Raw genomic sequence first — 56754 nt, forward strand, 5'->3', positions numbered from 1 at the left:
CCCTCCCAGGACGGCCTCGCGTGCGGCCGAGGTTTGTAGCAGCCGCAATGCCGCAGGTTGGTTTCCTTCACGAATAGCCTCAAACAATGCAATGGTTTCAAGCCAGCTTCCTTGGTCTGGTCGTGGGAAGGGATTAGAAATCCCAGTCATCATCACTCGTTTCTTCAGCGGTACCAATGACATAGGAGGAGCCTGAACCAGAGAAGAAGTCATGGTTCTCATCTGCTCCAGGAGCTAGGGCGGCGAGAATTTCTGGGTTAACTTCCGTTTCCTCAGGTGGGAAGTAATCTGGGTAGCCCAAGTTCATCAGGGCCTTATTTGCGTTATAGCGAACGAATACGGCTACATCGTCCATGAGTCCTAATGGTTCATATAGTTCGCCGGAGTATTCCAGCTCTAGGGAATAGAGCTCCTCGAGCAAAGAGATGGTGAAATTCTTCATCTCTTGTTGCCTTTGAGGAGAAGAAGATTCTAGGCCACGCTGGTATTTATATCCCGAGTAGTAACCGTGTACTGCCTTGTCACGCAGAATGAGGCGAATCATGTCTGCCGTATTGGTCAGGGTGGCGTGGACAGAAAAGTGTAAGGGGAGATAGAAACCTGCGTATAGAAGGAGCGAAGAAAGCAGCGTCGATGATACCTTGCGCTTGAGCGGATCTGGCCCGTAATAGTGTGTGAGGACTTTCTTGGCACGTGCTTGGAGAAGGTCATTATTCACCGCCCAGCGGTAGGCTTCGTCGATTTCCTTTGTGCTGCTTAGCGTAGAAAACACTGAAGAGTAAGAACGGGCGTGAACTGATTGCATGAAGGCAATGTTGGTGTAAACGGCCTGCTCATGCTCGGTGCGGGCGTCTTGAATTTGGCAGATTTCTCCCACGGTAGCCTGCACGGTATCTAGAGTGGTCAGGCCTGTGAACACCCGCATGGTGAGGTTACGCTCTGAGGGCGTCATTTTCTGCCAGGCTGAGAGATCATTAGAAAGCGGCACTTTCTCCGGCAGCCAGAAATTGGCGGTGAGCCGGTTCCATACTTCAAGATCCTTTTCGTCACTCACACGGTTCCAATTGATGGGGCGGATGCGGGCTGAGGGATCATGGCGGAAGCCCGGAGGCGTAACAGAGATGCTAGTTAACGCAGCAGCGTTCGATGCTGAAGTCATTACTTTTTCCTTTCGGGTGAATTGGTAGTGCAAAAGATGGGAGGTCAGTGCTCCTACAAAGCGCAGGAGACGCAGCCTTCGACCTCAGTGCCTTGGAGCGCGGATTGGCGTAAACGGATGTAGTACAAGGTCTTGATGCCGGCCTTCCAGGCATAGATTTGCGCCCTGTTGATATCCCTAGTGGTGCTGTCGGCAGTAAAGAACAAGGTCAGAGAAAGGCCTTGGTCCACGTGCTGCGTGGCCATGGCGTAGGTATCAATGATTTTCTCGTATCCCACGGTGAAAGAGTCCTCGAAATACTCCACATTGTCGTTGGTCATTCCCGGCGCGGGGTAGTACACGCGCCCCAAGCGGCCTTCCTTGCGAATTTCGATCTTGGAGGCAATCGGGTGGATGGATGCAGTCGAATCATTGATGTAGGAAATTGATCCAGTGGGTGGAACTGCTTGTAGATAGGCGTTATATATTCCGTCTCGGGCCACCTGATTCTTTAATTTCAGCCAGTCCTCGCGTGTAGGAATCCGCACGCCTGCTTCATGGAAAAGCTGCTCTACTCGCTTGGTGGCAGGTACCCATTCCTGTTTGAGATACTTGTCGAAGAATGCGCCGGAGGCATAAGCAGAGTCTTCAAAACCCTGGAATCGCTGACCTTTCTCTACCGCTAACGCATGGGATGTGCGCAGCGCATGATAGGTCACAGTCAGGAAATAGAAGTTGGTAAAGTCCAAAGCCTCGGCGCAGCCATAGTGAATCCGTTTGGAAGCAAGGAAACCATGGAGATTCATCTGCCCCAAACCAATCGCGTGCATGGATTCATTGCCTTTAGCAATGGAAGGAACTGCTTCGATATCGGTAAGTTCTGAGACTTGGGTGAGCGCGCGCACTGCGGTTTCTACAGTTGCTCCAAAATCCGGTGATTCAAAGGCCTTAGCGATGTTGAGCGAACCCAGATTGCATGAAATGTCTTGGCCGATGGTGGCGTAATTGCCAGATGGGTCAAGAGTGGATGGCGCGTTGACTTGAAGGATCTCGCTACACAGGTTGGACATATTGATATGCCCTTTGAGGGGATTAGAGCGATTGACCGTATCTTCGAAGAGGATATAGGGGTAGCCAGATTCAAATTGAAGCTCAGCAAGCGTAGTGAAAAACTCCCTGGCCTTGATGGTGGTGTGCGAAATTCGCGGATTGGTCACCAGCTCGTCGTAATGCTCGGTGATAGACATGTCGGACATGGGCACGCCGTATTCGCGAGCAATGTCATAAGGACTAAACAGATGCATGTCCTTGTTCTCTTTGGCCAGGCGAAACGTTATATCCGGAATAACGACACCCAGTGAAAGGGTCTTGATGCGAACTTTTTCATCTGCATTTTCCCGTTTGGTATCGAGGAAGCGAAGAATATCTGGGTGATGCGCATGCAGGTAGACAGCCCCAGCGCCCTGGCGGGCTCCCAGTTGGTTGGCATAGCTGAAACTATCCTCCAGAATCTTCATAACTGGGACTACGCCGGATGCTTGGTTCTCAATCTTTTTGATCGGGGCTCCGGATTCGCGCAGATTGCTTAGCAATAGGGCCACGCCACCGCCGCGTTTTGATAGCTGTAGCGCGGAGTTCACACTGCGGCCAATGCTCTCCAAGTTGTCTTCTATTCGCAGGAGGAAGCAAGACACCATTTCGCCGCGCTGAGCCTTGCCTGCGTTGAGAAAAGTAGGGGTGGCGGGCTGGAATCGTCCGGACATGATGTCGTCCACCAGTTTCTCTGCAAGAGCTTTGTCGCCTTGTGCCAGGTAAAGAGCTGTGGTGGTGACGCGTTCTTCGTAGCCTTCGAGGAGTGTTGAGCCGTCAAAGGTTTTTAGCGCGTAGGAAGTAAAGAACTTAAATGCGCCGAGGAATGTGCGGAACCGATGCTGGGCGCGATGTGCTCTGTCATATATGGCGCACAGGAACTCGTCCTCGTAAAGTTCGAGGAAACCCCGCTCATAGTATTCATTATCTACTAACCATTCCAGGCGTTCCGTGGTGGAGCTAAATGTGCGCATGCGGGGAGCAACATGGTGGGCTAAATAATCCTGTGCTGCCTGAATGTCTTTGTCGAACTGAATTCTCCCGGAAGAATCGAATAAGTTCAGCTGCGCGTTGAGCGCATGGTAACTTTTGCGCTTACCAACGCCGCTCTCGTCGTTAGCACCGGTGGTGATGCGATGGGTTGCGTCAACAGGCTGCGCGGGTGTGGTCTGCGGAGGGGTCATTGTGTAGTCCAATCTGTGTGGTCCGGACGTGTTCTTCATCTTTTGACGTGTTCTTGCTGTTCCCAAAACTTGTGAAGACCTTGTTTTACGGTGTCAATATCTTTTTGGGTGCCGAGTAGCTCGAAGTGATACAGCTCGGGCACGTGGCACTTGGCGGAAATGATTTGGCCGGCTACGCAGTAGGCGTTACCGAAATTGGTGTTTCCTGAGGAAATGACGCCGCGGATAAAGGATCGATTGATTGGGTCGTTAAGGAAAGCGATGACCTGTTTAGGAACCGCGCGTTTGAGAGAGCCGCCTCCGTAGGTGGGGACGACGAGTACATACGGGTGTGAAACCTGGATCATTCCGTTTTTCTTGGGCCGTAGTGGAATTCGCACTGCGGGTCTGCCTAGGCGTTCCACAAATCTTTTTGTGTTTTCAGAAACGCTCGAAAAGTACACCAAATCTGGTGAGTCTGACATAGCAATCCTGCTCATCCTGGCCTGAGCCATTCGTGGGATATGTGATATCCGATAGGTTAATTACGTGTGGGCGTAGTTGCAAACTACGGTGCAACGTATATTTTAAAAGCGCAGGTAATCTTAGGTTTAGGCGGAGGGGATGGCTTTATGGGGTATGAGGAGCTACAAAAACTGCGTCGGTAGCCGGGCGCCCGAGCAGTACCCACGGAGCGCTATCAAATACTCGAACTTCGAGTGAGTCTGAAAAGGGGGCTCCTTCGCGCGTGTCTAGAACGGCACCCGTGACAATGCCGTGTTCTTTCAGGAAAGCTAGTAGTTGTGGGTCGGAATCGGAGATCCGTTCAACGATCACCTGAGATTGTGCTCCGCTGTCAGAGAGCCGGTGTGCACGAGGAATCGTGATGTTCCCATCGGCTGTGGGAATAGGATCGCCATGTGGATCCCTACTGGGAAAATTGAGGAATTTGTCCACGCGCTCTATCAGCATGTCCGACACTGCGTGTTCGAGATTTTCTGCTTCGTCATGGACTTCGTCCCATGTATAGTCCAATGCCTGTACCAAGAAAGATTCAAGCAATCGGTGACGGCGCACCATATCCAATGCATACTGTCTACCCCGACCGGTGAGCTCCACTGCTCCGTAAGGTGTGTGTGATACCAACCCTTGCTTGGTCATTTTGCGCACTGCATCGGAGACTGAGGAGAGTTTGAGCCCTAACCGTGCTGAAATAAGTGTGGCGGTTACGGGCTCAGATGACCATTCCTTTAGCCCCCAGATGGCTTTCAAATAATTCTGTGTGCTAGTGGAAAGCTCGGAAACAGACATGGGTAAATCTTAACCCAGCACCTTAGTGTGTGCTGACGTAGCGCTTCCAACGCTCATAGCGAACAGGGGCCCAATTTGAGAAGAATGTCGGTAAGGTGGGGCCAGTTAAAAATTCTTCAATTGAAGGAGCATCATTAATGTCTGAGAAGATTTCAATGAACTCATCCGCTACTGGTATGAGCCTGGGCGATAGCGTCTATGAGCGCCTCTTGCGCGAGCGCATTATCTTCCTGGGAACCCAGGTGGACGATGAAATCGCCAACAAGCTCTGCGCACAGATTCTGCTTCTGTCCGCTGAGGACCCAACTCGGGACATCTCCCTGTACATCAACTCCCCGGGCGGCTCCGTCACGGCGGGTATGGCTATTTACGACACCATGAAGTACTCGCCATGCGATATTGCCACCTATGGCATGGGCTTGGCAGCTTCCATGGGCCAGTTCTTGCTCTCCGGCGGCACTAAGGGCAAGCGCTACGCTCTGCCACACGCTCGCATCATGATGCACCAGCCTTCCGCTGGCGTGGGTGGCACCGCTGCTGACATCGCCATCCAGGCTGAGCAGTTTGCTCAGACCAAGCGTGAAATGGCGCAGCTGATCGCTGAGCACACCGGCCAGAGCTTTGAGCAAATCACCAAGGATTCTGACCGTGACCGTTGGTTCACCGCACAACAGGCCAAGGAATACGGCATCGTTGACCACGTCATCGAGTCCGTAAACGGCCCGATTAGCAACTAGGGAATAAGGAGAATTATCACTATGTCTAACCTTCAAATGCCTAATTCCCGCTACGTTTTGCCGGAATTCATCGAGCAGAACGCACAAGGCTCTAAGACCACCAACCCGTACTCCAAGCTTTTCGAAGAGCGCATCATCTTCCTTGGCACCCAGGTTGATGACACCTCGGCGAATGACATCATGGCGCAGCTGCTGGTCCTCGAGTCTCAGGACCCAGATCGCGACATCACCATGTACATCAACTCCCCGGGTGGCTCCTTTACCGCGCTGATGGCTATCTACGACACCATGCGCTACGTACGTCCTGATGTGCAGACCGTGTGCCTGGGCCAGGCTGCTTCCGCAGCTGCCGTCCTGCTGGCTGCCGGTGCACCGGGCAAGCGTGCGGCACTGCCGAACTCCCGCGTGTTGATTCACCAGCCACGCACCCAGGGCACCCAGGGCCAGGTTTCTGACCTAGAGATCGAGGCTAACGAGATCGAGCGCATGCGCCGCCTCATGGAGAACACCTTGGCTGAGCACACCGGCCGTACTGCGGAGCAGGTTCGCATCGATACCGATCGTGACAAGATCCTGACTGCCCACGAGGCAGTAGAGTACGGCCTCATCGATACCGTCTTTGATTACCGTAAGCTCAACGCTTAAAACGTAGTAATTGAGCCAAAGCCCTTGCACCGTATATGTGGTGCAAGGGCTTTAATCTTTTCAGTTCTATAGGTCTTGGAGTATCACCCAAGTCCGTCCTACGGGTGGATGTGTGACGGTTACCAAGGTGGTTTATGGGTTTGTGGGTTTAACACCTATGTGAGTAACCACAAGCGAGCTTTGTTACGTCGTCAAGAGTGAACGGCGGAAGTAGAAGTTGATGCTCCGGTTCGCGGTCTTTTCGGTTGCAAATATGCGTGTGAAAGTTTTCGCAGTGCAGGGCCGTGACGTGGAATTTTCTGCAGCTGCGTGCCTTAAAAATTATTTCGGGCAACCAACCGATTTGTTGCTACCGAGAATTAGTGCTCAACTATTTATATGTCAGATCACAATACGCAGTTGTCTGGTGCGACAGAACACAAAGCGGAGTCTGAAGAAAGACTGTTCTTCGGGCATCCGTGGGGCCTAGCCAACCTATTTGGCATCGAGATGTGGGAGCGTTTCAGCTTCTACGGCATGCAGTCGATCGTCTTGCTCTATATGTACTACTCCGTCACCGATGGCGGACTGGGCATGGACAAGACCGCTGCAACGTCCGTGGTTGGTGCCTACGGCGGTCTGGTCTATATGGCCTGCCTTCTGGCCTCTTTGGTTGCAGACCGAATTTTGGGCCCGGAGCGCACCCTGTTCTACTCCGCGAACCTGGTGATGCTCGGTCATATCGCCCTAGCGTTTATTCCGGACGTTACGGGTCTGGCGATTGGTTTGGTTCTCATAGCCATCGGTTCCGGCGGTGTGAAGACCACCGCCCAAGTGGTGCTTGGCTCGCTATATAGCCGTGATGACACCCGCCGTGACGGTGGTTTCTCCATTTTCTACATGGGGGTCAACATCGGCGCTCTATTCGGCCCGTTGATCACAACGATCATGTGGGGCTGGAAGGGATTCCACTGGGGCTTTGGCCTCGCGGCAATCGGCATGTTCGCGGGCCTGATTCAGTACACCCTGATGCGCAAGTCCACCATCAAGGATGCAGGCCACGAGGTCCCGAACCCTGCTAGCAGCAAACAGGTGCTGCTCGGCCTAGCTGCGGTCCTTGGCATCGCGGCAATTGCGGTAGTTTCCATCGCAACCGGCGTTATCAAGGTCGATTGGCTATCCAACATCGTCACTGCCGTTGCTCTGTTGGCGGCAATCGTATTGTGGTGCCAGATGTACTTCTCCGAGCTGGTTGATGCGGAAGAAAAGAAGCGTCTGCTGGGATTTATCCCTCTGTTTGTCTCTGGTGTTTTGTTCTTCGGTATCTTCCAGCAGCAGTTCACCGTCATGACCATCTATGCGGACGTGCGCTTGGACCGTAACGTCTTCGGCATCGAGATTCCGCCGTCACTCGTGCAGTCCTTCAACCCGATCTTCATCGTGATCTTCTCTGCGGTTTTCGCAACGATGTGGACCAGGCTCGGTAACCGTCAGTGGTCCACGCCGGTGAAGTTCGGTGCCGCCAACATCATCATCGGTATTTCTTTGTTCTTCTTCCTGCCGTACTCCGGTACCGGTGCAAATTCCACGCCGATGTTTGCCATCATTGGCATCCTCTTCCTGTTCACCATGGGCGAGCTTTTGCTGTCCCCGGTTGGTAACGCGCTTGCTACCAAGGTCGCGCCACGTGCCTTCCCCTCCCGCATGATGGCGGTGTGGATGATGGCCGTTGCCATGGGTACCTCCTTGGCTGGCTCCCTGGCTGGTTTCTACAACCCGGAGGATGCCACCGCAGAGAACACCTTCTTTATCTCACTTGGCGTGGCTTCCATCGTGCTGGGCGTCATCATTCTGGCTCTGAGCCGCTGGGTGGTCAAGAAGTTCGCTACCTTCCGCTAACGGGGAGGAAGGATAGCTTCGGGGGATTCGGGGAGGATTTGGCCGCCGTCGACAATGAGCGTCTGGCCGGTGATGTAGCTTGCTTCACGAGACGCAAGGAAGACGGCGGCATTTCCTATGTCGCGAGGGGTACCGAGGCAGTGCATCGGCACCGAGCGAGTCATCTGGTCTAGGTATTGCTGACCTTGGCCCTCCAGGCCTTCGGTCAAGATATTGCCCGGCAGTACGCCGTTGATGGTGATATTGTCACGTGCGACTTCGAGGGCTGCCGAGCGCATGAAGCCCTGCTGGGCGGCTTTCGACGCCCCATAGTGGGCCCAACCTGGGAAGCCAGTGTGGGAACCAGTGATGGAAGTCGTGATGACGATGCGGCCGTAGTTCTGCTTGCGCATAAAAGGCAGTGCTTCCTGGACCACCTTGAACGTGCCGTGGGTGTTGATGGCGAACATCGCCTCCCACTTTTCATCCGTCATCTCGTCCAAGGGGCAGTTGGGGAATACGCCCGCATTGGAACAGACGATGTCGATGCGGCTGTGTTTGTCCACCACAGTGCGGTAGAGCTCACGTATGGATTCACGGTCGGTGACATCTACCTTGAGGGTCTCCGCGCCGAGCTCGGCGGCAGTAGCTTGGGCGTGTTCTAGATCGATGTCAGCAATGACGACGTGTGCGCCTGCTTCGCGCAGCGCGGATACAATTCCGCGCCCGATGCCGGCGGCGCCACCGGTAACGATGGCAACTTGGTTCGTCAGGTCGAACATGATGGGGTCTCCTTCGGCTGGGAAGATGAAAAGCGGTTTCCACCTTCCCAGCGTAGAGGCTAAACCCGGCTGGTGAGAGGGGCGACGGAAAGCGCGGCGTCAGCAGGCGTAGAAGCTGGAGCTTCATCGGCGATCTTGGCGGAGTAGGCGCGCACACCGAAGAGGGAAAGTGCGGCGAGAAGCGCCGTTGCACCAGCGAGTGTGTACAGGCCCGTCGGAGTCCAGCCGGAGCTGAGGAGGTAGCCGGTGAGGATCGGGGCGAGCGTTGCCCCCACGCGTGCGATGCCGATCGCGGCGCCGGTACCCGTGGTGCGCAGTGCAGACGGGTAGGACTCTGGAGCAACCGTGTACAGGCCGGTGATGCAGGCATTCAAGGTGAGGCCCACGCCGACGCCCAGGGAGAACATCAGGGTCGGGACGGACGTGGAGAAAATGAACCCCACGAGCACGCCGGAGGCTACCAAGCACGAGACGATGAGCAGTGGGCGGGCATCGATCTTCGTGGTGAGGAATCCGAAGATGAGCGCACCGATGGTGCCGCCGATGGACAGCATGATGCCACCGATGACGCCCTGCTGCGCGGTGAGGCCTTCCTCCGTGAGCAGCTTCGGGGTCCACTGGGAAGTGAAGTTGTAGGCGAACATCACGAAAGAGAAAGCCAGCCACAGCTTGATGGTTGTGCGCACGAAGGAGGGGGAGAGGATGTCCTTGAAGGGAGCGCGCGGTTCTTCGTCCTTGGTGGCGCGGACGGTGACCTCGCCCTTGAGACCCAACTTGGCGGCGATTGAGCGAACCTTGTCCATACGGCCGCGGGCGGCCAGGAAGTCAGCGGACTCGGGAACGAAGAGGACGGTCAGTGCGATGGCGACGACGGTAAGGCCGGCACCTACCCAGAAGATGGCCTGCCAACCGTAGGACGGCGCCACGGCCGATGCGATGACGCCGCACAAGGAAGCGCCCAGGCCGTAGCCGGAGGCATAGATTGCCACCGCCAGGCCACGGAAGCGGAGATTCGAGTATTCGCTGACCAAGACGGTGACGCAGACGAGCACGCCGCCGACGCCGATGCCGGTGAGAACGCGGAAGATGAAGAGCAGAGCGAAAGTCGGGGCGAAGACCGTGGCAACTAGGCCCACCAAGTCGATGAAGAGCGAGATGGTGATAAGGCGTGTACGGCCCACACGGTCGGCGGTCGGGGCAAGGAAGAGGGAACCCAGGCCGATGCCGATGAGGGCGGCGGAGAGCAGCCAGCCGAGCTGGACGTCACTCAAGGTGAAGGCTTCGGCCACCTGGCCGGCGCCGAATGCCATCGCGACCGTGTCATAGCCGTCGAGAGCGTTGAGGTACAAGGCGATGAAAATGACAGACCATTACCGCAATCCCATAGGGGAGCCGTCGATGGGCTTAAGAATATCCATGCGTGCTGCAACCTTTGCGTTTGTTTTAAAGATATGACTTAGGGCCTTTTCGAGAGACCCTGATTGCTTGCGGACAAGGTACTGGACAGCTTGGTCTATGTCTACGGAGCAGCTTTTTAAATTCAGGACCGGCCTTGGAGGGGTCTTAAGCAAAGGTTGAGGCTGCGCCACGCGGAGGAATGAATGAGGGTCGTGTCGTGTTGATTTACTAAGGTGGAGATATCTGTGGGACGCGCCTTCTGGGTGTGCAGGATACGAGTACTCTCCGCATCGGAATCCGCCCACCTCAAGTTGAAGAAAAGCGAGTGGAAAGACCTTAATGGCACGTATGCAAGAAAGCGCTGACCTGCTCAAGTGTTCCTTCTGTGGCAAGAGCCAGAAGCAGGTGAAAAAGCTCATCGCCGGCGGCGGTGTCTACATCTGTGATGAGTGCATTGAGCTGTGCAACGAGATTATCGAAGAAGAGCTCGGCGCCGCTGCGGCTGCTGAGACCGCGGACAAGGAAGTAAAACTTCCCCGTCCGTCGGAGATTTCTTCCTTCCTCGACAAGTACGTCATAGGCCAGGATCAGGCTAAGCGTGTGCTTGCAGTGGCTGTGTACAACCACTACAAGCGCATCAAGGTAGAAGAGACCGCGGGCCTTGAAGGGCGCCGCAAGAAGGTCGAAGATGAGAACGTAGAGATTGCTAAGTCCAACATTTTGCTGCTTGGTCCCACCGGTTCCGGTAAGACCTACCTGGCGCAGACTCTGGCGCGCATGCTCGACGTCCCGTTTGCCATTGCGGACGCAACCAGCCTTACCGAGGCGGGCTACGTGGGCGAGGACGTGGAAAACATCCTCCTCAAGCTGCTCCAGGCGGCGGACTTTGATGTGGAGCGCGCACAGCGCGGCATCATCTACGTCGACGAGGTGGACAAGATTTCCCGCAAGTCTGAGAATCCCTCGATCACGCGTGACGTCTCCGGCGAGGGTGTGCAGCAGGCGCTGCTGAAGATCCTCGAGGGCACCGTCGCTGCGATTCCGCCGCAGGGTGGGCGCAAGCACCCCAATCAGGAGTTCATCCAGCTGGATACCTCCAACATTCTCTTCATCGTCGCCGGTGCGTTCGCAGGCCTGGATAAGGTCATCGCGGAGCGCGTGGGCAAGAAGGGCGTGGGCTTTGGCGCCAAGCTGGAGACTGCGGACGAGCGCGAGAAGCTCGACCTCTTCTCCGAGGTTCGCCCTGAGGACCTCGTGAAGTTTGGCCTCATTCCTGAGTTCATCGGCCGTCTGCCCATCGTGGCTACCGTGGATAACCTTGACCGCGAGTCCTTGGTCAAGGTCTTGGTCGAGCCGAAGAATTCACTGGTCAAGCAGTACCAGCGCCTGTTCGAGATGGACGGCGCGGAGCTCGTCTTCGAGGACGGGGCATTGGGTGCTATCGCGGAGCTCGCGCTCGAGCGTAAGACCGGTGCACGTGGTCTGCGCGCGATCATGGAAGAGCTGCTGGTACCCATCATGTACGAATTGCCTGACCGCGAAGACATCACTGCGGTCCACATCACCGAGGCCTGCGTGAAGGGCGAAGATGAGCCAAGCTTTGTCTACACCGACGCTGAAAAGGAATCCGCCTAAGGGCAGATGGCTTTAAGGGGCCGCAGATCACTTAAGATCTGCGGCCCTTTAGGCATAAAGCTAAAGAGCAAAGGTTTAGGTGTAGATGTCAGACCCCGCTCTGGTCTTCGTCGCTGGAGTAGATATCTTGTGGGATTGAGTCGTTGTCTTCCACCGAGGCTCCCGTGGACAGATAAGAGCTGTACCCCGAGTCCGGGATGTTTGCGGTGAGGAAGGCCAAGACTGCGTCGACTGCCATGCGGTGCATACCCTCGGTGTTTTCTGGGCTGTGCATGTCGATATCCAGCAGGTTCTGCATCATTGAACGGTTGGTTACGCGGTACATCGTTAGCGACGCAATGAGCGTGAAGATGTCATTGGCGGAAATACCCGGGCGGAACGCACCGGAATCCTGACCCAGCATGAGTAGCTTGTCGAGGTGCAGGGAGACTTCAGAGACGTCGATGAGCGCCTGGCCCGTCTCCAAAGCGCCTGTGGAGGTTTCCATGGTCATCATGCGGATTGCTTCAGGGTGCTCAACGTGCTGCTTGAACAGCCAGTCAACTAGCGTGCGGACGCCTTCTACTGGGACGGCTGAATCAATGTCGAGAGAACCCGCCGGCGGGTTGAGGCGCCGCGCGGCCGTGCTCAGAGCCTGCTGGTAGAGCCCCTTCTTGTCGCCGAAGTGGTAGTGGATCATGCGCTTGGACATGCCAGCGAGGCGGGAGATATTGTCCAACTTTGCGTCAGCAAAACCCAACTCAGAAAACTGCTCGATGGCTACGTCGATGACTCGCTCGACGGAGCCTGAGAGTTCGGCGGTGCCGACGGAATCGGTCGAAGCCGAATCAGTGGCGTCCATGGTCATAATTTTTACGTCCTTGATGTCCTATGTCAGTACGAATCTTTCCCAGATTCTTCTCTTTTCCTCCTCCTATAGTGCCGAAAAACAAACATTTCCGAGATTCAAGTAAGAATAAAGTCGCGAACTGCGGGACATTCGGGGGTAGTTTGGTGGAAATTGTGATTAAGGATGACTCCGAAAGAGGGGAGTTGTCCACGACACGTTCGGGCAAAAGAGGGCTAGTGTGGGGATTGAAGAACGCCATTTCTGGCACCGCTTTTCCTTAGGAGGACTGAACATGACCCAGGCCGCTAATCAACCAGTGAAGATCACCGTCACCGGTGCAGCCGGCAACATTGCGTACTCACTTTTGTGGCGTATTGCTGCTGGCGACGTCTACGGCAAGGACACCCCAGTAGAGCTCGCGCTGTTGGAGATCCCGCAGGCCGTCGGCGCTGCAGAGGGCGTTGCCATGGAGCTGGCCGACTCCGCCTTCCCGCTTCTGCGCGGCATCACCGTCACCGATGATCCGGACGTAGCTTTCAAGGACACCAAGGCTGCCTTCTTGGTTGGTGCACGCCCGCGTTCCAAGGGGATGGAGCGCGCCGACTTGCTTGAGGCAAACGGTGCCATTTTCACGGTCCAGGGCAAGGCTATCAACGACAACGCTGCACGCGATGTCCGCGTGCTCGTCGTGGGCAACCCAGCAAACACCAACGCCTTCATCGCAGCAAACAGCGCGCCGGACCTTGACCCGAGCCAGTTCAACGCGTTGATGCGTCTGGACCACAACCGCACCCTGAGCCAGCTCTCGCTCAAGACGAGCCGCCCCACCGCTGAGTTCACCAAGGTTGCCGTATGGGGCAACCACTCCGCCACCCAGTTCCCAGATCTCACCTACGTCAACGAGGAAGTGGATCAGGACTGGTACACCGGCGAGATGATCCCCAAGGTGGCTAACCGTGGAGCAGAGATCATCGAGGTGCGCGGTCACTCTTCCGCTGCCTCTGCTGCCTCCGCAGCGGTGGACCACATGCATGACTGGATCCACGGCACCGAAGACTGGCGCACCGCAGCCGTAGTCTCTGACGACTCTTATGGCGTGGACGAGGGCCTCATCTTCGGCTTCCCCACCGTGGCCAAGAACGGAACCTGGGAGATCGTCCAGGGGCTGGAACTCAGCGATTTCCAAAAGGAGCGCATCCAGGCCAACGTGGAGGAGCTGCGCTCCGAGCGTGAGGCAGTCCAGCACCTTCTCAAGTAAGAGGGTTAGAGCTCGAGATTATCGATAAGCCGCACCGGGCCCACGTGTGCGGCAACCAGCGCTAGAGCCGGGCGGGCACTAACGTCCACCGGCTTAAGCGTTTGTGGATCCACCACCGTGAGGTAATCCACTCGCACGCCATCGCTTGCATCTAGGGCTTTGGACGCTTCCTCCACGGAGTTGAAATTGCCGTCCCGCAGGCCAAAGAGGGTGCGCGAGAGTGCAAGGGCCTGCGTACGCTCGGCGTCGTTTAGGCGCTGGTTGCGGCTCGACTCAGCCAAGCCATCCGCTGCGCGCACGATGGGCGCAGCCACCAGCTTAACGGGGAAGTCCAAGTCTGCGACCATCCGGCGCAGCACCGCTACCTGCTGGGCATCCTTTTGCCCAAAGTATGCGCGGGTGGGGCGCACCAGATTAAACAGCTTCGAGACCACCGTAGCCACGCCGTCGAAGTGCCCTGGCCGAGAGGCGCCTTCCAGCACCTCACCCATGGCCCCGGTGCGTACCCACGCTAGCGGGGTGCCACTCGGGTACATCTCCTCCACGCTCGGAGCGAAGACAACATCGGCGCCTAGTGATTCCGCGAAGGCCGCGTCTGCCTCCACGTTGCGTGGATAGTTCCGGAAGTCGTCGCACTCGCCCAAATCGCTAAACTGCAGCGGATTGACAAAGACTGAGACCACGACGACGTCGTTAGCTTCCCGCGCCGCCTTAATCAGCGAGCCATGGCCTGCATGCAGCGCGCCCATCGTGGGCACGAGACCCACGCTGCGGCGTTGACCATCCTGCTGCGCACGAAACTCAACGAGTTCTTTTTTAGTAGTGAATACCTGCACGGTTACTTAACCTTCTTTCACAGAGTCGCTAAAGGACTCTGCCTCGTTTGGAAACTTACGCTCAGCCACGTCGGCGGCATAGGCGCGGGCGGCGTCGGAAAGCACGGTGCGCAAGTCCGCGTACTGGCGCACAAAGCGCGGCGTCTTGCCCGCGCCCATGCCAAAAGCATCGGTCCAGACCAGAATCTGCCCATCGCAGGCATTGCCCGCGCCGATGCCGATGGTGGGGATGGAGACCTCCTTGGTCACCTGCGCCGCGAGCTCAGCCGGAACCATCTCTAGTACCACGGCGAAGGCGCCTGCGGTGGCAACAGCCTGGGCGTCGGCAAGCAAAGGCCCCGCCGCCTCGCCACGGCCCTGCACTACGAAACCACCCAGCGCATGCACCGACTGCGGGGTGAACCCGATGTGCGCGCACACCGGAATGCCCGCGGCAACCAAAGCGGAAATCGTCGGCGCAATCTCCTTGCCACCCTCAATCTTGACCGCCTGCGCGCCCGTCTCCTTCAGCATGCGCACCGCCGAGCGCAAAGCCTGCGCCGGGGATTCCTCATAGGAACCAAAAGGCAGATCCACCACCACGAAGCTGCGGGAGGTGGCCTCAACCACCGCGCGCGTGAGCGGAATCATCTCCTCCATGGTCAGCGAGAGCGTGGTCTCGCGGCCCAAAACCACGTTGGACAAGGAATCGCCCACCAAAAGCAAGTCGATTCCCGCCTCATCGAATACCGCGGCGGTCATGCAGTCATAGCTGGTCAAACAAGAAAAGGGTGCGCCCTTAGCCTTTGCCTTGGCAAAGAAACGAGTACGCAGGCGCGCCGGGGAAGTTCCAGAATGTGAAGACATGACAGACAATGTATTCAGCCGTCGGCGCCCGCGGTGCCGTTTTCGCCCAATGGGGGTGAAAAAGCCAGTTGACCGACAGGGTAGACTTGTCCGGGTGACTGAGCAGAACAACGCTGTAGATAAAGAGCAACTAGTAGGCACTAACCGTGCTGACGCGCTTCCGAAGTCCTGGGAGCCGCAGGCGGTAGAAAAGGACCTTTACGAGTCCTGGGTGGAAGCAGGCTACTTCACCCCGGATGCCACCAGCGAGGCAGAGCCTTATTCCATCGTGCTGCCGCCACCCAACGTGACCGGCCAGCTGCACATGGGCCACGCCCTAGACCACACCCTCATCGACTCCATCATTCGCCGCAAGCGCATGCAAGGTTATGCCACCCTGTGGCTGCCGGGTGCCGACCACGCGGGTATCGCCACCCAGACCAAGGTCGAGGCCAAGCTCAAGGAGACCGAGGGCAAGAAGCGCTGGGACTACGAGCGTGAGGAATTCATTTCCAAGGTCTGGGAATGGAAGGAAGAATACGGCGGCACCATCCAGAAGCAGATGCGTGCCATTGGTGACTCCGTGGACTGGTCCCGCGAGCGCTTTACCCTGGATGAGGGCCTGTCCCGCGCGGTCCAGACCATCTTTAAGCAGCTTTTCGACGCCGGCATGATCTACCAGGCACACCGCTTGGTCAACTGGTCCCCGGTGCTGGAGACCGCGGTCTCTGACATTGAGGTCGTGTACAAGGACGTCGAGGGCGAGCTCGTGTCCATCCGCTACGGCTCGCTAAACGACGACGAGCCACACCTCATCGTGGCCACCACCCGCGTGGAGACCATGCTTGGCGACGTCGCGATTGCTGTCCACCCCGACGACGAGCGCTACAAGGACCTGGTGGGACAGGAGTTTGCTCACCCCTTCCGCGAGGATCTCAAGCTCAAGGTCATCGCTGATGATTACGTGGACATGGAGTTCGGTACCGGTGCTGTGAAGATCACCCCGGCCCACGACCCGAACGACTACCAGATGGGCCTGCGTCACAACTTGGACATGCCGACCATCATGGACTCCACCGGTCACATCGCGAACACCGGCACCAAGTTCGATGGCCTGACCCGCGAGGAAGCGCGAGTCGCCATCCGTGAAGCTCTCGCCGAGCAGGGTCGCATCGTCAAGGAAATCCGCCCCTACGTCCACTCCGTGGGCCACTCGGAGCGCTCCGGCGAGCCGGTCGAGCCGCGCCTTTCCCTGCAGTGGTTCGTGGCGGTAGAAAAGCTGGCCAAGTACTCCGGCGACGCAGTGCGCGAGGGCGATACCAAGATTCACCCGACCTCCCTCGAGCCGCGTTACTTCGAGTGGGTCGATGACATGCACGACTGGTGCATCTCCCGCCAGCTGTGGTGGGGTCACCGCATCCCAATTTGGTACGGCCCGGAGACCACCGACGCCGAGGGCAACACCACCCGCGATATCGTCTGCGTTGGCCCCGACGAGGAGCCGCCAGCAGGCTACGAGCAGGATCCAGACGTTCTGGATACCTGGTTCTCCTCCGCACTGTGGCCATTTTCCACGCTGGGCTGGCCGGAAAAGACTCCGGACCTGGAGAAGTTCTACCCAACCAACGTGCTGGTTACCGCCTACGACATCCTGTTCTTCTGGGTCGCCCGCATGATGATGTTCGGCACCTTCGCTGGCGTCCAGACCCCAGAGCTGCTCAACGCTGGTGATGGCTCCGCGCGCGATGGCCGCCCGCAGATTCCTTTCCACGACATCTACCTGCACGGCTTGGTTCGCGATGAGCAGGGCCGCAAGATGTCGAAGTCCCTGGGCAACGGCATCGACCCGATGGACTGGGTACGCGACTATGGTGCAGATGCCCTGCGCTTTACCCTGGCCCGTGGCGCCAACCCGGGTGTCGACCTGCCGCTGGGCTCCGACGCCGCTGCGGCTTCGCGTAACTTTGCCACGAAGCTGTTCAACGCCACCAAGTTCGCGCTCATGAACGGCGCTGGCGTGGCGGAGCTGCCGGCCCGCGAGGAGCTGACCGACGCTGACCGCTGGATCCTGGACCGCGCCGAAGAGGTGCGCGTCAAGTTTGACGCCTACCTGGACGATTACCAGTTCTCCAAGGCTAATGAGCTGCTCTATCACTACATCTGGGATGAGCTGTGTGACTGGTACCTGGAGATTGCCAAGTCCCAGATTCCGCGCGACGTCGATTCGGCAGATACGTCAGACGCGGAGCGGCTGACCGGCCACAACACCCAGATCGTCTTGGGCCGCGTCCTCGACGTCGTCCTGCGCCTGCTGCACCCGACCATGCCTTTCGTCACCGAGGTCCTGTGGAAGGCACTTACCGGCGGCGAGTCAATCGTGATTGCCCCGTGGCCAACCGCGGCTGATACCAACGGTGGCGTGGCCACCGACGAGGTTGCCGCACGCCGCATCGCGGACGCCGACAAGCTCATCACCGAGCTGCGCCGCTTCCGCTCTGATCAGGGCGTGAAGCCTTCCCAGAAGGTTCCAGGTCGCCTGGACTTCGCCTCGGTGGACCTTGTAAGCCAGGAAAATTTGGTGCGCAACCTTGCTAACACCACGGTTCCGGGCGAGGGCTTCACCGCGTCCGCCTCCATCGAGGTTCGCCTGTCCCAGGGCACCGTCGAGGTCGCACTGGATACCTCCGGCGCAGTCGACGTCGAGGCCGAGCGCAAGCGCCTGGAAAAGGATCTGGCCAAGGCAAATAAGGAGCTCGAGCAGACCGGCAAGAAGCTGGCTAATGAGTCCTTCCTAACCAAGGCTCCGGACGAGGTCGTGGAGAAGATCCGCACCCGCCAGCAGGTGGCACAGGAAGAAGTCGACCGCATCACCGCACGCTTGGAGGCACTTAAGTAGTGGGCAAGCGAGAAGATCGCGAGGAATACGAACTCGTCGACGCCCTGCAGGAGGGCACTGAGGGCGGATCCGTGGAGATCACGGAGTCCGGCCTGCAGCTCAACCTCGGCATGGGCGCGGCAGACGAGTACGAGGAAGCCGCTCCCATCGAGGTCAGCCCGGAGGAACTGGAAGCGCTAGCGCTTGTCGACGCCGAGCTCAACGCCCGCGCGCCCGAAACCCAGATCGCTCCGAGTCTGGAACGCATCCAGGCGTTGATGGATTTGCTGGGTAATCCGGAGAAGTCCTTCCAGGTCATCCACGTCGCGGGCACGAATGGCAAGTCTTCGACTTCCCGCATGATCGACTCCTTGCTGCGTGCCTTCCACCGCCGCGTCGGATTGGTGACGAGCCCGCACCTACAGCTGGTCACCGAGCGCATAGGCATCGATGGCCGCCCGATTCACCCGCGTGACTTCGTGCGTATCTGGAATGAGATCAAGCCTTATGTGGAGATGGTGGACGCGCAGTCCGACATCCCGATGTCCAAGTTTGAGGTGCTCGTGGCGATTTCCTACGCGGCTTTCGCTGATGCGCCTGTCGACGTCGCCGTGGTCGAGGTCGGCCTCGGCGGCACCTGGGATGCCACCAACGTGGTCAACGCCGAGGTCTCCGTCATTATGCCGGTGGGCTTGGACCACACCGACTACCTAGGCGATACCCTCGCCGAGATCGCGGGGGAGAAGGCCGGCATCATCAAGGCACGCGACGTCGATGCGGACGATGTGTTGGCCCCGCGTGAGAACATCGCCATCATCGCCGAGCAGGAGCAGGAAGCCATGACGGTGATCCTGAACCGCGCGGTGGAGGTCGGCGCGGGTGTGGCGCGCTCCGGCAGCGAGTTCGCCGTGCTCGAATCTCGCATTGCGGTGGGCGGTCAGCAGCTCAACATCCAGGGCCTGGGCGGTCTTTATGAGGACATCTTCCTGCCGCTGCACGGCGAGCACCAAGCCAAGAATGCGGGCGTGGCGCTGGCTGCGGTCGAGGCCTTCTTCGGGGCATCGTCTGGCAAACCGCTCGATATTGCCACCGTGCGCACTGGTTTTGCCAAGGCTATTTCGCCCGGCCGCCTAGAGCGCGTGCGCACCAGCCCCACGACCTTCATCGATGCATGCCACAACCCGCACGGCGCCAAGGCGTTGGGTGCGGCACTGGATCGCGACTTCGACTTCGCACGTCTCATCGGCGTGCTCGGCATCTTCGAGGACAAGGACGCCGAAGGCATCCTCACCGCGTTGGAGCCTTACCTGACGGAGGTTGTCATCACGCAGAATTCTTCACCTCGTGCACGTGATGCCTATGAGCTTGCGGAACTTGCTCGCGATATCTTCGGCGAGGAGCGCGTCTACGTGGAGCCTGATCTGCCCGGTGCTTACGCGCAAGCAGTGGAGCTTGCGGAGGATGCGGAAGTTCAGTCCGGCTCAGGTATCGTCATCACGGGTTCAGTCGTCACCGCTGGCGACGCCCGCGCGATGTTTGGAAAGGATCCCGCATGAGTGACTCTCGCCGCGACAGTGTGCCCAACAGGGTGCCCAACAGTGTCCCCGCTGAGGAAATCAGCCCCCTTGGCCTAGGTGAGGCCCCGGTCAAGGACCCGCTGAAGCAGTTCGGCGGAATGGTTGTGGCCAGCTCCCTGACCATGGAGCTGCTCACGCTGGTGCTCGCGTTGCCGCTGCTCTACAAGCTCTATGACGGCACCTTGTGGACGCCTTTCAATTACTCGGTGGTCATCGGCATGGCCGTGATTCTCTTGGTGAGCTTCGCGTTTATGAACAAGCCGTGGATTGTCAACGCCATGATTGCGCTGCACGTGCTGGCAATCGTCTTAGGCTTTATAATCCACTGGTCCATCGCCGCCATCATGATAATCTTCGGCCTGTTGTGGCTGATGGCCTCCTATATGCGTGGCATCATCGTCGAGCGCATGAAGCGCGGCTACCTCACCACCCAGCACCTCAATAAGTCGAGTTAAGTGTTGCGAGTTTAAGCACAGACGACGTCCTACGTGTCCTTCAGGGATTCACGCAGGACGTCTTTTGCTTGCATAACCAGGCTTTATCTGGTTAAAGCCCCAGCGTTCGCTGGACCTGGAGAAGGAATGAGTGCAGCGGCTTGATAGCACCGACTGCAACGGCGATTGCCGCAAAGAGGCCTAGCAGTACTGCGAGAGGAGTCCCTGCTGAAGAGGAAGGCGAAGGCTTCTTGGGCTTTTCTGGAGGTACCAGCTGCGGGGAGCTTTCAGTTGGAGGTACCGGCTGCGGGGAGCTTTCAGTTGGAGGTGTTGGCTGCGGGGAGCTTTCAGTTGGAGGTGTTGGCTGCGGGGAGCTTTCAGTTGGAGGTGTTGGCTGCGGGGAGCTTTCAGTTGGAGGTGTTGGCTGCGGGGAGCTTTCAGCTGGGGGCACCGGCTGCGGGGCCGGTTCTTTGGCCGCAGTATCCACGCGGCGCAGCACATAATACTCCTCATAATCTCCGCGCGATTCATCGAGGGTGGGGACAAAAATGGCTCCGTCCTTGCGGGCGATGAATGAGCCATTGGCCACGTTGGTTGTTTCGCGGCCGTTTGGAAGGGTGAAGGAAGCAGTGGTCTCAAACGTTCCCGGCTTGAGCCAGTTGAGATCCCCTGTTGCGCCATTTTGTTGAATCGGCGTGCCTTCGGCGTCGAAAGCTAGCGACGCCCAGCCCGGGAGCACTGAGCGCGTGGGCTCGGTTACGGCTACTACATCGCGCTGGGCAGCATCGTAGCGCAGGATCTGTGCCACGGCGGAGGCCCGGTTCGGATTCTTGTCGAAGCGGTAGATGGTGGAGCCATCGCTAACCAATGAGTTCATGTACAAAGTGTTGTCGCCGTGGCGTGAGCCCTTCATAAACTTTGCTCGGTCACCGACCTCAGTAGCGGAGGGCTTGATTGAATAGAGCAGCCCCTTCGCGGATTTGTCCTCGTTGTCGAGCATGATGTCAACGGAACCGTTGTACAAGAAAGTTCCATCTTCCATGGGCACGAGTTCCGCGTTGTCTTTGGGACTAAAGATATTGCCCCATGCGCCGCCGGAAGCTGGGGTATCGCCAAAGAGCTGCGCGGCGTCGGGAAGCTCTGCTTCGTGGAACGAACCTTTGGTACCGGTGACCAAAGTTGCGCTGGTAAAGGAATAATCCTTGCCGGTAGCTACTGCGGCTACGGTGTCAGTCTCTGGGTGGTATCCCACGGCGTAGATGGGCTGGGAAGCAGTGAAGACGGTGCGTGGCTCGGACAATGAATCAGCGGTGACGTCCACTGCCTTCAAGTCGTAGCCCTCGCCGTAGTAAAGCACCGAATGCTGGGAATCGAAGGTCACGATGTTGCGGTCGGTCGTGGCTGCGGGGCGGGAAGCGAGCTCTTTAAGCTCCGAGTTGAGGAGCGCAAAACCGTGTCCGTTGGGCATGGAGACGATGATGTTCTGGCCGGCTTCAAAAAGCTGGTGAACGCCATCGTCGTACTTTGCCTTCGAGTCCCATTGCGCGGTAGACAGCGTTGGCCCAGACGTATTGAGCGGAGCGGCCTCACCGGCATAGCTCAAGGAGACTGGGTCGAGGCCTTCGCCGTCAGTGTAGAACTCGCTGAACATGGTGTTTCCCTCGGGGGTTAGCGTCGATGCAATATTCGACCAATCGACGCGGCCGTTGGCTTCTCGCAGCGTTGCCGATTGAGGTTGGAGCTTCGCAATTTTTACCGGCTTTTCAGGGGCGAAGGTAGTGCCGGAGAGGTATTGGCGTGAGCTGACCGTCGCTTCGAGATACGACTCTTCCGGAGCGAGCACGACCTTGGGATCCTCGAAGTGGAGATCGAGGTCGCAGTGGCCTTCGAGCGGGTTCGATGCGTTTTTGCAGTACTTTCGGTAGACCACCGTGCCGTTGAATTGCGCTTCGGTTCGCTTCGCTGCCTTATCGACAGTGAGGTCGGTTAGTTCGAATTCGAAAGCGTTGCCTTTGCGCGTGGCGCCATCTTTGACCAAGGTGGCACCGCCGGTGTAGTTGTTGAAGCTGGCGCGGATTCCCCAGGTCAGGTGGCCGTCCGTGGCGGGGATAGCCAGAGCAGGTGGCGCAAGCGGAATAAGAGAAGCTGTCACTAGTGCGGCGAGAACTGTGCCACGGCGAGAAGTCATTGATCCTCCTTGGGAGAGAACGAAGATGAAAATTTAAAGTGTCAGTGGGAAGAGCCGAAAATGGATCTCACTGGCGTGAATAAATTAAGCACACCTAACGTAGGTAAAGCTAACCTTAGTGTGCCGTGGGGGTGGCGCAAAGGGGTACCTTTACGGAAAATGCATAAGTTCCATTTGGTGGAGGGGCTGTGGGTGCCGCTGTTTGTGCCGGCTGGAGCGACTAACCTAGGTCGAGCACTGCCCGCAGCTCTGCAAAGGCTGCGGGCACAACTGTATGAGTGACGGTGCGGCCGGTGCGTTCCTTCGTGAGCAGTCCGGCCTCGGTGAGTTTCTTTAGGTGATGGGATACGGTGGGCTGGCTGAGCCCGCTAGATTTGGTGAGGTCATTGACACTGACTGGTCCGCAGCCTTCCGTCGCCAGCTGGGAAAGCAGGCTTAGGCGGGCGGGGTCGCCCAATATTTTGAATAGCTGGGCGTACTTCTGCGCTTCTTCGGCAGTTAGCGGATTCGCGCCCAGTGCGCAGCATTCTTGGTTGGGGGAGGGCATGCACCCATTATATATTGACGACTGCCGATAGAACGGCTTATGTTCATATCGATAGGAATCGATATGAAAGGTAAGCTGTGACCACTCAAGCCGCGGAGAAAATGTCCGTGAAACTGTCAATTCTTGACCGCTTCCTGCCGTTGTGGATCTTGCTCGCGATGGGGTTCGGTCTTCTGTTAGGCAATGCCGCGCCGGGGCTTTCCGACGCCCTCGATAGCGTCAAGGTAGGCAGCATCTCCATTCCCATCGCGCTTGGCCTCCTCGTCATGATGTACCCGCCGCTGGCCAAGGTTCGCTATGACAAGGCTGCTGAAATCGCGGCCGACAAGCGCTTGATGACGGTCTCGCTCATTCTCAACTGGCTGGTGGGCCCGCTGGTGATGTTCACCCTGGCGTGGCTGTTCCTGCCTAACGACGCCGAGCTGCGCACCGGCCTCGTCATCGTCGGCCTTGCCCGCTGTATCGCCATGGTCTTGGTGTGGACTGATCTGTCCTGTGCCGACCGCGAAGCCACCGCAGTGCTGGTGGCCATCAACTCCGTGTTCCAGGTTTTCATGTTTGGTGTCATGGGCTGGTTTTATCTCCACATTCTTCCTTCCTGGCTGGGCCTTGAAACCACCTCCGCCGAGTTCAGCTTTTGGGCGATTGTGACCTCAGTTCTGTTATTTCTCGGTATCCCCCTGCTGGCAGGCGTGCTAAGCCGCATCCTGGGAGAGAAGTTCAAGGGGCGTCAGTGGTACAACGACGTCTTCATCCCACGCATCTCGCCGCTGGCTCTCATCGGCTTGCTCTACACCATCGTCCTGCTCTTTGCCCTGCAAGGAAAGCAGATCTCCTCTGAACCATGGTCCGTGGTGAAGGTGGCAATTCCACTCTTCCTCTACTTCGTGGTGATGTTTAGCGTGGCGCTGGTGACGGCCAAGCTAAGCGGCATGAACTACGCGCAGGCGGCTGCCGTGTCCTTCACTGCCGCCGGCAACAACTTCGAGCTGGCCATCGCCGTCTGCATTGGCACTTTTGGCGCGGCTTCCGGCCAAGCCCTCGCTGGTACGGTGGGTCCCTTGGTAGAGGTCCCCGTCCTCGTGGCCTTGGTCTACGTGATGCTGTGGATTGGTCCCAAGTTCTTTGCTGGCGACGCCACGCTCCCGCAGCGCCGCGGCTAGTCTCGCCGTAAACTGAGCAACCATGCGCTATCTCTACTTCGCATTGGCGGCCTTGGGCTGCATCGCTGCCCTCATCTTGCGTGCCATGACCGGCCAGCCGTGGGCGCCCCTCGTGGCCCTCGTTGCTGCAGCCGTGTTCCTAGTTCTGGGGCTTATGCAATCGGCTAAGCCAGCCGCTGCGGTCTCTGTGGAAGACCTTGACGAATCCCAGCGTGAGGAGCTTCGCCGCCTGCTTGACAACGGTCAGTTTGGCACGGCGGTCAAGCAAGTTCAGCTGTGGTTTAAAGGGGTGGGATACGAGCACGCCGAGGAAATCGTGCGACAGCTCACTTAAACCCCCTAGCGCAAGACGATGCGCCATTGCTTTAGTACTATGTCACCCATGACTGAACGTACACTCATTCTCATCAAGCCGGACGGCGTTAAGAACGGCCACATCGGCGAGATCATTGCCCGCATCGAGCGCAAGGGCCTCAAGCTGGTTGCTATGGATCTGCGCGTTGCAGACGAGGCTACCGCTAAGAAGCACTACGCAGAGCACGAGGACAAGCCATTCTTCGGCGAGCTCGTTGACTTCATCACCTCCGCACCGCTCGTTGCCGGCGTTGTCGAGGGCGAGCGCGCCATCGAGGCGTGGCGTCAGCTGGCCGGCGGCACCGACCCAGTTTCCAAGGCCACCCCGGGGACCATCCGCGGTGACTTCGCTCTGACCGTTGGCGAGAACGTCGTCCACGGTTCCGACTCCCCAGAGTCCGCAGAGCGCGAGATCTCCATCTGGTTCCCGAACCTGTAAAGCATCTAGCTTTTTAGCCCGCACTCGCTTGGCGAGTGCGGGCTTTCCTCGTGCTTGGCGTCCCCTCTCTTTCGCTTTCTCTTTCGCTGATGCCGTATTTGCACCGCGTTGGCGCAATTTGCCAAATATGCCGCCAAAACCACCCCATTTCAGCGCACTATTTGGCAAAATGCGCGGCCCAAGCCTTAGCGGCCCCAGCCCCCAACTAACGCGTCCGCGCCTCATGCATGCTCCGCACACCCAACTCGGTCAGCGTGACATCCCACGTGCGAGTGTTATCGGAATGGCGCACACCGCGCAGCTTCACCACGCCGACCTTTTCCAGCTCTCGTAGGCGCTCTTCCAACTCTGGCGTGGCACCCAACAGTTTGCTAAGGCGTGCCGCGGTCACCATGTTTCCCTCCACCGCACCTGCGGCCACAAGACACGAAATGATGTCTGCATGCTTTGTCACTGCATCGAGCGTGGTGACAGTGATTCCCTCAAGCGAAGTGGACTCCAAAGTCTTGCGGATCCTCCTGCGCCCCACGCGGTAGGGGCCATTCAGACTTGCCCACGCGCCTAGGGAGAAGGCCGGGACCAAGTAGATTGCCTTCACGACGCTCAAAAGGATAGGGGAGACGGTCACATCTGGGAGGAGTCCAAGGTCGTCCATGCCCCACAGGACGGGAGGCAGTGCAATGGGAAGAAACGGCCCGATGTACGCAAGCGAAGAGTAGTCGCCCGACTTGAATTCTTCGGGCGCGGCCTGAATGAGCTTCGGCTTTTTGCGAACAACGTTTATGCCCGCGGCAACCGTCAAGACGATGCAAATACCTACCAACACATACTGGCCGGGGTAATGCGGAAGATCGGAACTTGAGAGCGCAAAGGCCAGCGACAGGGGAACGCTCGTGATGAACAAATCTTTGATTGATGGTTCATTAAGCGCTCGTGCCTGCGCCACTGTGTGCGGTGTGTCCACAGGTTTGGCGACTTCCGCAGTGGCGTCTGCGCCTTCCTCAGGCCCCCCAGTGCGCTCATCGATTTCCGCCATGGTCAACAGGATAGATCACAAGAGCGTTCGGCAAAGCACAGACGAGAGCAAAGTTGTGCCAGAATGGACGGAAGAAAACTAAATAAAGCACCATACATTCCGGCTCCCTCGTGCGGCGGCGGTAACGAGTAGACGTTTGAAACAACAGTTACAGAAATCTTGTTGCCTGCGCCCGGGGATTGTGCCGCTGATTTTGTCAGGAGAACGTCACCGCATGGCGACTAAAAAGACTGAAACCAAGAAGAACGAAAACGCAAAAACTACAACTGAAAACCCGGTTTCCGCGGCGGCAGCATTTGCCCAAAAAGTAGACAGGGACAGCTTCGCCGCGAAGACCCGCCTCCACACCGTGGCCAAACAAATCGGTTTGAGCTCCAAAGAGCTCGCTGCCGAGTACGCAGAGCTCGGGCTCAAGAAGGTCGCTCAGTCCTCGCTGACCCCAGAAGAGATTGGTCAAGTCTTCGACGCCATCATCGCCAAGGCCGCTCCGGCCAAGGGCACTGACGCTGCTGCAGAAGCACCAGCTAAGAAGACCACGAAGCGCGCGGTCAAGAAATCCACCAAGAAGGCTGCTCAGGAGCAGACGGAAGACCCCACTGCTGACGAGAAGCTGCGCAACCGCGTTCGCAAGAATGTCGAGAACGAGATCTCCCAGATCGAGGAGAAAGTCGAGGCAGAGCTTGTCGACGCCGCCGAAGAGCAGCGTGAGGAGCACCAGGACCGTGAGACACGCCAGGACCGTGAGGTTCAGCAGGACACGGGCACTGTCGACGTCGAGAAGCTGCATGAAGCTCTCGTAGAGGCCGGCGATGACTTCGACGAGGACGACTACGCCCCAGTCATCACTCCGATGCCGGACGACGAGCCGGAAGTCTACGACTTCGCGCCGATTTTCATGGCGCCGAAGCTTGAGAAGCCAGCGCCGCGTGCGCAGCGCGAGGACCGCGAAGACGACGACTCTCACAAGGAAGAATCCCGCGGTGGCGGACGCCGTCGTGGCAGCCGTGGCACCTCCCGCGGTCGCGGCGGCAGTGATTCACGCCAAGACGCCCGAAACAACACCGATGAACCAGAGCTCATCGAAGAGCCAAAGGCAATCAAGGGCTCTACCCGGATTGAGGCGCAGCGTCGCCGTCGCGCAGAGCTGCGCGAGAAGGGGCGCGTGCGTCAGCACATCGTCTCCCAGGCAGAGTTCCTCGCACGTCGCGAGTCTGTTGAGCGCACTATGGTCGTCCGCGACAAGGAGCGCACCGACGGCGCCGGCATCATCACCCAGGTGGGCGTCCTCGAGGATGACCTCCTCGTCGAGCACTTCGTCACCACCGAGGCGCAAACTTCGCTCATTGGCAACATCTACCTGGGCCGCGTACAAAACGTCCTGCCTTCCATGGAGGCTGCCTTCATCGACATCGGACAGGGACGCAACGGCGTCCTCTACGCCGGTGAGGTGGACTGGCGTGCCGCGGGCCTTGGCGGACGCGGACGCAAGATCGAAAACGCACTCAAGTCCGGTGACCAAGTCCTGGTTCAGGTGGCTAAGGATCCAATCGGCCACAAGGGCGCACGTCTGACCACCCAGATTTCCCTGGCAGGCCGTTACCTGGTCTACGTTCCAGGTGGCCGCAGCGCAGGTATCTCCCGCAAGCTGCCTGTCCCTGAGCGCAAGCGCCTCAAGGGCATCCTCGAGCGCGTTATCCCGGGTGACGGCGGCGCCATCATCCGTACCGCTGCGGAGAACGTGTCAGAGGAAGCAATCGCAACTGACGTGAACCGTCTCCACAACTTGTGGGAGGACATCACCAAGCGCGCCGATCATGAGAAGTCCACCAAGGGCGCCAAGCCGGTCACCCTTTACGAAGAGCCGGACCTGCTGGTCAAGGTCGTCCGTGACCTCTTCAACGAGGACTTCACCAAGCTCATCGTTGATGGTCGCCGTTCCTACAACACCGTCAGCGCCTACGTTGATTCCATGGCCCACGACTTGGCCGACCGCGTGGAGAAGTACGACGCCCGCGAGCACGGTGGCGAGGACGCCTTCGTGACCTACCGTATCGACGAGCAGCTGCACAAGGCGCTCAGCCGTAAGGTGTGGCTGCCGTCTGGCGGCACGCTTGTCATCGACCGCACTGAGGCGATGACCGTCATCGACGTCAACACCGGCAAGTTCACCGGTTCCGGCGGCAACCTCGAAGAGACTGTCACCCGCAACAACCTGGAGGCAGCCGAGGAAATTGTGCGCCAGATGCGCCTGCGTGACTTGGGCGGCATGATCGTCGTCGACTTCATCGACATGGTCCTGCCTGAAAACCAGGAGCTGGTCCTGCGCCGCCTCAAGGAGGCTCTTGGCCGTGACCGCACGCGCCACCAGGTCTCGGAGGTCACTTCCTTGGGCCTGGTACAGATGACCCGTAAGCGCCTGGGCACTGGCCTCATCGAGACCTTTTCCACTGAGTGCGAGGCGTGCCACGGCCGAGGAATCATCATCCACGAGTACCCAGTGGATGAAGAGCAGGAAAATGACGCCCACGAACACAAGGGTCGTCGTCCGCGTCGCGAGCGCCGCAAGCCAGAACACGATCCCCAGCAGCACCCAGCTGCCGTGGCCATGCACCGCCACGAGGAAGCCGAGGAAGCCCGCGCGGCAGCTTCCAACGACGCTGAGTCTCATGTGGAACAGAAGACCTCCATCGAGGATCTCGTCGCCGGCATTATTGTCAACGATGACAAAGACGAAAAGCGCGAGCACAACGATTCTCAGGAGAACAACCGTAAGCAGCGCCGCGGCCGCCGCTCCCGCCGTTCTAACCGCCAAGAGGGCCACACATACAAGGAGCAACAGGACTCCGCGGATGACATCGCCCGCATCGGCTATGCAGCTGCCGATAATGCAGCTGAGCTTGACGACGTCGCCGAGTTCAACTCCTACGTCGCCGACGAGGAACCTCAGGTAGAAGCACAGGTTGAAAATCAAGAAAAGGAGCAGCGCGAAAACGAGGGCGCAAAGCGCTCTCGCGGCCGTGGCCGCCGTCGCAGTGCCCGTACCAACGCGTCCCGGAAATCCGAGCCGCAGAAGTCCGAGCCGCGGAAGTCTGAGCAGACCTACGAGGAAGCCGTAGCTGAGTTCGAGGCCTCCCCGCGTCGTAAGCGTCGCACCCGTGGCAACTCGCGTTCGGATCACCGCCCGCAGCCGCAGGACTTTCTATCGCCGGCTAAGCACCACTCCGAGGAAGCGAAGCCGGAGCAGAGGGCAGAGGATAAACCAAAGGCGGCAGCTAGGCGTGCGCGTGGTCGCCGCAGGGCAGTTCGCCACACCACAGTTAAGGCTCCACAGGCTGCAGTCGAGCAGGTGAAAACAGAGGAAACGCCGGCAGAGGAAACTAAGGTAATCCGCCGTGGTCGCAAGCGCGCTGTGCGTAAGGTCGTCGCCCGGAAGGCACCCCAGAATGGGGCAGGGGAGACGTCGGAAAGCGCAGCTCAGCCCAAGGAAAAGGCAAAGGTCGCCAAGAAAGCAGACAAGAAGCCAGAGGCGGCCGAAACCCCGAAGGTGGGAACACGCGGGCGACGCCGCGTAGCACGGCGCAGCGCAAAGTAGGTCAACGCCACGCGGGGCAGAAAATACGCGGTTTGTATTTTCTGCCCGTGGCGGGGTAGTCTTTGACAGTCGCTGTTTAGACCACGAATGCGCCTCGGCGGGTCGGGTCGCGGATTTCACGCGGGCTCCTGCAGGTGAGCGGCAGGTATAAACGCAATAAGTAATTGTCCATTCAGAAGTGGCTCACCCTGCTGCTTCTGAGCCGAGTTTAGATAAGGGGTAACCCTCTATGTACGCGATCGTCAAGACCGGCGGAAAGCAGTACAAGGTTGCTGAAGGTGACCTCGTCAAGGTCGAGAAGATCGAGGGTGAGCCGGGTGCGTCCGTAGCTCTCACCCCGGTTCTGCTCGTCGATGGCGCCACCGTTAAGGCAAAGGCTGCTGACCTCGAGAAGGTCTCCGTCTCCGCTGAGATCGTCGAGCAGGGCAAGGGCCCGAAGATCGACATCTTGAAGTACAAGAACAAGACTGGTTACAAGAAGCGTCAGGGCCACCGTCAGCCGCTGACCGTTCTGAAGATCACCGGTATCAAGTAAGCCTTAACCGGCTATTACATCCCTGAAGGAGGGAAAATCACATGGCACACAAGAAGGGTGCTTCCAGCTCCAGCAACGGTCGCGATTCCGAGTCCAAGCGTCTCGGTGTCAAGCGCTTCGGTGGTCAGCAGGTTAAGGCCGGCGAGATCATCGTGCGTCAGCGCGGCACCAAGTTCCACCCAGGTGAGAACGTTGGTCGCGGTGGCGACGATACCCTGTTCGCACTCGAGGCAGGCGCTGTTGAGTTCGCTATCAAGCGCAACCGCCGCATCGTGAACATCGTTCCGGCTGAGCAGGCTGCAGTTGAGGCTTCTGCCTAAATAAATAACGCCAAGAAGGTCTGATTCCGATTGAGGTGTCAGGCCTTCTTTTCGTTTTTCTTGATCCCAGGTGATCGAAGACCGCATCGGCTGATCTAGGCTTTGGACGGTGTCTTTAAGCGAGTCTAGAACCGACTGGGCATCATGACGCCCAGGTAAATGACCTAGGACGCTAAACCGTGTTGTGCGTTCTACCAGTGTGATAACAGCTGACTTGTTGTCCTTTCCCAAAATGAGATCCCCTTCCCAGTGGCCAGGTACAGCCCGGTCATTAGCTTCTGCTGGGCGCTGGTCAATGGAGCAGAACTCATCAACAAAGCGTCTGCGGGGTGACTGCTCGCGCACGCTAGTGCGCGTACGGCGTTTAGTACGCCCACTGGGCAGTGAGAGTCCTAGGTCTTTAAGTCGGCCTTTTGGCTCAAGATAGAAAGCTTCATAGATTGTTTCGGCACTCACACGCATGTCCTCATCATCAGGAAAGTCAAGCCGGATTCGGCCTTAGTCCGCAAAAACGCCTTTCCAACACAGCATAACCCCAGGCCACAGCGTTAGGGGCCAGCAAACACGGGATTTGTTGTGAAAGTCGGGTGCTCACGCCGAGCCCAGCCGTCCTGACTGCGGCTCGGTCTTTTATGCCCCGGGTTGCTTGAAACCCCTGGCATAAATCCACCTACGGGTGAAAAGTCATGGTCTGTGAGCGAGATGTTTGCTCCTGGGGTATCAGGGATAAAAATCGCGTTATCTTTCGCCGTTTCGCGTTTTGACAGCGGCCGGCAATTATCAATAAAATACGGCTAGCACTGCTGTCTCGCGGCAGTCTCATCCTTTTACTCTTCCAAGGAGATTCCTATGTTCAAGCGTTCACTCGCGTCCTTCGCTGCCGTCGCCGTCGCCTCTGGTGCGGTTGTTGCGCCGGCGAATGCCATGACTCTCACGGTCAATGATGATAAGACCTGCACCATTAAGGTCACTGAAGAAGAAGCTGGCTTGATAGGCTTGACTCCGCCGGCAAAGATCGACAAGGACTACGCTGCTCATCTTAAAGCGACCCTCCTAGACAAACAGCTGCCTGCCCTTAGCGCGGAAATAGAGAAGGATAAACAGGAACTGGATAAGCCCGGACTTGACGAGGCGAAGAAGGCGGCCTTGAAGAGCGCGCTGGAGGAGAAACAGAAGAGGTTCACCGCCAACAATAACTTGAAGAAGGCGCTGGAGGCATGCATCGACGGGAAGAGCTACGACTCGAATCCGTCCGATGACTCGAATCAGCCTGGTGGCTCGGATAAGCCCGGTGACTCGAAGCAGCCTGGTGGCTCGGATAAGCCCGGTGACTCGAAGCACCCTGATGGCTCGAATAAGCCCGGTGGCGAACACGGTCTGTCTTCGATCGACGGAGCAGGAATCGCCGCCATCGTCGCGGTTCTCGGCATCCTGGCCGCCGCGCTGTCGTTCATTAAGCCGCTGCTCCCGGCTCAGCTGCGGGCTCTCCTGCCATAAGTAGGTACCCACTCCGGGCTCAGTAGCCACCCCCGCCGCGGTCTCAAAAGAGATTGTGCGCGGGGATTCGTGCTTTCCTGGTAAGCATAGGGCATGCTCGTGGCGATCTTAAGGCGTGTTTTCCCAGTACATGGGACATAAATGCATCTCGCAAGTCGGTAGAGGTCTAACAAAGTGAGACAATCGGGCGACATTTCTTCTTATGAGGGCGTGCCGTACGGAGCTGCGCCGGCAAGTAACACCCGCCATAGAAAGACTGATGACTTTTACCTGACTTTCACAATTTGGTTTAGTCCGCGAGTTTCGGCGCGGTCAAGCCACTTGTGAGGTATATGTGCTTTGGCCTGGCTAAAGCCGCCATCACAACCGTCAAGTGGACACGGATAGCGTGTGGCGTACGGTGGAGGATTGGTCGCGCCTGCAAGTCGGTTTTCGCCATCCGGAGGGCGTTTTCGAGGTGGTAGAGCTTGTGGTAAAAGCTAATGACATCTCGACTAGACAGCTGTTCTTAGGGCAGCTGGTTACGTCGCCTTTCCGGCCTGCTAGCGACAAGGCCTTGCCGTAGGCTTTCTCGTTGATAGTAAGCTTCGCCCCGGTTTTGGACACGAATCGTGGAAGACGAGTTGGTTTGGTTCCGTTGACGGCGGCTTTGGCTTTTTCTTTTTGCTTACCGGGTTAATACGCGCCGTACTTGTAGCGCTTGGGGCTGAACCCCACACACAAACCATCAGACATCCTCCAAGCTCACCACCGACTCTGAGGCCGGAACCGTGATCTCGAGTGGCTGGAACAAGGTCCTGCCTGTTGCCGAGGTATCCGATCCCTCCGCCAGCGGCTCTATTGCGCGCCTGCGCATTCCAGCGATCAATGTGGACCTACCGGTGCGGCATACGACGTCGCCAAGCGTGCTTTACGACGGCGCGGGCCACATGTTTGGTTCCTCCCTCCCTGTCGGCGTCGCCGGGCTAGGAAGCAGGCGGCTGCCGATGGTAGTATGAGCAGCTCAGATTAAGAAAAACAGCTACTTATTTTTAAGGGCGAGGAAACCAACTTCATGGCACGTTTTATTGACCGCGTCGTACTTCACCTGCAGGCCGGCGACGGAGGCCACGGCTGCTCTTCGGTGCACCGTGAAAAGTTTAAGCCGCTGGGCGGTCCAGACGGCGGCAATGGCGGCCACGGAGGAGACATCCTGCTGGAGGTTTCCACGCAGGTTCACACCCTGATGGACTTCCACTACCGTCCGCACCTGAAGTCCGGCCGCGGTAACAACGGTGCTGGTGACTGGCGCAATGGCGCCCGCGGCGAGGATCTCATCCTCGAGGTCCCGGCCGGCACCGTGGTCTACTCCGAGGACGGCGAGATGCTGGCGGACCTTACGGTTCCTGGCACCCGCTTCGTCGCTGCGGAAGGCGGTTTCGGTGGCCTTGGCAACGCAGCCCTAGCCTCTGCTGCCCGCAAGGCACCAGGCTTTGCGTTGCAGGGCGAGCCCGGCGAGGCCCGCGATCTGGTGTTGGAGCTTAAATCCATGGCAGATGTCGGCCTCGTCGGTTTCCCATCGGCCGGCAAGTCTTCCCTAATTTCCGTGCTTTCTGCGGCCAAGCCAAAGATTGGTGATTATCCGTTTACCACTCTGCAGCCGAACCTCGGCGTGGTGGACATGGGCTTTGAGTCCTTCACCATGGCCGATGTTCCAGGTCTTATCCCCGGCGCTGCTGACGGCAAAGGCCTCGGATTGGACTTCCTGCGCCACATCGAGCGCACCGCGGTGCTCGCTCACGTCGTTGACGTTGCCACCTTGGAGCCGGGCCGCGACCCGCTTTCCGATATTGAGGCGCTCGAGGAGGAGCTCGCAAAGTACCAAGAACTGCTGGACCAGGACACCGGCTTGGGCGATCTGCGGCAGCGTCCACGCATCATTATCTTGAACAAGGCGGATATTCGGGAGGCGGAGGAACTAGCAGAGTTCGTCAAGCCAGAGCTGGAGGAGAAGTACGGCTGGCCCGTCTTCATCATTTCTGCGGTGGCACGCAAGGGCCTCGATCCGCTCAAGTACAAGCTGCTTGAAATGGTCAAGGAGCACCGCCGCACCCAGCCGAAGGTTAAGGCGGATAAGAACCACACCATCATTCGCCCACGTGGCGAGCGTAAGTCCGGCTCCCACGCTGACTTCACCGTGCGTCCTGATCCCGAGCTTGCTGGCGCCTTCGTGGTGGAGGGTGACAAGATCGAGCGCTGGATTGTGCAAACCGACTTCGAAAATGATGAAGCCATCGGCTACCTCGCTGACCGCTTGGCCAAGGCCGGCGTGGAAGATGAGCTGTTTAAGCAGGGCGCTGTTGAGGGCTGCCCGGTGACCATCGGCGGCATCACCTTCGAATGGGAGCCGATGACCGGCGGCCGTGCCACGGATGCCGGCCGCGGCTTCGACGGTCGCCTCGGCGGCACCGAGCGTGTTTCCGCCGCTGAGCGTAAGCGCGCTTCGCAGGCTCGCCGTGGTCTCATCGACGAGTATGACTTTGGCGATGACGAGAAGGTCACCCGCGAGCAGGCGAACCGCGATCGTTGGCAGGGCTAGGACCAAAGGTCTGTATGCTGGGATGGCATGACCTCTGACACATCAGATCGCTGTTCCATCCCCACTCTCAACGAGTCCTTCCCGGAGTATCCGCTGCCGCTAGAGCCCTCGCAGGGCAAGATTGCGCAGCCGGATTTCCCGGAATTAGGCGAACCCGCTGCATATCAATCCGAGCTGCGCAGCGAGCTAGCTCGGGCCAAGCGCATCGTGGTCAAGATTGGCTCCTCGTCTCTGACCAAGGACGATTTCACAACCTCTACCGAGAAGATCGACCGCATCGTCGACGCCATCTGTGCGCGCATGCAGGTCTCTGATGTCATCCTGGTTTCCTCGGGCGCGGTTGCCGCTGGCATTCGCCCGCTGGGGCTCAAGCGTCGCCCGCAGGATCTTGCTACCAAGCAGGCGGCTGCCGCGGTGGGGCAGGTGCACCTGGCTTATGAGTGGGGCGTGTCCTTCGCCCGCTATGGCCGCTCCATCGGGCAGGTACTTTTGACCGCCTCCGATACTGGGCAGCGTGATCGCGCGCGCAACGCGCAGCGCACCATCGACCGCCTACGCCAGCTCGGCATCGTGCCCATCGTTAATGAGAACGACACCGTCGCTACCTCGGAGATGCACTTCGGTGATAACGATCGCCTCTCTGCATTGGTGGCGAACTTGGTCGGTGCCGACGCACTGTTCCTCCTGTCTGACGTGGATGGCTTGTACGACAAGAACCCCTCTGAGCCCGGGGCCAAGTTCATCGAGGAGGTTCGCACGGGCAAGGACTTGAAGGGCGTCGTCGCTGGTGATGGCGGCCGCGTGGGCACCGGCGGCATGGCCACCAAGGTCGCCGCGGCGCGCATCGCCACGCGCGGAGGCATCCCTGTTCTGCTGACTGCGGCTGACAACATCGGGCGCGCGCTTGCCGACGCCTCCGTGGGCACCGTGTTCCACACCCGCCCCGAGCGCCATCTTTCGGCCTGGAAGTTCTGGGCTCTCTACTGTGCCGATACCGGCGGTGCTGTGCGCCTTGACGAGGGTGCGGTAGAAGCCGTGACCAGGGGAGGAAACTCCCTGCTGGCAGTTGGCGTCACCGAGGTCATCGGCGAGTTTAACGCCGGGGAAATCATCGACATCCTGGGACCCAAGGGCGAAAACATCGGCCGTGGCGAGGTGGGCTTTGACTCGAAGATTTTGCGCTCGGTCATCGGCCGCCACACCGAGGAGCTGCCCGAGGAGCTGCGCCGCCCCGTTGTGCACGCCGACTACCTTTCCAATTACGCGTCCCGAATCTAGACACTAGAAGCCAAAGAAACCCTAGGAGAAGACCATGAAATACGCTATGTTGCCGGAACAATGGGAAGAATCCATCGAGACCTTGCGGGGAGCTGGCCATGAGCTCGCGGAGCTTTCCGATGCCGACTTCCTCATCTACAACGGCGACGGCTCGGACTTCCCGTTGCGACTGCCGGAGAACATCAAGTTCGTGCAGATTCCTTCTGCAGGCGTAGACCATCTGCTCGATGTCATGAAGGAGACCGACGTTATCTGGTCCAACGCCGCTGGTGTATTCGATAACACCGTGGCGGAATCCACCATCGCGCTGCTGCTCGCGCAGCTGCATGCCCATCGCTATGTCAACGACACCTTCTCCAGCTACGAGGAGGTGCAGGATCACAAGACCTACCTGCACGAGGACAAGACTGTGGCGATCATCGGCGCCGGCGGTATCGGCAAGCGGCTCATCACGATGCTCTCTGGCTTTGGCCCGCGCATCATTGCCGTAAACCGGTCCGGCAACGCGGTTCCAGGCGCGGATGAGACCTATCCCATCTCCGAGGTGGACAAGGTTTGGCCTGAGGCCGACTACTTTGTGCTCATCGCGCCGCTTACCCCGCAGACCCACCACATGGTCAACAAAAACGTGTTTGCCCAGATGCCGAATCACGCGGTGGTGGTCAACGTGGGCCGTGGCCCGCTCATCAGTACCGAGGATCTTTTGGCAGCGCTGGACTCTGGCGAGATTGCCGGCGCAGCGCTCGATGTCACTGAGCCGGAGCCGCTCCCGGATGATCACCCGCTGTGGAAGGACCCGCGGGTGGTCATTGCACCGCACATTGCCAATACCCGTAACTCGGTGCGTCGCCACTTGGGAGCACACACCGCAAAGGTGGCCGCGGCCTTTGAGGCTGGCGAGGAAATTCCTACCCGTGTGGATCCGAACGCTGGATATTAAAGTTTAAAAGCATGAACAAAGACATTCGTGTGGGAGACGCCGAACGCCACAATGCGCTATGCCTCCTCAGCACCCACTTCGCTAACGGTCTCATCGACATTAACGAGTTCGAAGACCGCACAGGAAAGGCGGCTGTTGCGCGTACCCGCGGCGAGATCGCTTCCCTCTTTGAGGACCTTCCTGACAATCCAATTGCAGAGGCCGTCCCGTTCAAGGAATCGGAAGCGCAGGCCGAGCTCGACCGGCTGCAGCGACGCAGAGGGTTAGTCCAACGAATCAATGCTGTTCTTTGGTCAGTGACGATGATCCTCTTCTTCCTGGGTCTTTTCGTCTTCAATTGGGACTATTTCTGGCTTGTCTTCCCGATTGCAGCTTTCGCCTCGTGGGGTGTCAGGGCTGCGGTCAAGCTCTCCGAGGACGACAAAAAACTTTATGAGGAATTGAAAAAGAAGGATGACAAAGACCGGGCCGAGCGCCTGCGTCTGGCAGCCGAGCGCCGCAAGGAGCTGGGGCAGTAGTCCGCGGGGTCCGCGGGGGAGGCTGCGCGCTTGGGCTATACGAACGTATACATTTATGGAAAACCATTCTTTAGATGATTAACCTCTGGTACATTAAGAATCACCTCGAAAGTTGCTTAAGTATCACCTCTAGAGTTAGGAGAATCGCATGACAAAAGTTAGCGTCAGAACAAAGCTAACGGCGTTAAGTTTGGCACTAGCGATTCCGTTTGCAGGAACAGGGATCGCCAATGCAGAACCGACCCCTTCCGCAGATTCAATCCAGTCTCCCCCAACGCACGGGGAAGAGACACCAGAAACAACCGTCACCCACCTAGAAAATGGAGAGGTAATCTTCCATGAGAATGGAAGAGAAATTCGAGGCTCCTTCAATGCCGAGACTGGCCAATCGACGCTCACTGATGAAACAGGCGAAACCCGCGTAATCCAGGTACTCCCACCCGCAGCAAAAGAAGGTGAAATCTCTGTACGGAGTGGAGGAATCGGAGGATTCGCCTGCACCATGCTGCTATGGGCAGTCGATCTGGTTCATTCAGGAGGATGGACCTACGCAACAAAGATCGTCTCCAGGGCTGGACTCCACGGCAAGGCTCTTGCTTTGGCAATGTGGGGACTTGGCTCAAGCGGCTTTCTAGCTGCCGTGTCCTCGAAGTGTTAGAAAATTATTCTCTTCGAAAAATCATCACAGCAAGTGGAAGGTTAAGGAATGAATAAGAGAACCCCAACGGCACGACGCCTTGCTTGGGCACTTGCAGTCGCCAGTGCAATAGTTTTTATATTTGGCGTTATCAGGGTTTTTTCTATGGAGATTATAGAATGGAGAATTTATCCTGAATTCTTCATAACAACCACACTTGCTGTCTTTTCGATAATGTTTTTCCGATACGATAGTTGAGTTCAGTAGCACAGATAACTAACGTCGCTATCTAAAAAATAAACGCAAGCTACCTCTGCAGTTTGTCCAACTTTTGCTCGTTTAGCGTTTATATGCTACTCAACTCGCTACAAGCTTCAGTATTTCACCTCAAGAATACACCCACATTGAGGGCCCACTGAAGAAGTAAAGGCTCAATCATATTAAAGGTAGCTATACAAAGTCGTACGGCCAACGCCGAGCTGTTTGGCCAATTTCGTTTTCGGTATCCCCTCACCGATCCACTTTTTCGCCTGCTCGACCTGCTCCGCTGTGAGCACCTTTGCTCGCCTTTTATAAACGCCGCGTTCTTTTTCTGGTGCAATGCCTTCAGCCTGGCGCTCGCGGCTGATGGAACGCTCAGATTCCGTCACGGATCCCAGGAGCCCGAGCATAAGCTTGGCCACCGGCATCGAATCCTTCGAGTAAGCCTGCCCTCTCTTTGAGAAACTTCACCGAAACACCACGTGCAGTGATGTCATCAACGATGGAAGGCAAATCAGACAGCGAGCGGGCGAGGCGATCCATGGATGTCACAATCAACTGATCGCCCTTGCGAACATGCCGCAGAGCTTTTTCGAGTCCTGGACGTTGGCGCGTCGAACCGGTCATCCGGTCTTCATAAAGAGAGGAGACCCCCTCTTTACGTAACAGCTCGGTCTGCCGCTCCAGGTTTTGATCCTTAGAACTCACACGGGCATAACCAACTTTCTCGCCAGTTATTGCCTCGGGCTGTTCGGCAAGGTTTAGAGGAAGCGACACATTTGGTCGTTTATCCATAAACTCATCCTAACGAACTGGCATTCTCATGGATCATAGACTGTTCGCTTGGGGTGTACCGCGTAATACAGGGGGTGGAACTACTTGGAACGTAGTGCGGGTGGCTGCGCGCTTGAGCTATAGCCACACGTGACATCCGGCGCGGATAACCATGCTGTAGGGGATGAGTTTCTTTAGAGGATTTTATTCAACTTTAAAGTGACCTAAATAAAACTCGGGGGGGACCATTTTCCGGGTCTACGTGAGTGGTTGTATTCTCGCACGTGTTCAATTTAGCTAAGCCTAAGTTAGCTTGGCTATTGTTCGTGAGTAAAGGACTTTCTTTCATGACCCATTTCAACGTACCCAAGTATTCCGTCCGCATTGCGGCAGCCACCCTGGCTATGCTCGCCTCCGCGACTGCGTTGAGCGCGTGCAGCAACAGCGAAGACACCTCCGCGTCCACCGGCTCTACCGGCGCCGCGGGGGACACTGCTGTGACCATCACTGACGTCGCTGGCCGCGAGGTCACCTTCGACAAGCAGCCAGAGCGCATCGTCCTGGGCGAAGGCCGCGGGCTCTTCGCCACCTCGATCCTCAACCGTGAAGACCCACTCGCCAACATTGTGGCAGTGGGCAAGGATCTCCACCAGGCTGCGCCCAGCTTCGAATCCAAGTTCGCCGAAACCAATGCGGCGTACAAGGATCTGCCGACTATCGGCAACATCGCCAAGGGCGACGTAACCGTCGAAAACCTGCTCGCGCAAAAGCCGGACGTCGTGGTCATGACCCTCGACCACAAGAAGGCTGCGGAGAAGTCCGGCTTCCTGGACAAGATGGATCAGGCCGGTCTGAAGTACGTCTTCACCGACTTCCGTCAGAAGCCATTGGAAAACACCCCGAAGTCCATGGAAGTCTTCGGCCAGCTCCTCGGCCAGGAGGACAAGGCCGCAGAGTTCAACAAGTTCTATACCGGCAAGGTAGATGACATCAAGTCCCGCGCAGAAAAGGCTGGCAACAAGCCGCGCACCCTGGTCTGGCGCGCAGCGGGCCTGAAGGATTGCTGCTCCACGGTCAAGGACTCTAACCTAGGTGACCTGGTTAATGCCGCCGGCGGTGAGAACCTGGGCGATAGCCTGCTGGACACCGAGTCTGGAGACCTTACCGCAGAAAAGGTGCTTGCTGAGCAGCCAGAGCACATCATCGCCACCGGCGGCGCATGGGCCAAGGACCCGGAAAAGCCGGAGGTCCTGCCGCACGTGGAGATGGGTTACGCGGCCAAGGAAGAAAAGGCGCAGGAGACCCTCGAAGGCCTGCTCAAGACCCCGGGCTTTGATCAGCTTGAGGCCCCAAAGGAAGGCAACTTCCACGCTGTCTACCACCAGTTCTACGATTCGCCTTTCAACGTCTTCGCCCTGGAGCAGTTTGCCGTGTGGATGCACCCAGAAACCTTCAAGGACTTAGACCCAGAAAAAGACTTCGCTGACTTCCACGACAAGTGGCTGCCCATCGACTACAGCGGCGTTTTCTTCACCACCAAAGACGCACACAAGCACTAGAAAATGGCACTTTTGACCTCTTCTGATCGTTCGCAGACTGACCAGAAAACCGAAACCAACCAGGTAATCGCCGAGTACCGAAGCAATAACTTACGCAAGGTACTCACCATCGGTGGACTGGTGCTTGCTGCCTTCGTGGCCTTCGTTGTCGCCACGGTGGTCGGCCCGATTCACCTTTCCCCGATGGAGATGTTGCGTGGCATTTTCTTACCGGGCCAGGTGGATGAAACCACCCGCACGGTCCTGTGGAACCTGCGTCTACCGGCGTCGGTTATGGCCGTGCTCATCGGCGCCGCACTGGCGCTATCCGGCGCGCACATGCAGACCATTCTGGATAACCCTTTGGCCGAGCCTTTCACCTTGGGTATTTCCGCCGCCGCGGCTTTCGGTGGCGCTGCCTCAATCGTGTTGGGCTGGACCGTGCTGGGAAATCCGCAGTTCAATCTCGCGGCCGTCGCTTGGCTCTCGGCTCTAGTGGCCGTGGCCATCGTCGCAGGTGCGGCGGTGTGGCGCGGCGCTAGTGCGGAGTCAATGATTCTGCTTGGCATCGCCCTGGTATTCCTCTTCCAGGCGCTGCTTTCGCTGATGCAATACAGCGCCTCGACTGAGGCCCTGCAGCAGATCGTCTTTTGGACCATGGGCTCACTGCAGCGCGCGAACTGGGTGTCCAACCTGATCATCTCCGCCACCTTGCTCATCGCTGTGCCCTTCACCGCCTTCAACGCGTGGAAGCTCACGGCGCTGCGCCTGGGCGATGAGCGCGCGGCAGCGCTGGGCATCAACGTGCAGCGGCTGCGCGTTTCCACCCTCGTGGTGGCATCCTTGCTGGCCGCAAGTGCCGTTGCTTTCGCCGGGATCATTGGCTTCATCGGTTTGGTTGGCCCACATGTGGCACGCCTTTTGGTGGGCGAGGATCAGCGATTCTTCGCTCCGGCCTCCATGGCAGCGGGCGCGATGCTGCTGGCGGGTGCCCACGCGGTATCCATCACCATCATCCCCGGCGTTGCCGTGCCCATCGGCATCATCACCGCTCTTGTTGGCGTTCCTTTCTTCGTGCTGCTCATCTTCACCAAGAGGAGGATCAAGTGCTGAAAGTAGAACAAGCATGCGTGAGCTTTGGTAAACGGGAGGTTCTAAAGGGCGTTGACCTCCCAGAACCAGGCCCCGGCACCATCGTCGGCCTTATCGGTCCGAATGCCGCGGGCAAGTCCACCTTGGTCAAAACCATCGCTGGCATCCAAAAACTAACTTCGGGTACGTGCGATACCGGTGATGCCACCGTGGGCTACGTGCCGCAGGACCTTTTGACCAGCGCCTCCCTGACCGCCTTTGAATCGGTGGTCATCTCCGCTAAGCGCGGCTCGGCCAACGCCTTGGAATCGGCGGTTGAGGCGCTCGAAAAGCTCGGCATCGTGCATCTCGCGCACCGCTACGTCCACCAGCTCTCGGGCGGCCAGCGCCAGCTCGTTGCCGTGGCGCAGATGCTGGCCCGCGAGCCGGATCTGATGCTGTTGGATGAGCCGACCTCCGCGCTCGACCTGCGCCACCAGGTGCATCTGCTGGATACCTTGCGCAAGGAGGTCTCCCGCGGGGCGGTGGCGTTGGTAGCTATCCATGATCTCAACCTGGCCGCGCGCTATTGCGATGAGCTCGTGGTTCTCCATGGCGGCCGCGTGCATGCCCATGGCACGCCCGCAGAGGTGCTGAACACCGAGCTGTTGGGTGAGGTCTATGGCATCCGCGCTCGAGTCATCGATGACGAAGGCGTGCCCATGGTCTGTCCTGTCGAGGCTAACTTCAGTAAGCTTGAGCCTCATGAGCCAACTCACTCGCGATGAAGAACGAGACCAAGTACTAAAACTGGCACGTCAGGCGAAGAAAGTTGCGCCGCAGTTCGCGCAGCTTTCTACCCCGCGCAAGAATGAGATTCTTCTGCGTGCCGCTGAAAACCTGGTGGCCCGCACCCCTGAGATCCTCGAGGCCAATGAGCGCGACGTCGCCGCTGGCCGCGCGGCCGGGATGAATGATTCTTTAATCGACAGGCTCTCGCTTGACGCCACGCGCGTCGAAGGTATCGCCGGCGGCCTGCGCCAGGTCGCCGCCCTGCAGGACCCAGTAGGGGAGGTACTGCGGGGCCACACCATGGATAACGGCATCCAGATGAAGCAGGTGCGCGTGCCGCTCGGCGTTATGGGCATGGTCTATGAGGCCCGCCCGAACGTCACGGTGGATGCCTTTGGCCTTGCGCTCAAGTCTGGCAACGTGCCGCTGCTGCGCGGATCTAAGTCCGCACGCAACTCCAACGAGCAGCTCGTGGAGATCCTCCAGGACACCCTGGCGCACTTCGACCTTCCGCGCGAGGGCGTGCAACTCCTGCCGTGCGAGAGCCACGATTCGGTGCAGGATCTCATCATGGCGCGCGGGCTTGTCGACGTCGTGATTCCCCGTGGTTCTGCTCGCCTCATCAATGCGGTGGTGGAGGGCGCTACCGTCCCTGCCATTGAGACCGGCACCGGCAATTGCCACTTCTACATCGATGCCAGCGCTGACCTCGACAAGGCCATCGCCATGGTTATCAACGGCAAGACCCGCCGCCCTTCGGTTTGTAACTCCACCGAGTGCGTGCTGCTCGACGCCGCGCTTGCCGACGTCGCGAAACTCCGCGTCATCACCTCCCTTCAGGAGGCGGGCGTGGTCATCCATGGCGAGGTCGCCGAGCTCCAGCAATTCGGCGTGGCCAACGCCGTGGAAGCAACCGACGAGGAATGGCGCGAGGAGTTCTTAAGCAACGATATCTGCGCCAAGGTCGTGGAAGGTGTCGATGGCGCCATCGCGCACATCGCCGAGTACACCACCGGCCACACCGAGGGTATCGCCGCCGAGGACGCCGATGTTCTGCTTAAGTTCGCCAATGAGGTCGATGCTGCCGCCGTCATGCTCAATGCCTCCACCGCCTTTACCGACGGCGAGGTTTATGGCATGGGCGCGGAGATCGGTATCTCCACCCAGAAGCTGCATGCTCGCGGTCCGATGGCGTTGCCGGAGCTGACCTCCACAAAGTGGATCCTGCAGGGAAGCGGTCAAACTCGACCTTAAAATATGTCTCTATCTCTTTTTCACCCAGGCGCCCACGCCCGCGGATGGGCAGAAGGTGCACGTATAATCTCCACTCATGACTAGTCCACAGCGCATTGGAATCATGGGCGGCACCTTCGACCCCATCCACAATGGCCACCTCGTGGCCGCCAGTGAGGTGGCCTACCGCTTCCAGCTGGACCAAGTAGTCTTCGTGCCCACCGGCCAGCCGTGGCAGAAGGCGGGGCGCGACGTCACCGCAGCCGAGCATCGCTACCTGATGACCATGGTGGCAACCGCCTCGAATCCGCGCTTTACCGTCTCCCGCGTCGACATCGACCGCAAGGGGCCCACCTACACCATCGATACCCTGCGTGACCTGCGCGAGCTTTTCCCCGATGCCGAGCTCTATTTCATCACCGGCGCCGATTCCCTGGCCTCGATCATGAGCTGGCGCGATTGGGAGGTCATGCTAGAGATGGCCAACTTCGTCGGCGTCACCCGCCCCGGCTACGAACTCAGCAAGGATATGCTGCCGCTAGAATCCCAAACCGGGATCGAACTCATCGAAATTCCCGCCATGGCCATTTCTTCCACCGATTGCCGCGAGCGCGCCAGGGAAGGCGAGCCGGTGTGGTACCTCGTGCCGGATGGGGTTGTGCAATACATCGCTAAGAACAATCTTTATGGCCCTAATCCTGATAAGCCTTTATAGAATTTGGGAAAAAAGAATTCACGGAAATAGCCAAACGCACCTCTCACGTGCGAAACTGGCAGAACTAAAAAGTATTCGAAGATATTTGAAGGAAAGCACATGTCCGTTACTGATGTAGCCCGCAAGATGGCTGAAACCGCGGCGCACGCTGCTGACGAGAAGCTGGCCACGAACATCGTGGCCATCGACGTCTCTGACGTGCTTGCTATCACCGAGATCTTCGTGCTGGCATCCGCCGAGACCGAGCGCCAGGTGGCCTCCATCGTGGAGGAAATCGAGGACGAGCTGACCAAGCTTGGCCATGAGCCAAAGCGCCGCGAAGGCAACCGCGAAAACCGCTGGGTACTGCTGGATTACGGTCACATCGTCATCCACGTCCAGCGCAACGACCAGCGCGAATTCTACGGCCTGGACCGCCTGTATCACGACTGCCCGATCATCGAGATCGACGGCATCGAGACCCCAGAGCGCCCAGGCGAGTGGTCCAACGAGGTAAACCTGCGCGAAGTCGAGTCCATTGATGAGATCCCGCTGGCTCAGCCGGAGCCGGAAGAGGACGAGGAGTACTAAACCTTGACTCGCCGTCTTATTCTGATCCGTCACGGTCAGACCACCTATAACGCCACTGGCCGCATGCAGGGCCACCTGGACACCGAGCTGTCCGAGGTGGGCTATGAGCAGGCCAAGGGCGCGGCGGCGATGCTCAGAGACAAAAACATCTCGGCCATCGTGTGCTCGGATCTCATCCGTGCCCGCGAGACCGCGCGCGTCATCGGCGAGGAGCTCGGGCTTGAGCCTTCCATCGACGCCCGCCTGCGCGAGACCAACCTGGGCGACTGGCAGGGGATGAGTTCCGTCGAGGTCGACGAGGAGTTCCCTGGCGCACGCGCCATCTGGCGCCACGATCCCACCTGGGCGCCGCCGCAGGGCGAGTCGAGGGTGGACGTCGCCAAGCGTGCCCGCCCCGTCATCGACGAGCTCATGCGCACCCATGACTGGAGCCCGGGCCCCGTGCTCGTGGTCGGACATGGAGGCGCGATTTCCGCGTTGACCTGCAACCTTCTGGGCCTCGAGCACAAGCAATACGGCATCCTGTCAGGACTTAAAAACACCCACTGGTCCCAGCTGGCAGCCCGCCCGGACTTCAATCCGGGCAATCCCACTTCCTCCCTGGAGTTCACCCCGGACAACGTCGATGGCGCCAAGTGGTACTTCGACGGCTGGAACATGGGCGCGCACGTGGTCGGCGGAGCGGGGGCGGACGTCTAGTGTCCGTTCGCATTGTCACTGACTCTGCTGCTGGTCTGTCCCAAGAAGTCGTGGAGCAACTCCAGATCCAGGTCCTTGATCTGCACGTCATGGATACCGAGGGCGAGCAATCTACCTCGGGCCTGACCTCCTTGGAGCTGGCTGCCGCCTATGGCCGGCAGATGGAACGCGCCAACGACGCCGGCGTGGTGGCCATTCACCTGTCCAAGGAACTGTCCTCCACGTGGTCGGCCGCGGTCACCGCGTCCGGCGTGTTCCCGGATACCGTCAAAGTGATCGACTCGGGCTCCGCCGGCATGGTCATGGGCGCGGCGGCAATGGCTGCTGCCAAGCTTGCCCAGGAAGGCGCCTCGCTGGAGGAATGCCACGCCGCGGCCGTTGACACCGTCAAGCGCGGCAAAACCTGGGTCTACCTCAACTCCACGGAGGACTTGCGCCGTTCGGGTCGTCTTTCTGCCACCACCGCCATGTTGTCAACAGCACTCCTGGCTACCAAGCCGATCATGTCCATCGTGGGCGGCAAGCTGGAGTTGGTGGGCAAGACGCGTACGCAGACCAAGGCCTTCACCAAGCTCGTGGACCTCATTGCCTCCCGCGCGGACGGCGACCCAGTATTTGTGGCTTTGCAGCACAACGACGCCGAAGAACCTGCTGAGCGTCTGCTTGAGCTGCTCGAAATGGCTTTGCCGGAGGGCTCGTCCTTCATGCTGGAAGAGCTGACGGACGTCCTCGCGGTCCACGCTGGCTCTGGCGCCATCGGCGTCTCCGTGGTCTTTAGTAAGGAGACCCCAGACAAGCCGCATTCCTTCTTCGCGCCACGAAAGCCTGCGGAGAAGTAACCTATTTGTTGACGCGCTCAACAAGTTATCCACAGCTTTGACAATTGACCCTCGACCTTCGGGCGCCGCCTTCGTAGCGTCGAGGGCATGCCCCACATCAGCGATCGCCTTCGCGAGCTCTCCCGTCCCACAGGGGAGGAGGACCTCCTCACCGTCAGCTATCCACGCCCGCGCATTTCCGTGCCGCCGTGGATTGCGTGCACCATCGCTGTCCTGGTGGCCGCGGGAATTTTGGTGTGGCTGGGGATTTCCTCGCGCGCGGAGCCCTATGCCGCGACCAGCCCCACCTCCTCGACTCCTGCGCCAAGCTCCCTCGTGGTCTCCGTGGTGGGGGAGGTGGACAACCCGGGCCTGGTCACGGTGGCACCTGACGCGCGCATTGCCGACGCCCTCGACCACGCCCGGCCCAAGCCCGGCATCGATCTCCTCAACCTCAACTTGGCCAAACGGCTGACCGACGGCGAGCAAATAGTCGTCGGCATGCCTGCGCCCGTGCCAGGACCCGCTGGCGAACCTGGCCAAGGTCTGCTGAGCCTCAACGCGGCCACGAAAGAACAGCTCATGGACTTAAAAGGCGTGGGCGAGGTGACCGCGGAGGCCATCATCGCGCACCGCGAGGAAATCGGTGGCTTCAGCTCAGTGGAGCAGCTCATGGACATCAGCGGCATCGGCCCGGCCAAGTTCGAGGGCCTCAAGGACCAGGTCCAGCTATGAAGCAGCTGCGCCTGTTGCCGGCCGCATGTGCGGTGTGGGCGGCCACGCTGCTGGCCTTGCACGGCAACTGGTGCATTGTGGTGCCAGTCTTCGCCCTCGTGTTGTGGCGGTGGCAACGGGGCCAGGCAATCTTGTGCGCTGCTTTGAGTGCGCTTGCGATTGTGGTCACCAAGGTGCGGCTGGCGCGCGCAGTGCCGCTTGGCGACGTCCTCACCGGCACCGTCATCTCCGATCCCTCCGAGACCCGCGGCGGCTGGTTGCTGCGTTTGCGCGTGCCGGGCTACCCCTTCCAGGTTCCGGTATTCGCGGATGAGCCTGCTCCCAGTGGGGCAGAGGTCACCGTCTCCCATGGGCGGCTGACGAGCTTGACGCCGCCGGACTCGTTGGCCGCGCACGTGGCGGAGAACTTCCGCGAGCTCGTGGTCACCACAGTGGGCCCTTCCTCGCAGGGACTGCTGCCCGGCATGGTGTTGGGCGATACCACCCTGCAGGATGCCGCGGAGAAGCAGCTCTACATTGATACCGGCTTGTCTCACCTAAGCGCGGTCTCCGGCTCCAACGTGGCGATTGTCTGTAGTGCTGCGGCCCTGTTGGTGAAGGGGCCACGGCTGCGTGTGGCGGCGTCGTTAGCCGCGCTCGTGGTGTTTGTGCTCCTCGTCGGGTTTGAGCCTTCTGTCCAACGTGCCGCCGTGATGGGCCTGGTGGGGTTGCTCGCGGTGCTCAACTCTTCCCGGATGGAGCCGATGCATGGCCTGAGCCTGGCGATAATCGTGTTGCTTTTCATCGACAGCGAGCTGTGTTCTAGCTTTGGCTTTGCGCTCTCCGTGGCCGCGACTGCGGGAATCGTGGTGGTCTCGCCCTTGCTCTACCGGCACCTCGCGGTGATCGGCTGGCCCGACATCTTTATCCGTGCCCTTGCCGTAGCCATCGCCGCGGACCTCGTGACAATGCCGATTGTGGCGTTGATGGCGGGGGAAGTCTCCGTGGTCTCGGTCCTGGCCAACGTCCTAGTCGCCCCCGCCACGGCGCCGGTGACCATCCTCGGGCTTATAGCCGCCATCTTCGCCCAGCTAGGGCCGCTCTCCGTCTTGGGTGCGGGCCTGCTCGCCGTGGCGGAACCCTTTACTTGGTGGATCAACACTATCGCTCACGGCTGCACCGGGCTTGCTCTCAACACCGTGGCCGCCAGCCCGTTCCTCGTGCTGCTGGCCTATGGCTGGGTGGTGGCCGGCATTATTTATCGCCGCCCGCTGCTGACCCTTTTGTGCGTGATTGCGGTCCTCGTCCCGCGGCACCTGGAGACACCACAGAAACCTGTGCACGTGGTTGCCACGGAGGAGGATGTTTATCCGATCCCGCCGGGCACCTGCTCCATCGTGGTTACCGAAGACTCCCCGCCGGACTATCCCACCCGCACTCCTGAAGGCATCCCGGTGTTCTACCGCTAGAATTGCACCCATGCAGCAAGTCCACCTCATCCTTGGCGACGACGAATTCCTCACTGAACGCGCCCGACTTTCCATCCAGAAAGCGGCCGGGGAGGGCGTCGAGGTGGTGCGCCTGAAAGCCTCTGAGGTCTCCGAAGGCGAGATCGCCATGGCCACCAGCCCGTCACTGTTTGGTGACAACCGCGTCATCGTCATCAGCGACGTGGAAAAGGTGGGCAAGGAACTGACCCAGGTCCTGCTCACTGCGGTCGCTGATCCTGGACCGGGCATGACCTTGGTGCTCATCTACACCGTCACCGCAAAGACACTGAAGGGCAAGAAGAAACCACCGGAGATCGTGGCCAAGCTGCGAAAGGTGGGCGAGGTGCACGAGGTCTTCTCGCTGTATCCCAACGAGCTGGGCTCTTGGGCCACCCGCGAGTTCGCCTCCCACGGCGTACGGCCGACCCCTGACGTGGTGCAGGCTGTCCTCGACGGCGTGGGCTCTGACCTGCGCGAGCTGGCCTCGGCCATCTCCCAGCTGGTCTTTGACACCAACGGCAACGTCACTCGTGAGGCCGTGCACAACTACTACGTGGGCATCGCTGAGGTGGCCAACTGGGACATTGCCGACGCCGCCGTGGCCGGCCGCGTCGAGGCGGCCGTGTCTACCTGCCGCCGCGCGCTCCAGCTTGGCGCCTCCCCGGTGGCTATTGCCGCGGCTCTCGCCAATAAGGTCGGCGCCATCGCCCGCCTTTACTCAGCCCGCGGCGACCAATACTCCCTGGCCAAAGACACCGGGCTGGCCCCTTACGTGGTGAAGATGACCCAGCCGGTAGCGCGCCGCTGGTCTGAGGACAACGTCAACAAGGCGGTCATCCTCATGGCGGAGCTCGACGCCGCAGTCAAGGGCCAAGGCGGCGATGAGGACTTTGCCATTGAGGCAGCCGTGCGCCGGGTCGCTGAACTCGCGCGATAGACTTGCTTTTCATGGAAGACATCACCCAAGACGTCCAGGAATTCGCCTCAAAGCTTTTTGACTTCGCCCGCCACGGCGACGCCGCCCTCCTCGAGTACATCAAGCAGGGCGTCAACGCCGATATGGTTAACCAGGACGGCCAGTCCTTCGTTATGCTCGCTGCCTACAACGGCCACGCCGAGCTCGTGCGCGAACTCGCCGCTCTTGGCGCTGACGTTAACCTTCTCAACGACCGCAATCAGTCCCCGCTGGCTGGTGCCATCTTCAAGAAGGAAGACGCCGTGGTCGACGCACTTCTGGCCGCCGGCGCTGACCCGCAGGCTGGCACCCCGAATGCCGTGGACTCCGCCCGCATGTTTGGGCGCGAAGACCTGATTGAGCGCTTTTCATGAGTTGGTCCGCATTTGCGGCACTGATGTTCATGAACCTTCTGGGCGCGTTGGCTCCTGGGCCTGACATCGTATTGGTTACCCGCTACGCCACGCGCTCGCGCAAGCACGCCATCGCTGCCGCGACCGGAATCCAGTTGGGAGTGCTCTTTTGGTACACGATCACCGTGTTTGGCGCCGCCGCAGTTCTCACCGCGTTCCCGGGGATTCTGCGGGCCATTCAGGGAATCGGTGGTGCCTTCCTGATTTTCATGGGCGTGCGTTCAATCAAGGGCGGTCTGGAACTGCTCCACAATCCGCCCGCTGATATTGAGGAGGCCGCCCTGCGCTTGGGCAGCCTTGGGCAGGTCTTCCGCACCGGCTTGGCCACGAACCTTTCCAACCCAAAGATCGTGCTCTACCTCGCGGCGATGATTGCCCCGCTTCTGCCACCGCATCCGCCGCTGTGGCTCGCGGTGGCACTCATCCTGGGCCTATCGCTTTCGGCCTATCTCACGTTCGTGCTGCTCAGCACGGTTATTTCTACGTCCGCGATTCGCCGCCGCATGCTGGCCGCTGGCCCCTGGATTGACATCGCATCCGGCGCGTTCTTCATCATCGCCGGATGCGTTCTCATCAGTGCTTCCGTGGGGATAGCGCCGCAGCTACACGCTTAAGCTGCTCCGGGTAGTCGTTGTACGGGGTCACCGCTTCCACAAAGACCAGCTTGTCCTTGTTCGCGGTGGCCACGGCCACGGATTCTTCGAGCTCCGCGCCAGTAGTGGCCCGCAGCGTAAGCCCAAAGTCGCCAGCCCCAAAGAAATCTAGCGTCTTGGACCAATCCCACGCCGGGATGTCGTTGTAGTACTCGTCCTCGCCGTTGATTGCGCGTTCAACGGTGTAGCCATTGTTGTTCACCAAGAAGATGGCCGCGGGAACCTTTTCGCGCACCATTTGTCCGATTTCCTGGATGGTCAGTTGCGCGGAACCATCACCGATGAGCAGCACTGGACGACGCCCCGGCTGCGCCAGCGCCGCACCAAGTGTTGCGGGCAGCGTGTAGCCGATGGAGCCCCACATCGGCTGGCCGATGAACACTGTATCGGTGGGGAAGTGGTGCGCCGAGAGTCCAAAGAAAGAGGTGCCCTGCTCCGCGATGACCACGTTGCCCGGCTCCAGTGCGCGTGAGACCACCGCCCAGAGTTGTTCCTGCGACAACGGCTCGTCGGTGATTTCTACCTTCTCCGCAGGGTTGGTCTTGCCCACCGGCATGAACTCTGGCGATACCTCGGCTGTGACTTGGTCCAGAATCTCGATGGCCCGGCCCATGCTCAGCGGCGTGTAGGCATTGCCCTGGATGTAGGCCGTATCGCGGCGAATATCGACCTGGTTATCTTGGGAAATCGCAACGGAGAAACCCGCGGTGATGTTATCGGTAAAGTCCACGCCCACGGTCACCAAGGCAGTGGCCTCCTCGACGGTTTTGCGGGTATCGCCATGCGACGCCGCACCAGAGTAGATTCCCGCGAAGTTCGAGGTCTCCTCATCGATGAGGGACTTGCCCCAGCTCAACGTTGCTACAGGAACCCCGGATCGATCCAGATAGCCCTGGAGCGTGGACTGGCAGCCAAAGCGATGCACGAGGACGTCGGCAAGCACTGCGAGAGTACGCCCCTTGAGGAAGCCCTTCAGGTCCCGCTCAAACTCTTGTGCGGCGGCTTCCGAGTCGAGCTGCTCGATGAGCGGCAGCGGAGCCTTCGGTGGCGTGCAGGGGGTGCTGGCGACGTCCGCCGCCAGATGCAGCGCGCCGGGCTTGCGCTGGAACAACACCTGGACAATGAGGTTATCGATCTGCGCCTGCGCGGTCATTGCGTTGAGATCCTCGGCCACGCAGGTCAGCTCGCGGTCAACGCGGAAGAAGCGGGCGAAGTCTCCATCGCCCATGGAGTGGTGGATCTTGGCCACGGAGGCTTGCAGCTCCTTGCGCGGCGAACCAACAATGTGGATGACCGGCACGTTCTCCGCGTAGGACCCCGCGATGGCGTTGGCGGCGGAGAGCTCGCCCACGCCGAAGGTAGTGAGGAATGCGCCGATGCCGCGCAGGCGGGCGTATCCATCGGCCGCATATCCGGCGTTGAGCTCGTTGGAATTGCCCACCCAACGAATCTTCTCGTGGGCCACAACGTGGTCGAGGAACTTGAGATTGAAATCGCCGGGAACACCGAAAAGTTCCGTGATGCCGACTTCCGCCAAGCGGTCGAGAAGATAATCACCAATTGTGTACATACGTACAACATATCCCAATAGATGAGACAGCGAAGGCTATACCAGCATCAATTGTTCTGGTGCGATGAGCTCCCAAATCCACTGCGACCACGCCGCGACTGTCGACGCCCTCCTCGGTAGCGTCGACCCCGTAAGCCCCAGGTCTGCTTCCTCCATGAGCGCCTGAGCTTCGGCCTTGGTGAGTGCGCGCTGCTGCTCCACGACTTCCCGAATGACGGCGTTGAACACCTGCCGCCGCGCGAGGGCATCCACCAGCATCAGATTGCGCTCGTCGCGCGAACCCGTCAGCGGGGTGCCTTCAACCACTCCGTCGTTTACCTCCATCAGGCCCAGGTAACGCCCGGCGTTCACGTAATAGTCCGCTTGGCGCGGCGTGAAGCCGAAGCGTTGCGGAATCTCTGCTTTGGCCACGGGCAGCATCTCCAGCAAGCTGACCACGCGCGCGAAAGAATCGGCTTGCGGGAACGGGATGCGTGGCTCGGGCTCGGGTTGCGTGCGGTGCGCAACGGCGCGCAGCGCAGAGCCCGTGACCTCCGAACCGCCAAGCACGTAGCGGGCGGAATCCTCCAGCTTTATACTGCGGAAGTCTGCCGGACTAGGAAAAGAATAACGGTACAAATGGAATACTCCGTTGGAATAGACCACGTACAGCGGCACCACTTCCTTGGCGAGTGCCTGGGAGAAGCGCCGGTACGGAAAATACAGCTGGCGGATGTTGAAGTCGGGCGAGATATGGTTCTTGGCCTCAACCAAGATGAGCCGCTCCGCGGATTCGAAGCCGCCGTCGATCTCCATCTGCGCGCGGTCGACGTCCAGCTCCAAGTTCAGGTCAGCCAGGCGAATAGGCAGCTGCAGTGTGGACATGCGGCCCGTCACGGTGGGGTAGAGCTGCCCACCACCCACGAAGTCCGTGAGGATTCCGGACAGTGCCGCCGCATTGAGCATCACCGCCTCCGAGGTCAGGTTCTTAAAATCCAGCGACTCAATGCCGCTCGGAATGGGCAGCGACTTTAGTGGTGCGGCGTGCTCGGGAAACTTCTCATAGACATCGAAGCGGCCAATCAGGTACGCATCTCGGCGCACCGGCATGATGGATAAGCCGTGTTCCCGGAAGAACCAGGGCCGCGCCGCGGAGAAGTCGTGCTTGGCCATAAGCCGCGGCTCACGGCTGGACAGCGCCTTGATGCGCGCTGCTTCTACCACCACGAATCCGGTGCGCTCAAGCTGCTCGCGAACGGTGGGATCGCGGAAAACCTTGAGCCAGCCGACGTCGTTTAGCCCCAGCGTCTGCCCACCCGGAACGTCGAACTCCGCGCACAAGCTAGCCAGCTGCTCATCCATAGTTGCGCACCAGAACCTCGTCTACCTTGCCGCGCTTGCTCGCCACCGAATTGATGGAGCGGGTGGCCCCGACGATGTTTATCTCGTACTCGGAGTAGATCTCCTGAATGAAGTCCGTGGCCGAGTTCGAAAGCAGGAACTTCACGCCGGCGGCGTCGAGCTTATCGCAGACCCCCTTGAGACGCAGCTGATCCTCGCGGCCGAAGCCCCCGGACTGATACCCCGTGAAGTTGCTGGTGGGATTGACCGGATCATAGGGCGGATCGAAGTAGACAAAGTCGCCTTCCTTGGCGTCTTTCAAGATGGCCGCGTAGTCACCGGTATTGAAGGAAACCTTGTTGCTGTTCAAGTACTCGGAGACCGCACGTAGCGTTTCCTCATCACAAATGGCGGGGTTGGTGTAGCGGCCGAATGGCGAGTTGAACTGGCCGGCGTTGTTGACGCGGTACAGGCCGTTGTAGCAGGTCTTGTTGAGATAGACCGTTCGTGCGGCGCGCTCCGTGCGCGTCATGTGTGCAAAGGAGGAGTCACGGTCTTTGCTGCGCATCTCGTAGAAGAAGTCTTCCTCGTTGGGATAGGTCTGCAGCAGCTCGATGAGACCTGCGACATCGTCTCGGACCGTCTCGTAGACGTTGATGAGCTCCGTGTTGAGATCGTTGACCGTGGCCTTGTGCGGGGTCAGCGAAAACAGCACTGCGCCACCGCCAAGGAAAGGCTCAAAATATCCGTCGAATCCTTCTGCTGGGAGGGCAGCGTGGATCTCGGGCAGTAGCTGGCGTTTTCCACCGACCCACTTGAGCAAAGGCTTCACATTTTTCATAACGTTTGCCATAGTAGCGGGCCGCCCGGACATGGCCGTCTATGTGTTCGAATAGATCGAAAAAAGGGACCCCACAAGGAGGTCCCTTCAATCAAAAGCGGTGTGTATTAGGCCATCTTGTTGAAAGCGTTAGCCATACCGGACTTCTTGTTGGCAGCCGTGTTGCGGTGGAAGACACCCTTGGACACGGACTTGTCCAGAGCGCGGGAAGCGACGCGGAGCTGCTTCTCAGCTGCTTCCTTGTCACCAGCGGTGACAAGCTCGCGGAACTTGCGGATCTCGGTACGAACTGCGGAACGAACAGCCTTGTTACGCTGACGTGCCTTCTCGTTGGTGATGATGCGCTTCTTCTTGGACTTGATGTTTGCCATCTTTAATACCTCTTGGAAATCGAATGATTACATTGGGAAACCAACCCGCCGGACATGTCCCGCATGGCGCTCGGCGTTGATGTTCGATGAGCGGACCCAAGGTCCTGACCGCCCCGACCAACGCGCCCGGAAAGTAAGTAACTTCCAAAACCTAGCAGGAGCAGGAAGAAAAACCCAAATCAGACCCTGGACTTAGGACCAGTGGTAACGCGAGCGAAGGCGGTTGGCAATGCGCTCAAAACGGCGCTCCGGGAAGAGCGTGCCCTGGCGGCGGCATTCTTCCTCAGAAATCTCGAGGATTCTGTCGAGACGAACCCAACACTGGCGGCCTGATTCGTCCCATTCACCAGTGCCGATGTCGAGCCATTCCTCTTCGTGAGCATGGTTTGGGTTGGTGGAGATGAGCAGCCCCAGCACGGTGGTGCGGGTGCGGGAGACGATGAGGAGTGCGCGTTCGCGCGGCGGGGATTGCTTGCCGTCGGAGGGCGCCCAGACCCAGACGACCTCGCCAGAATCTGCTTGGCCGTCCATGTCGGGGGAGAAGCACACAGAGCGCGGATGGGAGTTGGTGCATTCGACGCGGATGCGGGCGGCTTTGCGGGGTTCGCGGTATTCGGCGGCGTTATTCATACCGAGACGCTCGGAGATGCGGGCTAGTCCGACGTCGACAGGCTCGCGTTCACCAATTCCGAGTGCCACCCGTAAGCGGGTGAGTGGGTTGCCGCTAGTCATGTCGTCTATTCTAAACCCATGTCTAAAAACTTTGCGGCCACTACGTTTACGAATCCAACCCAGATTCGAAACTTCTGCATTATCGCCCACATCGACCACGGCAAGTCGACGCTGGCTGACCGCATCCTGCAGTTTTCGCAGGTCGTTGACGCGCGTGACATGCGCGATCAGTACCTCGACAACATGGATATCGAGCGCGAGCGCGGCATTACCATTAAGGCGCAGAACGTGCGTCTGCCGTGGATTCCGCGCACCGGAAAGCACGCGGGCGAAGAGATCGTCATGCAGATGATTGATACCCCGGGCCACGTGGACTTTACCTACGAGGTCTCCCGCGCGCTGGAGGCATGTGAGGGCGCAATTTTGCTTGTCGACGCCGCCCAAGGCATCGAGGCCCAAACCCTCGCCAACCTGTACCTGGCGATGGAAAATGACCTGGAGATCATCCCGGTCCTCAACAAGATTGACCTGCCGGCTGCGGACCCTGAGAAGTACGCGCTGGAGATTGCCCACATCATCGGCTGCGAGCCAGAAGAGGTTCTGCGCGTGTCCGGCAAGACTGGTGAAGGCGTGGAGGACCTGCTGGACAAGGTAGCTGAGCTGGTGCCGCCGCCTTCCACGGAGGCGCCTGATGACGCCCCTGCCCGCGCCATGATCTTCGACTCCGTCTACGACACCTACCGTGGCGTTGTCACCTACATCCGCATGATGGACGGCAAGCTCACCCCACGCCAGAAGGTCACCATGATGTCTACTGGCGCGAACCACGAGCTGCTCGAGGTGGGCATCGTGTCCCCGACGATGCAGAGGTGCGCCGGCCTGGGCCCGGGCGAGGTGGGCTACCTCATCACGGGCGTTAAGAACGTGCGCGAGACTAAGGTGGGCGACACCATTACCTGGGCGTCGAATGGCGCAACCGAGCCGCTTAAGGGCTATGCGGACCCGAAGCCAATGGTCTACTCCGGCTTGTTCCCGATTTCCCAAGCGGACTTCCCCGACTTGCGCGATGCGCTGGAGAAGCTGCAGCTTAACGACGCCTCCCTGACCTTTGAGCCAGAGACCTCCGTTGCTCTGGGCTTCGGCTTCCGCTGCGGCTTCTTGGGCCTGCTCCACATGGAAATCACGCGCGACCGCTTGGAACGCGAGTTTGGCTTGGACCTGATTTCCACCGCGCCTTCTGTTACCTACCGCGTGGTTGCAGAAGACGGAACCG

Annotated in this window: 55 protein-coding genes and 1 pseudogene (2 of these 56 cut by a window edge); 35 read left to right on the forward strand and 21 right to left on the reverse strand. The window is 59.1% G+C overall.

Annotated features, from left to right (window positions below; translation table 11 throughout):
- The 5 genes from I6I72_RS10485 to I6I72_RS10505 all read right to left on the reverse strand — a co-directional run.
- Positions 1-183 carry the 5' portion of a hypothetical protein gene (locus I6I72_RS10485; protein ID WP_129721093.1) on the reverse strand. 123 nt of this gene lie to the left of the window's left edge, so only the first 183 of its 306 coding nucleotides appear in the window; its start codon is at positions 181-183; its stop codon lies beyond the left edge, outside the window.
- The gene (nrdF, locus tag I6I72_RS10490; protein ID WP_080970012.1) at positions 134-1159 is read right to left on the reverse strand and encodes a class 1b ribonucleoside-diphosphate reductase subunit beta; all 1026 of its coding nucleotides are present in this window, start codon (positions 1157-1159) and stop codon (positions 134-136) included. Before nrdF ends, I6I72_RS10485 begins: the two co-directional genes overlap by 50 nt.
- Before the next feature lie 53 nt (positions 1160-1212).
- The gene (gene nrdE, locus I6I72_RS10495; protein ID WP_034657573.1) at positions 1213-3411 is read right to left on the reverse strand and encodes a class 1b ribonucleoside-diphosphate reductase subunit alpha; all 2199 of its coding nucleotides are present in this window, start codon (positions 3409-3411) and stop codon (positions 1213-1215) included.
- A gap of 35 nt (positions 3412-3446) precedes the next feature.
- Positions 3447-3905: a class Ib ribonucleoside-diphosphate reductase assembly flavoprotein NrdI gene (nrdI, locus tag I6I72_RS10500; RefSeq protein ID WP_034657571.1), complete on the reverse strand. Its 459-nt coding sequence runs from the start codon at positions 3903-3905 to the stop codon at positions 3447-3449.
- Positions 3906-4020: 115 nt separating this feature from the next.
- Positions 4021-4701 carry a metal-dependent transcriptional regulator gene (locus I6I72_RS10505; RefSeq protein ID WP_049064218.1) on the reverse strand — a complete coding sequence of 227 codons (681 nt, stop codon included), beginning with the start codon at positions 4699-4701 and terminating at the stop codon, positions 4021-4023.
- Between the two features lie 137 nt (positions 4702-4838).
- Between I6I72_RS10505 and I6I72_RS10510 the strand changes: the two genes are divergently transcribed.
- The 3 genes from I6I72_RS10510 to I6I72_RS10520 all read left to right on the forward strand — a co-directional run bounded on the left by I6I72_RS10510 (position 4839) and on the right by I6I72_RS10520 (position 7961).
- Positions 4839-5438: an ATP-dependent Clp protease proteolytic subunit gene (locus I6I72_RS10510; RefSeq protein WP_005531783.1), complete on the forward strand. Its 600-nt coding sequence runs from the start codon at positions 4839-4841 to the stop codon at positions 5436-5438.
- Positions 5439-5459: 21 nt separating this feature from the next.
- Positions 5460-6083, forward strand: coding sequence for an ATP-dependent Clp protease proteolytic subunit (locus I6I72_RS10515; protein WP_005531782.1), 624 nt, complete (start codon positions 5460-5462; stop codon positions 6081-6083).
- A 378-nt stretch (positions 6084-6461) separates the two neighbouring features.
- Positions 6462-7961, forward strand: coding sequence for a peptide MFS transporter (locus I6I72_RS10520; protein ID WP_005531781.1), 1500 nt, complete (start codon positions 6462-6464; stop codon positions 7959-7961).
- Here I6I72_RS10520 and fabG read toward each other — a convergent pair.
- The gene (gene fabG / locus I6I72_RS10525) at positions 7958-8722 is read right to left on the reverse strand and encodes a 3-oxoacyl-ACP reductase FabG (RefSeq protein WP_049146670.1); all 765 of its coding nucleotides are present in this window, start codon (positions 8720-8722) and stop codon (positions 7958-7960) included. The genes I6I72_RS10520 and fabG overlap by 4 nt on opposite strands.
- Before the next feature lie 59 nt (positions 8723-8781).
- Complete coding sequence (locus I6I72_RS10530) at positions 8782-10071, reverse strand: MFS transporter (RefSeq protein ID WP_236592619.1); 1290 nt, start codon at positions 10069-10071, stop codon at positions 8782-8784.
- A 388-nt stretch (positions 10072-10459) separates the two neighbouring features.
- On the opposite strand from I6I72_RS10530, the gene clpX reads away from it, so the two are divergent.
- Positions 10460-11755, forward strand: coding sequence for an ATP-dependent Clp protease ATP-binding subunit ClpX (gene clpX / locus I6I72_RS10535; protein ID WP_005531777.1), 1296 nt, complete (start codon positions 10460-10462; stop codon positions 11753-11755).
- A gap of 88 nt (positions 11756-11843) precedes the next feature.
- On the opposite strand, the gene I6I72_RS10540 is transcribed toward clpX, so the two are convergent.
- A complete protein-coding gene (locus tag I6I72_RS10540) occupies positions 11844-12602 on the reverse strand; it encodes a TetR/AcrR family transcriptional regulator (protein WP_049146668.1) in 759 nt (252 codons plus the stop codon).
- A 274-nt stretch (positions 12603-12876) separates the two neighbouring features.
- On the opposite strand from I6I72_RS10540, the gene I6I72_RS10545 reads away from it, so the two are divergent.
- Positions 12877-13842 (forward strand): malate dehydrogenase, encoded by a 966-nt coding sequence (locus tag I6I72_RS10545; RefSeq protein WP_201806856.1) that lies wholly within the window; start codon positions 12877-12879, stop codon positions 13840-13842.
- A gap of 5 nt (positions 13843-13847) precedes the next feature.
- Here I6I72_RS10545 and panC read toward each other — a convergent pair whose 3' ends face one another.
- Both panC and panB read right to left on the reverse strand, forming a co-directional pair.
- Positions 13848-14678, reverse strand: coding sequence for a pantoate--beta-alanine ligase (gene panC / locus I6I72_RS10550; RefSeq protein ID WP_201806858.1), 831 nt, complete (start codon positions 14676-14678; stop codon positions 13848-13850).
- A 6-nt stretch (positions 14679-14684) separates the two neighbouring features.
- Complete coding sequence (gene panB, locus I6I72_RS10555) at positions 14685-15524, reverse strand: 3-methyl-2-oxobutanoate hydroxymethyltransferase (RefSeq protein WP_149721452.1); 840 nt, start codon at positions 15522-15524, stop codon at positions 14685-14687.
- Between the two features lie 49 nt (positions 15525-15573).
- On the opposite strand from panB, the gene I6I72_RS10560 reads away from it, so the two are divergent.
- The 3 genes from I6I72_RS10560 to I6I72_RS10570 are packed head-to-tail and all read left to right on the forward strand — an operon-like array spanning position 15574 to position 20410.
- Complete coding sequence (locus tag I6I72_RS10560; protein ID WP_149721457.1) at positions 15574-18399, forward strand: valine--tRNA ligase; 2826 nt, start codon at positions 15574-15576, stop codon at positions 18397-18399.
- On the forward strand, positions 18399-19934 hold the full coding sequence (gene folC / locus I6I72_RS10565) for a bifunctional tetrahydrofolate synthase/dihydrofolate synthase (RefSeq protein WP_049146662.1): 1536 nt from the start codon (positions 18399-18401) through the stop codon (positions 19932-19934). Before I6I72_RS10560 ends, folC begins: the two co-directional genes overlap by 1 nt.
- On the forward strand, positions 19931-20410 hold the full coding sequence (locus I6I72_RS10570) for a DUF4233 domain-containing protein (RefSeq protein ID WP_049146660.1): 480 nt from the start codon (positions 19931-19933) through the stop codon (positions 20408-20410). Before folC ends, I6I72_RS10570 begins: the two co-directional genes overlap by 4 nt.
- A gap of 91 nt (positions 20411-20501) precedes the next feature.
- On the opposite strand, the gene I6I72_RS10575 is transcribed toward I6I72_RS10570, so the two are convergent.
- Both I6I72_RS10575 and I6I72_RS10580 read right to left on the reverse strand, forming a co-directional pair.
- Entirely contained in the window at positions 20502-22577 is a 2076-nt protein-coding gene (locus I6I72_RS10575) for an HtaA domain-containing protein (RefSeq protein WP_201806861.1), read from the reverse strand.
- Positions 22578-22797: 220 nt separating this feature from the next.
- Positions 22798-23124 (reverse strand): ArsR/SmtB family transcription factor, encoded by a 327-nt coding sequence (locus I6I72_RS10580; RefSeq protein ID WP_070420472.1) that lies wholly within the window; start codon positions 23122-23124, stop codon positions 22798-22800.
- 101 nt (positions 23125-23225) lie between these two features.
- Between I6I72_RS10580 and arsB the strand changes: the two genes are divergently transcribed.
- Genes arsB through ndk form a run of 3 tightly spaced genes read left to right on the forward strand, consistent with a single transcriptional unit; the run spans position 23226 to position 25080 of the window.
- Positions 23226-24287, forward strand: a complete 1062-nt coding sequence (gene arsB, locus I6I72_RS10585) for an ACR3 family arsenite efflux transporter (protein WP_049146675.1) — start codon at positions 23226-23228, stop codon at positions 24285-24287.
- A 22-nt stretch (positions 24288-24309) separates the two neighbouring features.
- On the forward strand, positions 24310-24621 hold the full coding sequence (locus I6I72_RS10590) for a hypothetical protein (RefSeq protein ID WP_046646203.1): 312 nt from the start codon (positions 24310-24312) through the stop codon (positions 24619-24621).
- A gap of 48 nt (positions 24622-24669) precedes the next feature.
- A complete protein-coding gene (gene ndk / locus I6I72_RS10595; protein ID WP_034657564.1) occupies positions 24670-25080 on the forward strand; it encodes a nucleoside-diphosphate kinase in 411 nt (136 codons plus the stop codon).
- 205 nt (positions 25081-25285) lie between these two features.
- Here ndk and I6I72_RS10600 read toward each other — a convergent pair whose 3' ends face one another.
- A complete protein-coding gene (locus I6I72_RS10600; protein WP_083287728.1) occupies positions 25286-26116 on the reverse strand; it encodes a hypothetical protein in 831 nt (276 codons plus the stop codon).
- 214 nt (positions 26117-26330) lie between these two features.
- Here I6I72_RS10600 and I6I72_RS10605 point away from each other — a divergent pair, with 214 nt between their 5' ends.
- The 3 genes from I6I72_RS10605 to rpmA all read left to right on the forward strand — a co-directional run bounded on the left by I6I72_RS10605 (position 26331) and on the right by rpmA (position 30563).
- Positions 26331-29708 carry an Rne/Rng family ribonuclease gene (locus I6I72_RS10605; RefSeq protein ID WP_201806877.1) on the forward strand — a complete coding sequence of 1126 codons (3378 nt, stop codon included), beginning with the start codon at positions 26331-26333 and terminating at the stop codon, positions 29706-29708.
- Between the two features lie 229 nt (positions 29709-29937).
- The gene (gene rplU, locus I6I72_RS10610; protein ID WP_005531748.1) at positions 29938-30243 is read left to right on the forward strand and encodes a 50S ribosomal protein L21; all 306 of its coding nucleotides are present in this window, start codon (positions 29938-29940) and stop codon (positions 30241-30243) included.
- A 41-nt stretch (positions 30244-30284) separates the two neighbouring features.
- A complete protein-coding gene (gene rpmA, locus I6I72_RS10615) occupies positions 30285-30563 on the forward strand; it encodes a 50S ribosomal protein L27 (protein WP_005531747.1) in 279 nt (92 codons plus the stop codon).
- Between the two features lie 114 nt (positions 30564-30677).
- On the opposite strand, the pseudogene I6I72_RS10620 reads toward rpmA, so the two are convergent.
- A pseudogene (locus I6I72_RS10620) lies at positions 30678-31025 on the reverse strand (IS30 family transposase); the annotation flags it as partial.
- Positions 31026-31412: 387 nt separating this feature from the next.
- Here I6I72_RS10620 and I6I72_RS10625 point away from each other — a divergent pair.
- From I6I72_RS10625 to I6I72_RS10655, 7 genes are all read left to right on the forward strand, one after another.
- Positions 31413-32060 carry a hypothetical protein gene (locus I6I72_RS10625; RefSeq protein WP_049160763.1) on the forward strand — a complete coding sequence of 216 codons (648 nt, stop codon included), beginning with the start codon at positions 31413-31415 and terminating at the stop codon, positions 32058-32060.
- A gap of 770 nt (positions 32061-32830) precedes the next feature.
- Entirely contained in the window at positions 32831-33058 is a 228-nt protein-coding gene (locus tag I6I72_RS13930) for a sortase family protein (protein ID WP_080970498.1), read from the forward strand.
- Between the two features lie 56 nt (positions 33059-33114).
- On the forward strand, positions 33115-34638 hold the full coding sequence (gene obgE, locus I6I72_RS10635; RefSeq protein WP_005528303.1) for a GTPase ObgE: 1524 nt from the start codon (positions 33115-33117) through the stop codon (positions 34636-34638).
- A 27-nt stretch (positions 34639-34665) separates the two neighbouring features.
- Positions 34666-35916, forward strand: a complete 1251-nt coding sequence (gene proB, locus I6I72_RS10640; protein WP_236592621.1) for a glutamate 5-kinase — start codon at positions 34666-34668, stop codon at positions 35914-35916.
- Positions 35917-35950: 34 nt separating this feature from the next.
- Positions 35951-36856 (forward strand): D-isomer specific 2-hydroxyacid dehydrogenase family protein, encoded by a 906-nt coding sequence (locus I6I72_RS10645; protein WP_049146647.1) that lies wholly within the window; start codon positions 35951-35953, stop codon positions 36854-36856.
- Positions 36857-36867: 11 nt separating this feature from the next.
- Positions 36868-37374, forward strand: a complete 507-nt coding sequence (locus tag I6I72_RS10650; RefSeq protein WP_049063162.1) for a DUF1707 SHOCT-like domain-containing protein — start codon at positions 36868-36870, stop codon at positions 37372-37374.
- A 148-nt stretch (positions 37375-37522) separates the two neighbouring features.
- Complete coding sequence (locus tag I6I72_RS10655) at positions 37523-38032, forward strand: hypothetical protein (RefSeq protein ID WP_141741074.1); 510 nt, start codon at positions 37523-37525, stop codon at positions 38030-38032.
- 419 nt (positions 38033-38451) lie between these two features.
- Here I6I72_RS10655 and I6I72_RS13760 read toward each other — a convergent pair whose 3' ends face one another.
- Together I6I72_RS13760 and I6I72_RS10660 are read right to left on the reverse strand one after the other, a co-directional pair.
- Complete coding sequence (locus I6I72_RS13760; protein ID WP_236081519.1) at positions 38452-38661, reverse strand: helix-turn-helix domain-containing protein; 210 nt, start codon at positions 38659-38661, stop codon at positions 38452-38454.
- Positions 38648-39067: a recombinase family protein gene (locus I6I72_RS10660; protein ID WP_080986252.1), complete on the reverse strand. Its 420-nt coding sequence runs from the start codon at positions 39065-39067 to the stop codon at positions 38648-38650. Before I6I72_RS10660 ends, I6I72_RS13760 begins: the two co-directional genes overlap by 14 nt.
- Positions 39068-39393: 326 nt before the next feature.
- On the opposite strand from I6I72_RS10660, the gene I6I72_RS10665 reads away from it, so the two are divergent.
- From I6I72_RS10665 to I6I72_RS10725, 13 genes are all read left to right on the forward strand, one after another.
- A complete protein-coding gene (locus tag I6I72_RS10665) occupies positions 39394-40605 on the forward strand; it encodes an ABC transporter substrate-binding protein (protein ID WP_049063160.1) in 1212 nt (403 codons plus the stop codon).
- Between the two features lie 3 nt (positions 40606-40608).
- Positions 40609-41697, forward strand: a complete 1089-nt coding sequence (locus I6I72_RS10670) for a FecCD family ABC transporter permease (RefSeq protein ID WP_049063159.1) — start codon at positions 40609-40611, stop codon at positions 41695-41697.
- Complete coding sequence (locus I6I72_RS10675) at positions 41691-42443, forward strand: ABC transporter ATP-binding protein (RefSeq protein WP_049063158.1); 753 nt, start codon at positions 41691-41693, stop codon at positions 42441-42443. The genes I6I72_RS10670 and I6I72_RS10675 overlap by 7 nt, the downstream gene beginning before the upstream one ends.
- Positions 42421-43701 carry a glutamate-5-semialdehyde dehydrogenase gene (locus I6I72_RS10680; protein WP_049063157.1) on the forward strand — a complete coding sequence of 427 codons (1281 nt, stop codon included), beginning with the start codon at positions 42421-42423 and terminating at the stop codon, positions 43699-43701. The genes I6I72_RS10675 and I6I72_RS10680 overlap by 23 nt, the downstream gene beginning before the upstream one ends.
- A 76-nt stretch (positions 43702-43777) precedes the next feature.
- A complete protein-coding gene (gene nadD / locus I6I72_RS10685) occupies positions 43778-44395 on the forward strand; it encodes a nicotinate-nucleotide adenylyltransferase (RefSeq protein WP_005528316.1) in 618 nt (205 codons plus the stop codon).
- A gap of 99 nt (positions 44396-44494) precedes the next feature.
- Positions 44495-44965 carry a ribosome silencing factor gene (gene rsfS / locus I6I72_RS10690; protein WP_005528318.1) on the forward strand — a complete coding sequence of 157 codons (471 nt, stop codon included), beginning with the start codon at positions 44495-44497 and terminating at the stop codon, positions 44963-44965.
- A 3-nt stretch (positions 44966-44968) separates the two neighbouring features.
- Entirely contained in the window at positions 44969-45664 is a 696-nt protein-coding gene (locus I6I72_RS10695; RefSeq protein ID WP_049063156.1) for a histidine phosphatase family protein, read from the forward strand.
- The gene (locus I6I72_RS10700; protein ID WP_049063155.1) at positions 45664-46503 is read left to right on the forward strand and encodes a DegV family protein; all 840 of its coding nucleotides are present in this window, start codon (positions 45664-45666) and stop codon (positions 46501-46503) included. Before I6I72_RS10695 ends, I6I72_RS10700 begins: the two co-directional genes overlap by 1 nt.
- Positions 46504-46590: 87 nt before the next feature.
- Positions 46591-47217 carry a ComEA family DNA-binding protein gene (locus tag I6I72_RS10705; protein WP_005528321.1) on the forward strand — a complete coding sequence of 209 codons (627 nt, stop codon included), beginning with the start codon at positions 46591-46593 and terminating at the stop codon, positions 47215-47217.
- On the forward strand, positions 47214-48665 hold the full coding sequence (locus tag I6I72_RS10710) for a ComEC/Rec2 family competence protein (RefSeq protein ID WP_049147750.1): 1452 nt from the start codon (positions 47214-47216) through the stop codon (positions 48663-48665). The genes I6I72_RS10705 and I6I72_RS10710 overlap by 4 nt, the downstream gene beginning before the upstream one ends.
- A 10-nt stretch (positions 48666-48675) precedes the next feature.
- Positions 48676-49623, forward strand: coding sequence for a DNA polymerase III subunit delta (gene holA, locus I6I72_RS10715; RefSeq protein ID WP_172953403.1), 948 nt, complete (start codon positions 48676-48678; stop codon positions 49621-49623).
- 11 nt (positions 49624-49634) lie between these two features.
- Positions 49635-50015: an ankyrin repeat domain-containing protein gene (locus I6I72_RS10720; protein WP_049063153.1), complete on the forward strand. Its 381-nt coding sequence runs from the start codon at positions 49635-49637 to the stop codon at positions 50013-50015.
- Complete coding sequence (locus I6I72_RS10725) at positions 50012-50668, forward strand: LysE family translocator (RefSeq protein ID WP_049147748.1); 657 nt, start codon at positions 50012-50014, stop codon at positions 50666-50668. Before I6I72_RS10720 ends, I6I72_RS10725 begins: the two co-directional genes overlap by 4 nt.
- Here the strand turns inward: I6I72_RS10725 and I6I72_RS10730 are convergent.
- The 5 genes from I6I72_RS10730 to I6I72_RS10750 all read right to left on the reverse strand — a co-directional run bounded on the left by I6I72_RS10730 (position 50628) and on the right by I6I72_RS10750 (position 55541).
- Positions 50628-52277: an alpha-keto acid decarboxylase family protein gene (locus I6I72_RS10730; protein WP_049147746.1), complete on the reverse strand. Its 1650-nt coding sequence runs from the start codon at positions 52275-52277 to the stop codon at positions 50628-50630. The genes I6I72_RS10725 and I6I72_RS10730 overlap by 41 nt on opposite strands.
- Before the next feature lie 36 nt (positions 52278-52313).
- Positions 52314-53618 (reverse strand): type II restriction enzyme, encoded by a 1305-nt coding sequence (locus I6I72_RS10735; protein ID WP_201806880.1) that lies wholly within the window; start codon positions 53616-53618, stop codon positions 52314-52316.
- Complete coding sequence (locus I6I72_RS10740; RefSeq protein ID WP_049147742.1) at positions 53611-54438, reverse strand: DNA adenine methylase; 828 nt, start codon at positions 54436-54438, stop codon at positions 53611-53613. Before I6I72_RS10740 ends, I6I72_RS10735 begins: the two co-directional genes overlap by 8 nt.
- A 107-nt stretch (positions 54439-54545) precedes the next feature.
- Positions 54546-54809: a 30S ribosomal protein S20 gene (gene rpsT, locus I6I72_RS10745; protein WP_005528335.1), complete on the reverse strand. Its 264-nt coding sequence runs from the start codon at positions 54807-54809 to the stop codon at positions 54546-54548.
- A 192-nt stretch (positions 54810-55001) separates the two neighbouring features.
- Complete coding sequence (locus I6I72_RS10750) at positions 55002-55541, reverse strand: type II toxin-antitoxin system PemK/MazF family toxin (RefSeq protein ID WP_005528336.1); 540 nt, start codon at positions 55539-55541, stop codon at positions 55002-55004.
- 18 nt (positions 55542-55559) lie between these two features.
- Here I6I72_RS10750 and lepA point away from each other — a divergent pair, with 18 nt between their 5' ends.
- Positions 55560-56754: the 5' portion of a translation elongation factor 4 gene (gene lepA, locus I6I72_RS10755; protein ID WP_049147740.1), read on the forward strand. 656 nt of this gene lie beyond the right edge of the window; the window shows 1195 of its 1851 coding nt (coding positions 1-1195); its start codon is at positions 55560-55562; the stop codon falls past the right edge of the window.

Source organism: Corynebacterium striatum, from assembly GCF_016728105.1.
Taxonomy (GTDB): Bacteria; Actinomycetota; Actinomycetes; order Mycobacteriales; family Mycobacteriaceae; genus Corynebacterium; species Corynebacterium striatum.

Coding starts and splice junctions, on each gene's coding strand:
- nrdF (WP_080970012.1), bottom strand. CDS start 1,159: ATGACTTCAGCATCGAACGCTGCTGCGTTAACTAGCATCTCTGTTACG.
- nrdE (WP_034657573.1), bottom strand. CDS start 3,411: ATGACCCCTCCGCAGACCACACCCGCGCAGCCTGTTGACGCAACCCAT.
- nrdI (WP_034657571.1), bottom strand. CDS start 3,905: ATGGCTCAGGCCAGGATGAGCAGGATTGCTATGTCAGACTCACCAGAT.
- I6I72_RS10505 (WP_049064218.1), bottom strand. CDS start 4,701: ATGTCTGTTTCCGAGCTTTCCACTAGCACACAGAATTATTTGAAAGCC.
- I6I72_RS10510 (WP_005531783.1), top strand. CDS start 4,839: ATGTCTGAGAAGATTTCAATGAACTCATCCGCTACTGGTATGAGCCTG.
- I6I72_RS10515 (WP_005531782.1), top strand. CDS start 5,460: ATGTCTAACCTTCAAATGCCTAATTCCCGCTACGTTTTGCCGGAATTC.
- I6I72_RS10520 (WP_005531781.1), top strand. CDS start 6,462: ATGTCAGATCACAATACGCAGTTGTCTGGTGCGACAGAACACAAAGCG.
- fabG (WP_049146670.1), bottom strand. CDS start 8,722: ATGTTCGACCTGACGAACCAAGTTGCCATCGTTACCGGTGGCGCCGCC.
- clpX (WP_005531777.1), top strand. CDS start 10,460: ATGGCACGTATGCAAGAAAGCGCTGACCTGCTCAAGTGTTCCTTCTGT.
- I6I72_RS10540 (WP_049146668.1), bottom strand. CDS start 12,602: ATGACCATGGACGCCACTGATTCGGCTTCGACCGATTCCGTCGGCACC.
- I6I72_RS10545 (WP_201806856.1), top strand. CDS start 12,877: ATGACCCAGGCCGCTAATCAACCAGTGAAGATCACCGTCACCGGTGCA.
- panB (WP_149721452.1), bottom strand. CDS start 15,524: ATGTCTTCACATTCTGGAACTTCCCCGGCGCGCCTGCGTACTCGTTTC.
- I6I72_RS10560 (WP_149721457.1), top strand. CDS start 15,574: ATGGGGGTGAAAAAGCCAGTTGACCGACAGGGTAGACTTGTCCGGGTG.
- I6I72_RS10570 (WP_049146660.1), top strand. CDS start 19,931: ATGAGTGACTCTCGCCGCGACAGTGTGCCCAACAGGGTGCCCAACAGT.
- I6I72_RS10575 (WP_201806861.1), bottom strand. CDS start 22,577: ATGACTTCTCGCCGTGGCACAGTTCTCGCCGCACTAGTGACAGCTTCT.
- I6I72_RS10580 (WP_070420472.1), bottom strand. CDS start 23,124: ATGCCCTCCCCCAACCAAGAATGCTGCGCACTGGGCGCGAATCCGCTA.
- arsB (WP_049146675.1), top strand. CDS start 23,226: ATGTCCGTGAAACTGTCAATTCTTGACCGCTTCCTGCCGTTGTGGATC.
- I6I72_RS10590 (WP_046646203.1), top strand. CDS start 24,310: ATGCGCTATCTCTACTTCGCATTGGCGGCCTTGGGCTGCATCGCTGCC.
- ndk (WP_034657564.1), top strand. CDS start 24,670: ATGACTGAACGTACACTCATTCTCATCAAGCCGGACGGCGTTAAGAAC.
- I6I72_RS10600 (WP_083287728.1), bottom strand. CDS start 26,116: ATGGCGGAAATCGATGAGCGCACTGGGGGGCCTGAGGAAGGCGCAGAC.
- I6I72_RS10605 (WP_201806877.1), top strand. CDS start 26,331: ATGGCGACTAAAAAGACTGAAACCAAGAAGAACGAAAACGCAAAAACT.
- rplU (WP_005531748.1), top strand. CDS start 29,938: ATGTACGCGATCGTCAAGACCGGCGGAAAGCAGTACAAGGTTGCTGAA.
- rpmA (WP_005531747.1), top strand. CDS start 30,285: ATGGCACACAAGAAGGGTGCTTCCAGCTCCAGCAACGGTCGCGATTCC.
- I6I72_RS10625 (WP_049160763.1), top strand. CDS start 31,413: ATGTTCAAGCGTTCACTCGCGTCCTTCGCTGCCGTCGCCGTCGCCTCT.
- obgE (WP_005528303.1), top strand. CDS start 33,115: ATGGCACGTTTTATTGACCGCGTCGTACTTCACCTGCAGGCCGGCGAC.
- proB (WP_236592621.1), top strand. CDS start 34,666: ATGACCTCTGACACATCAGATCGCTGTTCCATCCCCACTCTCAACGAG.
- I6I72_RS10645 (WP_049146647.1), top strand. CDS start 35,951: ATGAAATACGCTATGTTGCCGGAACAATGGGAAGAATCCATCGAGACC.
- I6I72_RS10650 (WP_049063162.1), top strand. CDS start 36,868: ATGAACAAAGACATTCGTGTGGGAGACGCCGAACGCCACAATGCGCTA.
- I6I72_RS10655 (WP_141741074.1), top strand. CDS start 37,523: ATGACAAAAGTTAGCGTCAGAACAAAGCTAACGGCGTTAAGTTTGGCA.
- I6I72_RS10660 (WP_080986252.1), bottom strand. CDS start 39,067: ATGGATAAACGACCAAATGTGTCGCTTCCTCTAAACCTTGCCGAACAG.
- I6I72_RS10665 (WP_049063160.1), top strand. CDS start 39,394: ATGACCCATTTCAACGTACCCAAGTATTCCGTCCGCATTGCGGCAGCC.
- I6I72_RS10670 (WP_049063159.1), top strand. CDS start 40,609: ATGGCACTTTTGACCTCTTCTGATCGTTCGCAGACTGACCAGAAAACC.
- I6I72_RS10680 (WP_049063157.1), top strand. CDS start 42,421: ATGAGCCAACTCACTCGCGATGAAGAACGAGACCAAGTACTAAAACTG.
- nadD (WP_005528316.1), top strand. CDS start 43,778: ATGACTAGTCCACAGCGCATTGGAATCATGGGCGGCACCTTCGACCCC.
- rsfS (WP_005528318.1), top strand. CDS start 44,495: ATGTCCGTTACTGATGTAGCCCGCAAGATGGCTGAAACCGCGGCGCAC.
- I6I72_RS10705 (WP_005528321.1), top strand. CDS start 46,591: ATGCCCCACATCAGCGATCGCCTTCGCGAGCTCTCCCGTCCCACAGGG.
- I6I72_RS10710 (WP_049147750.1), top strand. CDS start 47,214: ATGAAGCAGCTGCGCCTGTTGCCGGCCGCATGTGCGGTGTGGGCGGCC.
- holA (WP_172953403.1), top strand. CDS start 48,676: ATGCAGCAAGTCCACCTCATCCTTGGCGACGACGAATTCCTCACTGAA.
- I6I72_RS10720 (WP_049063153.1), top strand. CDS start 49,635: ATGGAAGACATCACCCAAGACGTCCAGGAATTCGCCTCAAAGCTTTTT.
- I6I72_RS10725 (WP_049147748.1), top strand. CDS start 50,012: ATGAGTTGGTCCGCATTTGCGGCACTGATGTTCATGAACCTTCTGGGC.
- I6I72_RS10730 (WP_049147746.1), bottom strand. CDS start 52,277: ATGTACACAATTGGTGATTATCTTCTCGACCGCTTGGCGGAAGTCGGC.
- I6I72_RS10735 (WP_201806880.1), bottom strand. CDS start 53,618: ATGGATGAGCAGCTGGCTAGCTTGTGCGCGGAGTTCGACGTTCCGGGT.
- I6I72_RS10740 (WP_049147742.1), bottom strand. CDS start 54,438: ATGAAAAATGTGAAGCCTTTGCTCAAGTGGGTCGGTGGAAAACGCCAG.
- rpsT (WP_005528335.1), bottom strand. CDS start 54,809: ATGGCAAACATCAAGTCCAAGAAGAAGCGCATCATCACCAACGAGAAG.
- I6I72_RS10750 (WP_005528336.1), bottom strand. CDS start 55,541: ATGACTAGCGGCAACCCACTCACCCGCTTACGGGTGGCACTCGGAATT.